This window comes from Leifsonia sp. NPDC102414, assembly GCF_044765685.1.
Classification (GTDB): domain Bacteria; phylum Actinomycetota; class Actinomycetes; order Actinomycetales; family Microbacteriaceae; genus Leifsonia.
On the sequence record NZ_JBIWKN010000003.1, the window covers coordinates 221,449 to 279,119 of the forward strand.

46 protein-coding genes, 3 tRNA genes and 1 other RNA gene (1 of these 50 running past the window's edge) are annotated in these 57,671 nt (G+C 68.7%); 42 read left to right on the forward strand and 8 right to left on the reverse strand.

Annotated elements, in window-relative coordinates; genetic code table 11:
• Both ACIRCZ_RS13830 and ACIRCZ_RS13835 read right to left on the reverse strand, forming a co-directional pair.
• Positions 1 to 490, reverse strand: the 5' portion of a protein-coding gene (locus ACIRCZ_RS13830) for a DUF5996 family protein (protein WP_402854060.1). It extends 434 nt beyond the left edge of the window; 490 of the gene's 924 nt are visible here — the first part of the coding sequence; the start codon lies at positions 488 to 490; the stop codon falls past the left edge of the window.
• A 269-nt stretch (positions 491 to 759) separates the two neighbouring features.
• Positions 760 to 847: transfer RNA gene (locus tag ACIRCZ_RS13835), tRNA-Ser, on the reverse strand.
• 104 nt (positions 848 to 951) lie between these two features.
• Between ACIRCZ_RS13835 and ffs the strand changes: the two genes are divergently transcribed.
• The 28 genes from ffs to msuE all read left to right on the forward strand — a co-directional run bounded on the left by ffs (position 952) and on the right by msuE (position 36,827).
• Positions 952 to 1,048: signal recognition particle sRNA small type (gene ffs / locus ACIRCZ_RS13840), an RNA gene on the forward strand.
• Between the two features lie 106 nt (positions 1,049 to 1,154).
• Positions 1,155 to 2,489 (forward strand): DUF1254 domain-containing protein, encoded by a 1,335-nt coding sequence (locus ACIRCZ_RS13845; RefSeq protein WP_402854063.1) that lies wholly within the window; start codon positions 1,155 to 1,157, stop codon positions 2,487 to 2,489.
• 3 nt (positions 2,490 to 2,492) lie between these two features.
• Positions 2,493 to 4,616 carry a phosphate acetyltransferase gene (gene pta / locus ACIRCZ_RS13850; RefSeq protein WP_055890494.1) on the forward strand — a complete coding sequence of 708 codons (2,124 nt, stop codon included), beginning with the start codon at positions 2,493 to 2,495 and terminating at the stop codon, positions 4,614 to 4,616.
• Positions 4,613 to 5,827: an acetate/propionate family kinase gene (locus tag ACIRCZ_RS13855; RefSeq protein WP_402854066.1), complete on the forward strand. Its 1,215-nt coding sequence runs from the start codon at positions 4,613 to 4,615 to the stop codon at positions 5,825 to 5,827. Before pta ends, ACIRCZ_RS13855 begins: the two co-directional genes overlap by 4 nt.
• Positions 5,828 to 5,851: 24 nt before the next feature.
• Positions 5,852 to 7,216 (forward strand): acyl-CoA thioesterase/BAAT N-terminal domain-containing protein, encoded by a 1,365-nt coding sequence (locus tag ACIRCZ_RS13860; RefSeq protein ID WP_402854069.1) that lies wholly within the window; start codon positions 5,852 to 5,854, stop codon positions 7,214 to 7,216.
• Positions 7,216 to 8,517 (forward strand): alpha/beta hydrolase family protein, encoded by a 1,302-nt coding sequence (locus tag ACIRCZ_RS13865; RefSeq protein WP_402854072.1) that lies wholly within the window; start codon positions 7,216 to 7,218, stop codon positions 8,515 to 8,517. The genes ACIRCZ_RS13860 and ACIRCZ_RS13865 overlap by 1 nt, the downstream gene beginning before the upstream one ends.
• Positions 8,514 to 9,770, forward strand: a complete 1,257-nt coding sequence (locus tag ACIRCZ_RS13870) for an acyl-CoA thioesterase/BAAT N-terminal domain-containing protein (RefSeq protein WP_402854075.1) — start codon at positions 8,514 to 8,516, stop codon at positions 9,768 to 9,770. The genes ACIRCZ_RS13865 and ACIRCZ_RS13870 overlap by 4 nt, the downstream gene beginning before the upstream one ends.
• 70 nt (positions 9,771 to 9,840) lie before the next feature.
• Positions 9,841 to 12,360 carry a DNA polymerase III subunit gamma and tau gene (locus tag ACIRCZ_RS13875; RefSeq protein WP_402854078.1) on the forward strand — a complete coding sequence of 840 codons (2,520 nt, stop codon included), beginning with the start codon at positions 9,841 to 9,843 and terminating at the stop codon, positions 12,358 to 12,360.
• Positions 12,361 to 12,363: 3 nt separating this feature from the next.
• Positions 12,364 to 12,960: a recombination mediator RecR gene (gene recR / locus ACIRCZ_RS13880; protein WP_055890505.1), complete on the forward strand. Its 597-nt coding sequence runs from the start codon at positions 12,364 to 12,366 to the stop codon at positions 12,958 to 12,960.
• A 107-nt stretch (positions 12,961 to 13,067) separates the two neighbouring features.
• Entirely contained in the window at positions 13,068 to 14,354 is a 1,287-nt protein-coding gene (locus ACIRCZ_RS13885) for an aspartate kinase (RefSeq protein WP_055890507.1), read from the forward strand.
• A 94-nt stretch (positions 14,355 to 14,448) separates the two neighbouring features.
• Positions 14,449 to 15,519, forward strand: a complete 1,071-nt coding sequence (locus ACIRCZ_RS13890) for an aspartate-semialdehyde dehydrogenase (protein WP_402854082.1) — start codon at positions 14,449 to 14,451, stop codon at positions 15,517 to 15,519.
• An 84-nt stretch (positions 15,520 to 15,603) separates the two neighbouring features.
• The gene (locus ACIRCZ_RS13895) at positions 15,604 to 17,079 is read left to right on the forward strand and encodes a malate:quinone oxidoreductase (RefSeq protein WP_402854085.1); all 1,476 of its coding nucleotides are present in this window, start codon (positions 15,604 to 15,606) and stop codon (positions 17,077 to 17,079) included.
• 291 nt (positions 17,080 to 17,370) lie between these two features.
• Positions 17,371 to 19,083 carry an ABC-F family ATP-binding cassette domain-containing protein gene (locus ACIRCZ_RS13900; protein WP_402854088.1) on the forward strand — a complete coding sequence of 571 codons (1,713 nt, stop codon included), beginning with the start codon at positions 17,371 to 17,373 and terminating at the stop codon, positions 19,081 to 19,083.
• Between the two features lie 62 nt (positions 19,084 to 19,145).
• Positions 19,146 to 20,282, forward strand: a complete 1,137-nt coding sequence (locus ACIRCZ_RS13905; RefSeq protein WP_402854090.1) for an Rv2578c family radical SAM protein — start codon at positions 19,146 to 19,148, stop codon at positions 20,280 to 20,282.
• Between the two features lie 109 nt (positions 20,283 to 20,391).
• The gene (locus ACIRCZ_RS13910) at positions 20,392 to 21,756 is read left to right on the forward strand and encodes a sensor histidine kinase (protein ID WP_402854093.1); all 1,365 of its coding nucleotides are present in this window, start codon (positions 20,392 to 20,394) and stop codon (positions 21,754 to 21,756) included.
• On the forward strand, positions 21,753 to 22,967 hold the full coding sequence (locus ACIRCZ_RS13915; protein WP_055890516.1) for a hypothetical protein: 1,215 nt from the start codon (positions 21,753 to 21,755) through the stop codon (positions 22,965 to 22,967). The genes ACIRCZ_RS13910 and ACIRCZ_RS13915 overlap by 4 nt, the downstream gene beginning before the upstream one ends.
• Positions 22,964 to 23,638 (forward strand): response regulator, encoded by a 675-nt coding sequence (locus ACIRCZ_RS13920; RefSeq protein WP_055890518.1) that lies wholly within the window; start codon positions 22,964 to 22,966, stop codon positions 23,636 to 23,638. The genes ACIRCZ_RS13915 and ACIRCZ_RS13920 overlap by 4 nt, the downstream gene beginning before the upstream one ends.
• A gap of 30 nt (positions 23,639 to 23,668) precedes the next feature.
• Positions 23,669 to 24,340 (forward strand): thymidine kinase, encoded by a 672-nt coding sequence (locus tag ACIRCZ_RS13925; RefSeq protein ID WP_055890520.1) that lies wholly within the window; start codon positions 23,669 to 23,671, stop codon positions 24,338 to 24,340.
• A 42-nt stretch (positions 24,341 to 24,382) separates the two neighbouring features.
• Positions 24,383 to 25,690, forward strand: a complete 1,308-nt coding sequence (locus tag ACIRCZ_RS13930; RefSeq protein WP_402854098.1) for a UDP-glucose dehydrogenase family protein — start codon at positions 24,383 to 24,385, stop codon at positions 25,688 to 25,690.
• A 77-nt stretch (positions 25,691 to 25,767) separates the two neighbouring features.
• Entirely contained in the window at positions 25,768 to 27,624 is a 1,857-nt protein-coding gene (locus ACIRCZ_RS13935; RefSeq protein ID WP_402854101.1) for a DUF4012 domain-containing protein, read from the forward strand.
• Between the two features lie 56 nt (positions 27,625 to 27,680).
• On the forward strand, positions 27,681 to 28,217 hold the full coding sequence (locus ACIRCZ_RS13940; protein WP_055890524.1) for a hypothetical protein: 537 nt from the start codon (positions 27,681 to 27,683) through the stop codon (positions 28,215 to 28,217).
• Positions 28,218 to 28,333: 116 nt separating this feature from the next.
• Positions 28,334 to 29,359 carry an LLM class flavin-dependent oxidoreductase gene (locus ACIRCZ_RS13945; protein WP_402854105.1) on the forward strand — a complete coding sequence of 342 codons (1,026 nt, stop codon included), beginning with the start codon at positions 28,334 to 28,336 and terminating at the stop codon, positions 29,357 to 29,359.
• A gap of 143 nt (positions 29,360 to 29,502) precedes the next feature.
• Positions 29,503 to 31,140 (forward strand): ABC transporter substrate-binding protein, encoded by a 1,638-nt coding sequence (locus ACIRCZ_RS13950; RefSeq protein WP_402854108.1) that lies wholly within the window; start codon positions 29,503 to 29,505, stop codon positions 31,138 to 31,140.
• On the forward strand, positions 31,118 to 32,158 hold the full coding sequence (locus ACIRCZ_RS13955) for an ABC transporter permease (RefSeq protein WP_055890531.1): 1,041 nt from the start codon (positions 31,118 to 31,120) through the stop codon (positions 32,156 to 32,158). The genes ACIRCZ_RS13950 and ACIRCZ_RS13955 overlap by 23 nt, the downstream gene beginning before the upstream one ends.
• Complete coding sequence (locus ACIRCZ_RS13960) at positions 32,155 to 33,036, forward strand: ABC transporter permease (RefSeq protein WP_402854112.1); 882 nt, start codon at positions 32,155 to 32,157, stop codon at positions 33,034 to 33,036. Before ACIRCZ_RS13955 ends, ACIRCZ_RS13960 begins: the two co-directional genes overlap by 4 nt.
• Complete coding sequence (locus ACIRCZ_RS13965) at positions 33,036 to 34,799, forward strand: dipeptide ABC transporter ATP-binding protein (protein ID WP_402854115.1); 1,764 nt, start codon at positions 33,036 to 33,038, stop codon at positions 34,797 to 34,799. Before ACIRCZ_RS13960 ends, ACIRCZ_RS13965 begins: the two co-directional genes overlap by 1 nt.
• Before the next feature lie 4 nt (positions 34,800 to 34,803).
• Positions 34,804 to 36,228, forward strand: coding sequence for an LLM class flavin-dependent oxidoreductase (locus ACIRCZ_RS13970; RefSeq protein ID WP_402854118.1), 1,425 nt, complete (start codon positions 34,804 to 34,806; stop codon positions 36,226 to 36,228).
• Entirely contained in the window at positions 36,228 to 36,827 is a 600-nt protein-coding gene (msuE, locus tag ACIRCZ_RS13975) for an FMN reductase (RefSeq protein ID WP_055890538.1), read from the forward strand. Before ACIRCZ_RS13970 ends, msuE begins: the two co-directional genes overlap by 1 nt.
• 72 nt (positions 36,828 to 36,899) lie before the next feature.
• Here the strand turns inward: msuE and ACIRCZ_RS13980 are convergent, their stop codons facing one another.
• Complete coding sequence (locus tag ACIRCZ_RS13980) at positions 36,900 to 37,592, reverse strand: IclR family transcriptional regulator (RefSeq protein ID WP_055890540.1); 693 nt, start codon at positions 37,590 to 37,592, stop codon at positions 36,900 to 36,902.
• 178 nt (positions 37,593 to 37,770) lie between these two features.
• Between ACIRCZ_RS13980 and ACIRCZ_RS13985 the strand changes: the two genes are divergently transcribed.
• Complete coding sequence (locus tag ACIRCZ_RS13985; RefSeq protein WP_402854123.1) at positions 37,771 to 39,669, forward strand: FAD-dependent monooxygenase; 1,899 nt, start codon at positions 37,771 to 37,773, stop codon at positions 39,667 to 39,669.
• Between the two features lie 65 nt (positions 39,670 to 39,734).
• Here the strand turns inward: ACIRCZ_RS13985 and ACIRCZ_RS13990 are convergent.
• From ACIRCZ_RS13990 to ACIRCZ_RS14000, 3 genes are all read right to left on the reverse strand, one after another.
• A tRNA-Pro gene (locus ACIRCZ_RS13990) sits at positions 39,735 to 39,808 on the reverse strand.
• A 55-nt stretch (positions 39,809 to 39,863) separates the two neighbouring features.
• The gene (locus ACIRCZ_RS13995; protein ID WP_402854126.1) at positions 39,864 to 40,847 is read right to left on the reverse strand and encodes a metallophosphoesterase; all 984 of its coding nucleotides are present in this window, start codon (positions 40,845 to 40,847) and stop codon (positions 39,864 to 39,866) included.
• Positions 40,847 to 43,393 carry a transglycosylase domain-containing protein gene (locus ACIRCZ_RS14000; protein ID WP_402854128.1) on the reverse strand — a complete coding sequence of 849 codons (2,547 nt, stop codon included), beginning with the start codon at positions 43,391 to 43,393 and terminating at the stop codon, positions 40,847 to 40,849. Before ACIRCZ_RS14000 ends, ACIRCZ_RS13995 begins: the two co-directional genes overlap by 1 nt.
• A 52-nt stretch (positions 43,394 to 43,445) precedes the next feature.
• Between ACIRCZ_RS14000 and ACIRCZ_RS14005 the strand changes: the two genes are divergently transcribed.
• Positions 43,446 to 43,613, forward strand: a complete 168-nt coding sequence (locus ACIRCZ_RS14005; protein ID WP_200949540.1) for a hypothetical protein — start codon at positions 43,446 to 43,448, stop codon at positions 43,611 to 43,613.
• Entirely contained in the window at positions 43,613 to 44,083 is a 471-nt protein-coding gene (locus ACIRCZ_RS14010) for a RidA family protein (RefSeq protein ID WP_055890547.1), read from the forward strand. Before ACIRCZ_RS14005 ends, ACIRCZ_RS14010 begins: the two co-directional genes overlap by 1 nt.
• A 70-nt stretch (positions 44,084 to 44,153) precedes the next feature.
• Here ACIRCZ_RS14010 and acs read toward each other — a convergent pair whose 3' ends face one another.
• A complete protein-coding gene (gene acs / locus ACIRCZ_RS14015; protein WP_055890549.1) occupies positions 44,154 to 46,103 on the reverse strand; it encodes an acetate--CoA ligase in 1,950 nt (649 codons plus the stop codon).
• A gap of 353 nt (positions 46,104 to 46,456) precedes the next feature.
• Here acs and ACIRCZ_RS14020 point away from each other — a divergent pair, with 353 nt between their 5' ends.
• The 5 genes from ACIRCZ_RS14020 (at position 46,457) to ACIRCZ_RS14040 (ending at position 49,587) form a co-directional block, all read left to right on the forward strand.
• Positions 46,457 to 47,467: a TadA family conjugal transfer-associated ATPase gene (locus tag ACIRCZ_RS14020; protein ID WP_402854134.1), complete on the forward strand. Its 1,011-nt coding sequence runs from the start codon at positions 46,457 to 46,459 to the stop codon at positions 47,465 to 47,467.
• On the forward strand, positions 47,464 to 48,480 hold the full coding sequence (locus tag ACIRCZ_RS14025; RefSeq protein ID WP_402854137.1) for a type II secretion system F family protein: 1,017 nt from the start codon (positions 47,464 to 47,466) through the stop codon (positions 48,478 to 48,480). The genes ACIRCZ_RS14020 and ACIRCZ_RS14025 overlap by 4 nt, the downstream gene beginning before the upstream one ends.
• 135 nt (positions 48,481 to 48,615) lie before the next feature.
• Positions 48,616 to 48,810: a DUF4244 domain-containing protein gene (locus ACIRCZ_RS14030; protein ID WP_055890550.1), complete on the forward strand. Its 195-nt coding sequence runs from the start codon at positions 48,616 to 48,618 to the stop codon at positions 48,808 to 48,810.
• Between the two features lie 16 nt (positions 48,811 to 48,826).
• Positions 48,827 to 49,138: a TadE family type IV pilus minor pilin gene (locus ACIRCZ_RS14035; RefSeq protein ID WP_235500321.1), complete on the forward strand. Its 312-nt coding sequence runs from the start codon at positions 48,827 to 48,829 to the stop codon at positions 49,136 to 49,138.
• Between the two features lie 98 nt (positions 49,139 to 49,236).
• Positions 49,237 to 49,587, forward strand: coding sequence for an Rv3654c family TadE-like protein (locus ACIRCZ_RS14040; RefSeq protein ID WP_055890553.1), 351 nt, complete (start codon positions 49,237 to 49,239; stop codon positions 49,585 to 49,587).
• Here the strand turns inward: ACIRCZ_RS14040 and ACIRCZ_RS14045 are convergent, their stop codons facing one another.
• On the reverse strand, positions 49,588 to 49,833 hold the full coding sequence (locus ACIRCZ_RS14045; RefSeq protein WP_200949541.1) for a hypothetical protein: 246 nt from the start codon (positions 49,831 to 49,833) through the stop codon (positions 49,588 to 49,590). It abuts the gene before it with no gap.
• Positions 49,834 to 50,043: 210 nt separating this feature from the next.
• Between ACIRCZ_RS14045 and topA the strand changes: the two genes are divergently transcribed.
• From topA to ACIRCZ_RS14075, 6 genes are all read left to right on the forward strand, one after another.
• Entirely contained in the window at positions 50,044 to 52,896 is a 2,853-nt protein-coding gene (gene topA, locus ACIRCZ_RS14050) for a type I DNA topoisomerase (RefSeq protein ID WP_402854143.1), read from the forward strand.
• Positions 52,893 to 53,537 (forward strand): dTMP kinase, encoded by a 645-nt coding sequence (gene tmk, locus ACIRCZ_RS14055; protein ID WP_402854146.1) that lies wholly within the window; start codon positions 52,893 to 52,895, stop codon positions 53,535 to 53,537. Before topA ends, tmk begins: the two co-directional genes overlap by 4 nt.
• 74 nt (positions 53,538 to 53,611) lie before the next feature.
• Positions 53,612 to 54,838 carry a DNA polymerase III subunit delta' gene (locus ACIRCZ_RS14060; protein ID WP_402854149.1) on the forward strand — a complete coding sequence of 409 codons (1,227 nt, stop codon included), beginning with the start codon at positions 53,612 to 53,614 and terminating at the stop codon, positions 54,836 to 54,838.
• The gene (locus ACIRCZ_RS14065; RefSeq protein ID WP_402854152.1) at positions 54,835 to 56,436 is read left to right on the forward strand and encodes an alpha/beta hydrolase; all 1,602 of its coding nucleotides are present in this window, start codon (positions 54,835 to 54,837) and stop codon (positions 56,434 to 56,436) included. The genes ACIRCZ_RS14060 and ACIRCZ_RS14065 overlap by 4 nt, the downstream gene beginning before the upstream one ends.
• Before the next feature lie 64 nt (positions 56,437 to 56,500).
• On the forward strand, positions 56,501 to 57,181 hold the full coding sequence (locus tag ACIRCZ_RS14070; RefSeq protein WP_402854155.1) for a TetR family transcriptional regulator: 681 nt from the start codon (positions 56,501 to 56,503) through the stop codon (positions 57,179 to 57,181).
• Between the two features lie 83 nt (positions 57,182 to 57,264).
• Positions 57,265 to 57,340 (forward strand) — tRNA-Thr (locus tag ACIRCZ_RS14075).
• Positions 57,341 to 57,671: the final 331 nt, after the last annotated feature.

The window sequence follows — 57,671 nt, forward strand, 5'->3', positions numbered from 1 at the left end:
CGGAGCGGAACCGCGCGAGGACCCGATCTGCCTGGATCAGCTGCCGCCAGAATGCGCCGGCGTGCTCTGGCAAGTAGGTGTCGTGGATGGTGTCCTCGGCGAACGGGATGGCGACCTCGACCTCGTTCGGGGTCGGGTGGATCACCACGTCGATCCCCAGCTCGCGAAGCGCCTCGAAGACGCGGGCGTAGAACTCCGCGACAGAGTGACCGGGGAGCGGAAACGAGACCGACCCACCATCGCTCGTTCGCGCGACGAGCGCGTGGTCGACGAAATCGAACGCGATCTCCAGCGTGCGTGCGCCGACGGGGATTCCGCCCGTGGTGAGCCCGCGGGCATCGACGAGCAGTGTCACGTGCCACCAGTGGTTGATCGGTGCGGCCAGCGCCATCTTGATCTTCCCGACGATCTGCGTCCACATGTGGAGCGTCTCGCGGGTGGGGGTCCAGGCGTCCACCGCGAGCATCGGCCAAGTTGTCTCGTCCGCCATCTGCGCCCCCTTCGCCTCGTCGCAGGTCCGATCGTCAGGGCACTCACTCTAGCCTTCGCGGGCGACGGACGGATCACGCGTGGCTGCCGCATCCAGGTGCGATGTCGCTTCCCGATGACGACGTGGTGTTCGGTTCGCGGACGTCGGAGGGGAAGACCGGCCTCGCGGCCCCGAGACCTATTTCGCGACTCATCACTGATGGCGGAGAATGGGGGATTCGAACCCCGGATGGGCGCTGTGCGCGCACCCGGCGCATCGTGAATCACGAATGGCGGAGAATGGGGGATTCGAACCCCCGAGGGCTTGCACCCAACACGCTTTCCAAGCGTGCGCCATAGGCCACTAGGCGAATTCTCCTGAGGCGGTGTCGCTCCCGCAGGAGTAACGGCCACGAAGTATCCTACCGGGTCTTCGGGGGTGCTCGGTGCCACGAGCTCTCAGTCTGACCCGCTACACTGGTTTCCGGCTCCTCACGTGGCGCCATCCAGGCCAACTCCCCCAGGGCGGAAACGCAGCAAGGGTAACCGGGCTCTGGCGGGTGCGTGAGGGGTCTTTTTCTTTGCTGCCGGTCAGGGTGTTCCGCGTACAGTTGGGAAGAGCACAGCCGCTCTTCTACACTCTGTAGAAGAGCGGATCGAGATCCGCCGATGGAGTGAGGTGCTGGATGACCGGGCAATTGAGCGAACTGGCCTCTGAAGCGTATGTCTTCGGGTTTCCGCTCGTCTTCAACGGTGAGCAGATTCTGCGGCTCACCACGAGCGGGATCGGCGCTCTGCCTTCCGCCTCGTTCAACTCGTTCTCTCACGCACGCGCGCTGGCGAGCCCGCGCGACACCTTCGTCTCCATCAACAACGACACCGTCTATTCCATCGCCCCCGTGGACCTGAGCGTCGGGCCCGTCCTGCTGAGCGTCCCGGAAGCGGGCGACCGCTACTACGTGCTGCAGTTCGTGGATGCGTGGACCAACAACTTCGCGTACGTCGGCACCAGGGCGACGGGCAATCGCCGCGGCGACTTCCTGCTCGTGCCCCCGGAGTGGGAGGGCGGCCCTGAGGCGGAGGGCGTGACCGTCATCCGGTTCCCAACGCGGATCGCCGTGATCGTCGGACGCTGGGCGTGCGACGGCGAGGAGGATCTGCCCGCCGTCGAGGAGTTGCAGAACTCGCTGACGCTGACGCCCATCCGGAAGTCGCTGACCCCGCCGCAGGGCGTCCCCGTCGTCGCCGGAGGGCTGAGCGAGGCGCTCGACTTCTTCGAGCGGCTCAGGGTCTGGGCGCTCGCCTTCCCTCCCGCGGAACGCGACAGGGCGGCCCTCGACTCGTACGGCGAGCTCGGTCTGACCAGTGCGTACACCGTCGCGGAGGCGCCGGCCGAGGTGCGCGAAGCTCTCGAGGTCGGCTACGCGGCAGGAAAGCAGGCACTCCAGATGGCCGTGCGCTCCGGCGACGGCCCGTACGTCAACAACTGGCTGGTCAACCTGCACATGTTCGACTACAACCTGGACTTCTTCGAGGTCGGGACGCTCGACGACCCTGCCTGGAAGCACGCTGACCCGAAGACCAGGTACGCCACCAGGGCCGCCGCCGCGCTCGCCGGGCTGTGGGGCAACCACGGCTACGAGGCCGCGTATTTCTTCACCTACCTGGATGCGGCGGGGGATGCGCTCACCGGAGAGCACACGTACGCCCTGCGCCTGCATCCGACGCCGCCCGTCGGCGCATTCTGGTCCATCACCATGTACGACCTCCCGAACTTCTACCTCGTCGAGAACCAGGCGGCGCGGTATTCGATCGGGGACAGGACGCGAGGGATCGTGTACGACGACGACGGAGGCTTGACCATCACCATGAGCGCGACCAGACCGGCCGACGAGAAGGCGGCTGCCAACTGGCTGCCGGCGCCGCAGGGCGAGTTCCGCCCCATCCTGCGCCTGTACGCTCCGAAGCAGGAGCTGCTCGACGGCACGTATGAGGTCCCGGCGATCGAGCGGGTCGTCTGAGTCGTGGCGAGATCTCTCTACATCACGTCCGCTGAGGGTCACACCGGCAAGTCCACCGTCGCTCTCGGGGTGCTCGAGGCGCTTCGCCGCGCTGTGGGAAGGGTCGGCGTCTTCCGTCCCATCGCGCGGTCGACCTCCGAGCGCGACTACGTTCTCGAACTGCTGCTGCAGCGCGAGACGGCCGACATCGCGTACGAGGAGGCCATCGGCGTCACCTACGACGACGTCCACCTGGATGCGGAAGCCGCCCTCTCCGAGATCGTCCGCCGCTTCCGGGCGGTCGAGTCGCGCTGCGACACGGTCGTCATCCTCGGCTCCGACTACACCGACGTCGGCAGCCCGACCGAGCTGCGGTTCAACGCGCGGATCGCCGCGAATCTCGGGGCTCCCGTGCTGCTCGTCCTCGGCGGCCGCATCGGTCAGGGCCTCGGAGAGCGTCTCGGCCAGGCAGAGCCGCGCACGGCGGAGGACATGAAGCAGCTCACCGAGCTGGCCGTCGCCGAGCTGCGCGACGAGCACGTCGCTCTGCTCGGCGTCGTCGCGAACCGTGCGGACCCCGACGACCTGGATCAGGTCGTCAGCGCCGTGCAGCAGGCTGTCGGGGTGTCGCCGAGCGGCGACAGGGCGCCCGTGTGGGCGATCCCGGAGGACCCGTTCCTCGTCGCTCCGAGCATGCGCTCGATCATGGAGGCGACAGGGTCCACTCTGATCGCGGGCGACGAAGCGCTGCTGGCGCGCGAGGCGCTGGGCGTCGTGGTCGCCGGCATGTCGATGAACAACGTCCTGCCGCGGCTGATCGAGGGCTCCGTCGTCGTCGTCCCTGCCGACCGCACGGAGGTGCTGCTCGCCGTGCTGTTGGCGAACGCCTCCGGCACGTTCCCCTCCATCGCCGGAATCGTGCTCAACGGAGGGTTCGAGCTGCCGGAGCCGATCGAGCGGCTGCTCTCCGGGCTTCGGTCTCCGCTGCCGATCGTGGAGACCGACCTCGGCACGTACGACACCGTGGTGCGGATCACCCACGCCCGCGGCAGGCTCGCCGCCGACTCGCAGCGCAAGTACGACACCGCGCAGGCGCTGTTCGAACGCCACGTGGATGCGGATGCGCTGCTCAAGCGGCTCGACGTGAGCCCGCGGGATGTCGTCACCCCGCTGATGTTCGAGTACGACCTGCTGGAGCGTGCTCGCGCCGCGGATAAGCACATCGTCCTGCCGGAGGGCGAGGACGACCGCATCCTGCGCGCCGCGGCGACGTTGCTCGCCCGCGGAGTCGCAAGGCTCACCATCCTCGGCGAGTCGTTCGAGGTGCGCGCGAGGGCTATCGAGCTCGGCGTCGACATCTCCGGCGCCGAGGTGCTCAGCCCGTTCGACGACGTGCTGCGGCTGCGCTTCGCCCAGGAGTATGCCCGGCTCAGAGCGCACAAGGGCATCACGCTCGAACAGGCGTCGGACACGGTCACGGACCCCTCGTACTTCGGCACGATGATGGTCCACCTCGGTCTCGCCGACGGCATGGTGTCCGGTGCAGCGCACACCACGGCTCACACGATCCGTCCGGCGTTCGAGATCATCAAGACCCGCCCCGAGGTGTCCGTGGTGTCGAGCGTCTTCCTGATGGCGCTCGCCGACCGGGTGCTCGTCTACGGGGACTGCGCCGTCATCCCCGATCCGACGGCGGAGCAGCTGGCGGACATCGCGATCTCGTCGGCGGAGACGGCGGAGCAGTTCGGCATCGAGCCGCGGGTCGCGATGCTGTCGTACTCCACGGGCGAGTCGGGCACGGGCGCCGACGTCGACAAGGTGCGGGCGGCCACTGCCCTCGTGCACGAGAGAGCGCCTCAGTTAGCGGTGGACGGTCCCATCCAGTACGACGCGGCGGCGGATGCGGCGGTCGGTGCCGCGAAACTGCCTGGCTCGCAGGTGGCAGGACGGGCGACGGTGTTCATCTTCCCCGACCTCAACACCGGCAACAACACATATAAGGCAGTGCAGCGCAGCGCCGGCGCCGTGGCGATCGGGCCTGTGCTGCAGGGACTGCGCAAGCCGATCAACGACCTGTCCAGGGGCGCCCTCGTCGACGACATCGTCAACACGGTCGCCATCACCGCGATCCAGGCGGGTCTCGCATGAGCGCCGTCCTCGTGATCAACAGCGGATCGTCGTCGTTCAAGTACCAGCTCATCGACCTCGACACCGAGCAGCCGCTGGCGAGCGGGCTCGTGGAGCGGATCGGTGAGCGGTCGGGACACACCACCCATCGCGGCCCGAACGGCACGAGCGAGCGCAGCCTGGAGATCCCCGACCACACCGCGGGGTTCCAGGCGATGATCGAGGCGTTCGAGGCCGACGGGCCGAGCCTCGCCGAGTATCCGCCCGTCGCCGTCGGCCACAGGGTGGTGCACGGAGGCAAACGGTTCTTCGAGCCCACCATCGTGACTCCGCTGGTCGAGATCAACATCGAAGACCTCGCCGACCTTGCCCCGCTGCACAACCCGGCCAACCTGCAGGGCATCCGAGCGGCGGAGAAGGCGTTCCCCGACGTTCCGCACGTCGCGGTGTTCGACACCGCTTTCCACCAGACGCTGCCGCCGGAGGCGTACACGTACGCGATCGATGCTGAGCTCGCCGAGCGTCACCGGGTGCGCAGGTACGGCTTCCACGGCACATCGCACAAGTACGTGTCAGAGACGGCTGCCGCGTTCCTCGGCCGTCCGCTCGGGGAGTTGAAGCAGATCGTGCTTCACCTCGGCAACGGGGCGTCGGCGTGCGCGATCGACGGCGGCCGCTCCATCGACACTTCGATGGGCATGACTCCGCTCGAAGGGCTCGTGATGGGCACCAGGTCGGGCGACCTCGACCCTGCTGTCCTCATCCACCTGGCCAGGCGGGCGAACCTCGACATCGACGGCCTCGACGAACTCCTCAACCGCAAGAGCGGTCTGCTCGGGTTGTCCGGCACGGGCGACATGCGGGATGTGCGCCGCGCGGCGAACGACGGCGACGAGGCGGCGCAGCTCGCCCTGGCGACCACCGTGCATCGGCTGAAGCACTACATCGGCGCGTACACGGCGCTCCTCGGTGGCCTCGATGTGCTCACCTTCACGGCGGGCGTCGGCGAGAACGACGCCGCGTTGCGAGCGGATGCACTGGAGGGATTGGAATCGTTCGGCATCGTGCTCGACAGGGAGCGGAACGCGAGCCGGTCGTCGGAGGCGCGGATCATCTCCACCGACGACTCGCCGGTGACCGTCCTCGTCGTTCCCACCGACGAGGAACTGGAGATCGCCCGCCAGACCGTGCAGGCGATCGGCGGGACACCGGGGGCCTCAGCCGCCGGGTGACCGGCGACCGGCGGCGGTGATGTCATGCGCGCGCGGAGCGGCACGGTGCGACGGCGGTTCGCAGCTGCGCGTGTCGCTCGCGCCGCGCACGCAGCCGTCGCCGTCCTCGCGCTCGTCGCGGTCGCAGCACTCTCCGGATGCACGTCGACCGCCGTGTCGGCAGGTCCGCGGTTCGTCACGCCGCCACTGATCAGGTACACCTCCGTGCTCTGGCCGGTTCCCCTCCAGCTCGTCGGGGCAGAGCCGGGCAGCCGGGTGCGGCTGGAGGCGAGGATGAGCACAGCGCGCGGCGTCTGGAGTTCGACGGCGACATATACGGTCCCGGCCTCCGGCGCCCTCGACCTCGCCGCCGCCAAGCCGCAGCTGTCCCGGTTCTCCGAGCCGGACTCTGCCGGGCTGTTCTGGTCGCTGCGCGGTCCGCAGCTCGGGCAGCAGGCGCTCGCCCAGCAGTGGATGCGCGAGGTGTCTCCCGTCACCGTCACGGCCTTCGACGGCAGCCGTGCCATCGCATCGCGCACGTTCCGTCTGCAGGGGATCGGCGCCGACGTGCGCACCAGGACGGTGTTCACCCGCGATCTGCTGGCGGCGACGGCCGCGAGGTCGGGAGGGACCGCCCCGCGCATCCCGACCCAGACCCACGAAGATGTGCAGGTCGGCACCTTCTACAGTGCGCGCTCGATCGAGCGGCCGCGCACCCCGGCCGTGGTGGTCTTCGACGACCCGGCCCCTGGCGCATCCGGTGACTTCGTCGCTCCGTTGCTGTCGTTGTTCGGCGCGTCCGTGTTCGTCGTGCCCATGAGCCGCTCGGCGGACGGCGTGCGTCTCAGCTCGATCGTCGACGCCGACACGATCGGCGGGGTGCTCGACTGGCTCGACGAGCGGCCGGATGTCGACGCTCGGCAGGTGTTCGCATACGGGACCAGCCAGTCCGAGCAGCTCGCGCTGTGGTCTGCCGCACGTTTCCCGGACCGGCTGACCGGCGTGTTCGCGGCCGGGGGAGCGACGGCACTGCTCTGTCTCCCGTCCAGCCCGGTCGGTCCGGTGTTCGACGGAGGGGTGCCGGAAGGCTGCATGATCGACCCGCTGCTCGTGAACGATGCTGCAACGCCTCCGCTCTCCGTCCTGCGCGGCTCGATCGTGATCGGCTGCTCCGTGCACGACGAGACGCTGCCGACGGCGTGCGACTGGCTCGACGCGGCGATGGCGACCAGGGGCACGCGCGCCGGCGACGTCATCCTGCGCGACAGCGCGGCGACGCACGACACGATGGTGCCGCCCGGGCTCCCGATCGCCGTCCAGGACGGGCAGAGGGGCGAGGCGACGGAGCACGCACGGATCGCGTTCTGGGACGCCGTGCTGAACGTGCTGCTGCGGTCGGGGAGGGCCTGATGCGCGCGCGGAGGCCGCGGGTCCCGTTGATGGTCGCCGCTGTCGTGCTCTCCGTCGCCGCCCTCGCGGGATGCGGTGGTCCTCCGCGCTCGATCGGCCCCCGGTTCACGGTCGACCTGCTCCACTCCGGGGTGTCGGACCCCGTCATCCTCTCTGTGGTCGGGCTGCAGCCAGGAGGGGACGCTGTGCTCTCGGCGACGGCGCACACCGCATCCGGAGTGTGGTCGGCGAAGGCGGTGTACGCGGTGCCGCCGAACGGGGTCATCGACCTGTGGAAGGCGAAGCCGCTGCTCGCCCCGTACGCCGCTGCCGACCCCGCCGCCCTGCTGTGGAGCATGTCAGGACCGTCGCTCAGCCAGAGCGCGCTCGAGCAGACCTGGGCCGGCGGCGACGTCGACATCCGGCTGGCGGCGCAGCAGGACGGCCGAGAGGTCGCGTCCCAGGTCGTCCACCGCACCGGCTATCGCAGCGCGAGCTCGACACGCGACATCTTCGCGAGAGACCTGCTGAGCGGCACGGACAGGGAGGAGGACATCGGAGGGACGGTGTTCGACAGGCGGATCGGCACGTACGTCGCTCCCGACCCTCCGACGGAGCAGTCGCGCCCAGCAGTGATCGTCATCGACGGAGACGATGGCGGAGCGTCTGGCGCGTTCGTGGCAGGACAGCTCGCCGCCAACGGATTCCCCGCGTTCGTACTGCCGTCGTTCGGACCGACGGGGCAGATCCCTGGATCGTCCGCCCTCAGCGTGGAGTCCTTCGACACGGCGCGCACCTGGCTGGCCGAGCAGACGGAGGTGGATGCGTCCCGCATCTTCGTCTGGGGAAGCTGGCGGGCGGCGCCGCTCGCCCTCTGGTTCGCCGCCGCCGAGCCGTACGCCGTGTACGGCGCCATCGCCGCGAGCGGGCCGACCGCCCTGCTCTGCACAGCCTCGGGCGGAGCATCTCCGCTCACCAGCGACGGGGATCCTGTGCCGTGCGAGAGCCAGGTGCGCACGATCGCGGACACGCCGTCGCTCCGCCTGGACCGCATCCCCGGCCCCGTGGTGCTGGCGTGCGGCACGAAGGACGAGATCCTGTCGAACGCGTGCGACTGGATGACAGCGGGGGAGCAGGCCAGGGGCGTTCGGGCGGACGACCAGTTCCTCCGCGCCGTCGGCAGCGGGCACACGATCAGCACGCCGCCGATCGTGCCGGTGGGGCTGTCGGACCTCGCTCCGACGCTCGCGCAGGCGACGGAGCGTGCACGGAGCGCGTTCTGGGTGGCTGCGCTCTCCGCGTTGCAGGGGGCGGTGAAATGATGGCACGTGTGAGGTTCGCCGCCGTGGTCGCCGTGCTGGCCGGCGTCGCTGCGCTCGCCGGCTGCGCGCAGCCGTCTGGAGCCCAGCACCAGGACGGCCCGCGGTTCGTGGTGAGTCAGAACCCGAGCCCGGTCTGGCAGCCGGTCGGCATCACGCTGGCATCGCTCCCTCCCGGCCAGCGGGTGACGATCACGGCCACCGTGCGCGACGGCGCCGTCTGGTCGTCGCACGCCGACTACCTCGTCCCCGCGAACGGCGCCGTCGACCTCGACAGCCAGGCGCCCATCGATGCCCCGTTCTCCGGTGTCGACGGGATGGGGCTGCTCTGGTCGCTGCGCAGCGGGTCCGGTGCTCCTGCGTCGTCCGCTGAGATGTGGGGCGCAGCCACTCTCCGGGTGGGGCTGGCCGCTGTCGCGGGCGGTCGCCGCGTCGCCCAGACCACCGTCGTGCGGGTCGGGCTCTCCTCTGCGTCGGAGTCGAGCGCCGTCTTCGACGACGGCATCAGCGGCGACTACTTCCAGCCGAAGACTCAGGACGTCGCCCTCCGCCCCGCCGTGATCGTCTTCGACGGAACGGACGACGGGACGCCGACCGGCGTCATCGCCGCCTCCCAGCTGGCCGCCAACGGCTATCCGGCCCTCGCGCTCTCCACGTTCGGATCGGCCGGCCAGCTCGATCCGTCGCACACCTTCCCTGCAGAGCGCTTCCTGTCCGCCGTCGCCTGGCTGCGATCGCAGCCGGGCGTCGACCGGCAGCGGATCTTCACGTTCGGCACCTCCAGGGGCGCGCAGCTCGCCCTGTGGACGGCGGTGGCGTACCCGCAGCTCGTCTACGGGGCCATCGCGCCGGGCGGCACGACAGGGCTGATCTGCAACTCGCCCGTGCCCGACCCTGCGGTGACGGTCGGCGGGAGCTGGGTGCCGTGCGCGTCAGGCACGCGCGACACCAGCGGCCCGAACGTGCTCGACCTCTCCCGCATCCCTGGGCCGATCGTGCTCGGCTGCGCAGGACGCGACGAGCAGCTGGACAACGGATGCGCGTGGATGTCCGCCGGAATCGCCAAACGGGGTGCGCGGGTCGGCGACGTGTACGTGCGTGCGGCGAACGCGACGCATCTCTTCTACGCTCCGCCGTACACCCCGCTCTACCTGCCGGCTGCGCCGTATGCGCAGCCGACGGAGGACGCGCGGGTGCAGCTCTGGAACGGCATCCTGGAAGCGCTCTCCGAGCCGTCCAGCGTCCCAGGGCACTGAGGCGGGACGCCGCTCTGATCCGATCCGGTCCTCACGACCGAATGTCGGCGGCGGCAAGTACCATGAGTGGGTGGTTACCGCACTGTATCGCCGCTATCGGCCAGACACCTTCGCCGAGATGATCGGGCAGTCGCAGGTGACCGAGCCGCTGATGACGGCCCTGCGCACCAACCGGGTCAATCACGCCTACCTGTTCAGCGGTCCGCGCGGCTGCGGCAAGACCACATCCGCCCGCATCCTGGCCCGCTGCCTCAACTGCGCCGAGGGTCCGACGGACACCCCGTGCGGGAAGTGCTCGAGCTGCATCGAGCTGAGCCGGGACGGCAGCGGATCGCTCGACGTCGTCGAGATCGACGCCGCCAGCCACAACGGCGTCGACGACGCCCGCGACATCCGGGAGCGCGCCATCTTCGCCCCCGCCCGCGACCGATACAAGATCTTCATCCTCGACGAGGCGCACATGGTCACGCCGCAGGGCTTCAACGCTCTGCTCAAGATCGTGGAGGAGCCGCCGGAGCACGTGAAGTTCATCTTCGCGACCACGGAACCGGAGAAGGTGATCGGCACCATCCGGTCCCGCACCCATCACTACCCGTTCCGGCTCGTCCCTCCCGCGCAGATGCTCGAATACGTTCAGACGCTCTGCGACGCAGAGGGCGTGCAGGTCGCTCCTGGTGTGCTCCCGCTCGTGGTGCGCGCCGGCGGCGGCTCCCCGCGTGACACGCTCTCGCTCCTCGACCAGCTGATGGCGGGCTCCGACGGCACGTCCGTCGAATACGAGCGAGCGGTCGCGCTGCTCGGCTACACGCACGCCGCCCTGCTCGATGAAGTGGTCGACGCCATCGCGGCGCGGGATGCGGCTGGAGCGTTCGGCGCCGTCGACCGCGTCGTGCAGACCGGCCAGGACCCACGGCGCTTCGTCGAAGACCTGCTCGAACGACTCCGCGACCTCATCGTCGTCTCCGCCACAAGCGCGGAAGGCGCAGCCGCCGTGCTCCGCGGCGTTCCCCAGGACGAACTCGACAGGATGAGCGTGCAGGCGATGAAGTTCGGCGCGGCCGAGCTGTCCCGCTCTGCGGACATCGTGAATACGGCGCTCACCGAGATGACGGGGGCCACCTCGCCCCGACTGCACCTCGAGCTGATGATCGCGCGGGTGCTCGTCCCGTCGAGCGACGCGAGCGAGCGCGGGGCACTTGCCCGCGTGGAGCGACTGGAGCGCCGGGTCGGCGTCAGCGACGCGACGGGTGGGGCCGGAGCGACGGGCGGGGTTGCGGCTCCGGCGTCGGTCGAGCCCGCTCCCGTGGTTCCGCAGGTCGCGCCGCGACCCGCTGCGGCGCCGGTGGCGACTGCGGCTACGGCGGATTCGGCCTCGGGTGTGACGGCCGAGGCACCGGCTGCTTCGGCAGCGCAACGCGGTGCCGCCGCTCCTGCACCTGCACCTGTGCCTGTGCTGGCCGACGAGACCGCCACTGCTGCTGCCGCCACTGCTGCTGCCGCCACTTCGCAGGCCACAGCACAGTCCGCAGCGCCTGTCGCGCCTCCCGCGGCGACTCCAGCACCTGCACCGGTCGGTCCCGTGACGACGCAGCAGGTCAAAGACACCTGGCCGCAGATCCTCGACGCCGTTCAACGGGCGAAGCGCAGCGCGTGGATGGTCGTGTTCACTGCCCAGGTCCGCTCGCTCAACGACGACGTCCTCACGCTGTCGTTCCCGAGCGACAACGACGTGGCCAGCTTCAAACAGCAGCAGGGCTCGGACACCAAGGGCGTGAGCGAGTACCTTCGCCAGGCCATCGTCGACCTCCTCGGTATCCGCGTGAAATTCATCGCGCGCGCAGACGGAGCGCAGAGCGGCGGCGCCGTTCCGTCCGGCGGCGTTCGTCCTGCGCCTGGCGGTCCAGGAGCGGGTGTTCCTGGTGCCGGTGGTGGGGCCGCTGGGTCTGCTCCGTCATCCGCGCCCGCGGTTCCTGCACCGTCGACCTCCGCGCCTGCGGCTCCTGCGGCGTCCGCATCTTCCGCGGCCGCGACGTCGGCTCCCGCGACGTCGGCTCCCGCAACGTCCGCCCCGCCCGCGGCCGCTGCTCCGTCCGCGCCCGCCGTCACCACGGAGTGGGCCGTCGTCAGCATCCCCGGCGGCGCATCGAGCCCCGGAGAAGCGACCTCCGCAGCGACAGTGGGGGCGCCCGTGGCGGCGCCCGCGCCGGCCGCATCCGCTCCGTCCGCGGTCGCGACTCTCGAGCGCGAAGACTACCCGCACGACGACGTCCCGCCGCCCGAGATCGAGCCGCCGTACGAGCCGCCGCTCCCCCCGGAGCCGGAAGACGAGTGGGCGGTCAGCGCCCCCGACGAACCCTCCATGCCGCACTCGGCGCCCACGGCACCCTCCGGGGCTGCCCAGCAGCGTGCATCCACTGGTCCAGCATCCACCGGCCGGGTCGAGGAGCGTCCGGCGCGCACCTCGCAGGCGGCCGGTGCGCGCACGCCAACGTTCCAGCAGCCGCAGCGGTACGGCGAAGCGGTGGTGCGCGAGATCCTCGGCGCCACCTTCATCGAAGAGCAGGCAGCCCCGCCTGCCGGGTCGAGGTAACGCGTGTACGAAGGTATCGTCCAGGAACTGATCGACGAACTCGGACGGCTTCCCGGCATCGGGCCCAAGTCGGCCCAGCGCATTGCGTTCCACATCCTGCAGACGGAGACGTTCGACGTCACCCGGCTCGCCGAGGTGCTGCTCGAAGTGCGCGACAAGGTGCGGTTCTGCGAGATCTGCGGCAACGTCTCCGAGCAGGAGACCTGCACCATCTGCCGCGACCCGCGACGCAACCCCGAGCTGATCTGCGTGGTCGAGGAGGCGAAGGACGTCGTCGCGATCGAACGCACCAGGGAGTTCCGCGGGCTGTACCACGTGCTCGGCGGTGCGATCAGCCCGATCGACGGCGTCGGACCGGACGACCTGCGCATCCGGCAGCTCATGCAGCGTCTCGCGGACGGCACCGTGCAGGAGGTCATCATCGCCACCGACCCCAACCTCGAGGGCGAAGCGACGGCCACCTACCTCAGCAGGCTGCTGACCACCCTCGAGATCAGGGTGACCAGGCTCGCCTCCGGGCTCCCGGTCGGCGGCGACCTCGAATACGCCGACGAGGTCACCCTCGGGCGCGCGTTCGAGGGCAGGCGCCTGATCTCCTGAGCGTGCGCAGACCCCGTCCCGGGCGGTCGACGGCAGCGGCGTCATATGGGATTCCGCGTATGTGATCGCGGCTAGGATGGGGTTTCCGGCTTATCCCAGGAGAATCAGTGGCCCTCATTGTGCAGAAATTCGGCGGATCGTCCGTCGCAGACGCAGAGAGCATCAAGCGCGTCGCGAAGCGCATCGTCGAGACCCGCAAAGGCGGGAACGAGGTGGTCGTCGCCGTCTCGGCGATGGGCGACACGACGGACGAGCTGCTCGACCTCGCCCACGACGTCACCCCCATTCCCGCCCCGCGTGAGCTCGACATGCTGCTCACCGCGGGCGAGCGCATCTCGATGGCGCTGCTCGCCATGGCGATTCGCAGCATGGGATACGACGCGCGCTCCTTCACCGGCAGCCAGGCCGGCATGATCACCGACGCGCAGCACGGTGCGGCCCGCATCGTCGACGTGACGCCTGGCCGCATCCGCGATGCGCTCGACGAGGGCGCCATCGCGATCGTCGCGGGCTTCCAAGGCTTCAACCGCGACACCAAAGACATCACGACGCTCGGCCGCGGTGGCTCCGACACCACCGCCGTCGCCCTCGCCGCCGCTCTCGGCGCCGAGGTCTGCGAGATCTACACCGACGTCGATGGCGTGTTCACTTCCGACCCGCGCGTCGTCCCGAACGCGCGCAAGATCGACCGCATCACCAGCGAAGAGATGCTCGAACTGGCCGCGGCCGGTGCGAAAGTCCTCTATATTCGCGCGGTGGAATATGCCCGTCGCCACAACGTGACCCTGCACGTCCGCTCCTCGTTCAACAACAACGACGGAACGCTCGTGCTCAACGAAGCAGCGGTCGAGGCCGCGAAGAAGAAGGACGGAACCGTGGAAGAGCCGATCATCGCCGGAATCGCCACCGACCTGAGCGAGGCCAAGATCACCGTCGTCGGGGTGCCGGACGTTCCAGGCAAGGCGGCGCAGATCTTCAAGATCGTCGCGAAGACCGAAGCCAACGTCGACATGATCGTCCAGAACGTGTCCGCTGCGGCCACCGGCCTCACCGACATCTCCTTCACCCTGCCGAAGTCGGAGGGCCAGCGCGTGCTCACCGCTCTCAAGGCGGAGCAGCCGGAGGTCGGCTTCCAGTCGCTCCAGTACGACGACCAGATCGGCAAGCTCGCGCTCGTCGGGGCTGGGATGCGCACCAACACCGGTGTCTCCGCCCAGCTGTTCGCCGCCCTGTTCGACGCCGGCATCAACATCGAGATGATCTCCACCAGCGAGATCCGCATCTCGGTCGTCACCCGCGCCGACACGGTCAACGAGGCCGCACGCGTCGTCCACAAGGCCTTCGGCCTCGACGGAGACGACAAGGCGATCGTCTACGCGGGCACGGGTCGCTGACCCCGCATCCACGAGCCGGATTCACCACTGGCGGGAATGCGCACAGCGCGACCGCCGTTCGACCTCACAACACGAGACCCGAAGGGGCCACACCATGAGCGAGACAAAAGAACTCACCGTCGCCGTCGTCGGAGCGACCGGCCAGGTCGGCAGCGTCATGCGCCGCCTGCTGGAGGAGCGCGACTTCCCGGTGGGGCGCATCCGCTTCTTCGCGTCCGCCCGTTCGGCAGGCACGACCCTGCCGTTCAAGGGTGAGGACGTCGTGGTCGAGGACGCGGCGACCGCCGACGTCTCCGGCATCGACATCGCCCTCTTCTCGGCAGGGGCCACCGGCTCCAAGGCGCAGGCTCCGCGGTTCGCCGAGGCCGGCGCCATCGTGATCGACAACTCCAGCGGCTGGCGCATGGACCCGGATGTTCCGCTCGTCGTCAGCGAGGTCAATCCAGAGGCCATCGCGGATGCGCGCAAGGGCATCATCGCCAACCCCAACTGCACCACCATGGCCGCAATGCCCGTGCTCAAGGTCCTGCACGAGGAGGCGGGCCTCGAGCGCCTGATCGTCAGCACGTACCAGGCCGTCTCCGGCTCCGGCCTCGCCGGCGCCGAGGAGCTGGCCGGCCAGATCCGCACGGCCGTCGCGGACGAGAACCTGCTGCAGCTCGTGCACGACGGTTCCGCCGTCGCGATGCCGGATCCCGTCAAGTACGTCCGGCCGATCGCGTTCGACGTGATCCCGCTCGCCGGTTCCATCGTCGACGACGGCGAGAACGAGACGGACGAGGAGAAGAAGCTCCGCAACGAGAGCAGGAAGATCCTCGGCCTGCCGGAACTGCTGGTCAGCGGCACCTGCGTGCGCGTCCCCGTCTTCACCGGCCACTCGCTCTCCATCAACGCCGAGTTCGCGAAGCCGATCAGCCCTGAGCGTGCGGAGGAGCTCCTCGCCAACGCCCCCGGCGTGGTTCTCACCGACGTGCCGACGCCCCTCGAAGCCGCGGGCAAGGACCCGAGCTTCGTCGGACGCATCCGCAGGGACGAAGGGGCACCGGCAGGTCGCGGACTCGCGCTGTTCATCAGCAACGACAACCTCCGCAAGGGCGCAGCGCTCAACGCTGTGCAGATCGCGGAGATCGTCGCAGAGCGCCTCGCGACGCCCGTCACCGCCTGACGCAGGGTCCCGTCCGCGCCGCGACAGGCGAGGTCGTCGGCCGCCGCGGACGAAGGGACGCGCCCGGCACCGTAGGATTGACGGGTGAGTAATTCTCCCATCGACGTCGTCCTCATCGGCGGTGGCATCATGAGTGCCACGCTCGGAGCCCTCATCCAGAGGGTGCAGCCGGATTGGACCATCCGGCTGTACGAGAACCTGGGCGAGGTGGCGCAGGAGAGTTCCAACCCGTGGAACAACGCGGGAACCGGCCACGCAGCCCTCTGCGAGCTCAACTACATGCCAGAGGCGTCCGACGGCACGGTCGACCCTGCGAAGGCCATCGCGATCAACGAGCAGTTCCAGCTCAGCCGCCAGTTCTGGGCGAGCCTGGTGACCTCAGGCGACCTCCCTGAGCCGTCCACGTTCATCAACTCCACGCCGCACATGACGTTCGTGCACGGTCGCGACAACGTCACGTACCTGCGCAAGCGCTACGAGGCGCTCAAAGACCAGCCGCTGTTCGCCGGCATGGAGTACACGGAGGACCCGGCCGTGCTGGCCGAGTGGACCCCGCTGCTCACCAAGAAGCGCAACCCGAGGCAGCGCGTCGCCGCGACCAGGGTGCCGGCAGGAACCGACGTCGACTTCGGCGCGCTCACCAAGGCGCTCGTGGACGACCTCCAGCGCCGCGGCGCAGACGTCGCCCTCAATCACAAGGTGCGCAGCATCAAGCGCACCAAAGACGGCCTCTGGAAGCTCAAGGTGCGCCACCAGGTCGGTCACACCCCGCACGAGGTCACCGCGCGCTTCGTGTTCGTCGGTGCGGGAGGCGGCGCGCTGCACCTGCTGCAGAAGTCCGGCATCCCCGAGATCAACGGCTTCGGCGGGTTCCCGATCTCCGGGCAGTTCCTGCGCACGAGCGACCCGAAGATCGTCGCTCAGCACCAGGCCAAGGTCTACGGCAAGGCCGCCGTCGGCGCTCCGCCGATGTCGGTGCCGCACCTCGACACGCGCGTGGTCGACGGCCAGACGTCTCTGCTGTTCGGCCCGTACGCGGGATTCAGCCCCAAGTTCCTCAAGACCGGCACGTGGTGGGACCTGCCAGGTTCTGTCCGGCCGGGCAACCTCATCCCGATGCTCGCGGTCGCGAAGGACAACTTCGACCTCATCAAGTACCTCGTCGGCGAACTGCTCGCCAACCGGGCCAAGAAGATGAAGGCGTTGCAGGAGTTCATGCCGACCGCCAAGAGCGAGGACTGGGAGCTCATCACCGCCGGCCAGCGCGTCCAGGTGATGAAGAAGGACGCGAAGAAGGGCGGCGTGCTGCAGTTCGGCACGGAGGTCATCGCATCGGAGGACGGCTCGATCGCCGGTCTCCTCGGTGCTTCGCCGGGCGCATCCACCGCGGTGCCGATCATGCTCGACCTGCTCAAGCGCTGCTTCCCCGACCGCTACGACGCCTGGCTGCCGACGCTCACGGAGCTCGTCCCCACCATTGGGACGACCCTGAACGACCGGCCTGCCGAGGCAGAGCGCGTCACCGCCGCGACGGCCGACATCCTCCACATCTCGCGCTGACCCAGGTGCACTCCTCGTGCGGAGAGTGCGGTCGGCGCAGTTCCCACCGCACCTTCTGCACGAATCGTGCCTGGACAAAACGCGCGCGACGTTGGTAGAGTCGTCGGCGCTATGAAGTAGGAATCTCCTTTCGTCCCGCGCCTGAGGCTTTCGCCCTCGCGATGCTGTGCATCGTGGCGCCGTCGACATAGCCGGATGACATCGTCATCACTATTCAGCGCTCCGGCGCGGCTATCGGCGGGAACACCCGGCGGGAATCGGCTCCACGGAGCGCTCGAAAAGGCGGATTCCATGCCAGTAAACCTTCCAACGACGATCCAGACCGCAGCCACGGACGCCGCGGCACCTGCTGCCCAGGCTCACCCGGCCCACCCGGCTCATGCCGCGGTCGCCGACCACCTCAAGGCGGACGGCGTCTCGCAGAGCTACGGCGACCACCGGGTGCTCACCGACGTGTCCATCACGGTCGCGCCCGGCGCGCGTCTCGGCCTGATCGGCGAGAACGGCGTCGGCAAGTCGACGCTCCTGCGCATCCTGGGCGGCGCAGAGACGCCGGACGGGGGAACGCTCGTGCGTCCCGCGCGCACCGGCATCCTCTGGCAGGAGGTCCGCTTCGCGCCGGAGGACACGCTCGCGGCCCTCATCGAGAGCTCGCTGGCGGAGGTGCGCGCCGTCGAGCGCGAGCTCGAGGCGTCCGCGTCCGCGCTCGGCGGTGACGACCAGGACGCGGACGCGCGCTACGCCAACGCCCTGGATGCGGCGGAGAACGCCGACGTCTGGAGCGTGGATGCGCGCCGTGACGAACTCCTCGACGGCCTCGGTGTCGGGTCCATCCCGCTGCACAGGCGGCTGTCCGAGGTGTCAGGCGGCCAGCGCAGCAGGTTCGCCATCGCGGCGCTCCTGCTGTCCAGGCCGGATGCGCTCCTCCTCGACGAGCCCACGAACCATCTCGACGACGACGCTGCCCGCTTCCTCGAACGGCAGCTCATCGCCTGGCGGGGACCCGTGGTGTTCGCCAGCCACGACCGCGCCTTCCTGGACGCGGTCGCGACGGGCCTGCTCGACCTCGACCCTTCTCGTTCAGGCACGACAGTGTTCGGCGGCAACTACTCCGCGTACCTCGCCGCGAAAGCGGACGAGAGGCAGCGCTGGGAGAAGCAGTTCGCCGACGAACAGGACGAGCTGAAGGCGCTGAAGTTCGCGGTCGACGTGACCGCTCGCGGCATCGCCTGGTCGGGCAAAGTGCGCGACAACGACAAGTTCGCGAAGTCGTTCAAGGGCGGCGCGCTCGACAAGCAGATCAGCCGTCGCATCAAAAACGCGTCCGGCAGGCTCGACGAGCTTCGGGAGACCCAGGTGCGCAAGCCACCTGCGATCCTGAGCTTCGCCGGCATCCCGACCGGTTCGCAGGCGCTGAACGAGGAGGCAGGCACGCTGGTGCAGGTGTCGGATGCGCGCATCCCCGACCGGCTCGACATCGCGTCGTTCCGGGTGGAACCGCAGTCTCGCATCCTGATCACCGGCCACAACGGCGCGGGCAAGTCGACCCTGCTGTCGGCGCTGGCCGGGCTGCAGCAGGTGGAGACGGGCGCGGTGACGAGGCGGAAAGGGCTGCGCGTCGGCCTCCTCGAACAGGATGTGCGCTTCGCCGACCCGGCGGCCAGCCCTCGCCGCATCTACGAGGAACGCCTCGGGGAGCGGCGGGCGGAAGCCGTGCCGCTGACCGGCCTCGGTCTCGTCGCGCCCCGCGATGTCGACCGCCCGGTCGGCACGCTCTCGATCGGGCAGCAGCGCAGGCTCGCACTGGCGCTGATCCTCGCGAAACCGCCGCACGTGTTCCTGCTCGACGAACCCACCAACCACCTCTCGCTGTCGCTCGCGACCGAGCTGGAGGAGGCACTCGGGGCGTACCCGGGGGCCGTGGTGGTGGCGAGCCACGACCGCTGGCTGCGCGCGGCGTGGACGGGCGAGCGGGTGGAGATGGCCGGCGGGCGGATCGTGTGACGCGCGGCGGCTCGCGCGTTGAGGCGCTTGCTTAACCTTCGAACATATGTTCGAATGAACGCATGAGATGGAGCGGGCAAGAACTCACGGCGGAGGAGCCGTCGACGCTGCCGGGGTTGGCGCGGCTCAACAACCTGGTGCGCTCGGTGCGCACGCCCGACTTCGCGGGCATCACGTTTCACGAGGTGCTCGCGAAGTCGGCGCTCAACAAGATCCCCGGCGGGGGAGGGCCGATGCCGTTCGGCTGGACCATCAACCCGTACCGTGGATGCTTGCACGCGTGCGTCTATTGCTTCGCCAGGCCGACGCACTCCTATCTCGAACTCGACTCGGGCAAAGACTTCGATCAGGAGATCATCGTCAAGGTCAATGTGGCCGATGTCCTCCGCAAGGAGCTGAGCAAGCCCAGCTGGGGGCATCACCCGGTGGCGCTCGGCACCAACACCGACCCGTACCAGCGGGCGGAGGGGCGCTACGCGCTGATGCCGGGGATCATCGACGCCCTCGCCGACACGGGCACGCCGTTCAGCATCCTCACCAAGGGGTCGTTGCTCCGGCGCGACCTGGACCAGCTGGCGGATGCGGCCCGCCGGGTCCCCGTCGACCTGGCGATGTCCATCGCGGTGTACGACGACGACCTGCAGCAGTCCGTCGAGCCTGGCACCCCCAGCACCAAGGCGCGCCTGGCGACGGTCACGGCCGTCCGAGAGCACGGGCTCGACTGCGCGGTGTTCCTGATGCCGATCCTCCCGTACTTGACCGACACCAGGGCGCACCTCGACGAGGCGTTGCGGCAGGCGAAGGAGGCGGGGGCGACGTCGGTGCTCTACACCGCGCTCCACCTCAAGCCGGGCGTGAAGGAGTGGTACTACCTCTGGCTCGGGCGCGAGCATCCCGACCTGCTCCCGCAGTACCGCCGGATGTACGGTGGCGGCGCGCACGCACCTAAGGAGTACCGGCGGTGGCTGGCGGCCAAGATCAAACCGCTGATCGCCGCGCACGGGCTGGAGCGCGGAGAGGAAGACCCTGTCACAGGGGGCGTGCGGTCGACGGCGCTCGGCATGCTGCGCGACGGCGAGGGGGAACGGCGCGTGACGGCTGCTGCCTCCGGGGTGCGCCGCACGCGGGTCATACCGGAGGAGGTGGACGCGGAGGCGAACGGGCTCACCGTGCTGGGGGTGCAGCCGACGCTGTTCTGATCGAGCCACGTTTCCGGGGTACACGGGGTGAAGATCGGGGTACGCAGGGGGTGAGAGTGATGGCATAATCCATCTGAGGCGCACGGACGCCGTACACGAGGGGGTGGCGATGTCGCTCGGGCTACCGAGTCATCTGTCGCGTGTCGCCAACTCGCGGGCACTGGCCGCCGCTGCGCGGTGGGCTGCACTGGTGTGCCTGGGGTCCGCCTTCGTCAATGTGGCGGTCGCAGGGTTCGGGTCGGCGGGGGCGTACTCCTGGATCGGACTGCTGGTGCTGCTGCCGATGGTCGGGCTGCTGGTGCTGCTGTCGCGCGGGAGGACCGTCATCTTGACGGTGGCCTACCTCGTGGTCGGCGCCTTCTCGACGTACTTCTACGTGCTGATCCTGCTCGACTTCAACCCCGGATACGCGGACACCAACCTGTTCGTCATCGCACTGCCGGTTGTCGCGATGACTCTGGTCGGCGGCGCAGGCACAGGGTCGCTCTACGGCATCCTGTGGTCGACGCTCGGGTTCGCGCTCGCCGAGGCGGCGGTCGTGCTGGCCGCGCTCACGGCGGGGCGGGCGTTCCGGCCGGATGCGATCTCGCTCGGCGCCTACCTCCTGTTCGTCGGGATCTTCGCGTTCGACGGGCTGACCAGAGGCTCCAGAAGCCGTCCGCAATCGGCCATCCACCGATCGGTTCGGGATGCGCGGCTCATCGACCTGCGCCGCGACGTGATCGCGGAGTACGCTGCCGACCTTCACGACACGGTGCTCAGTGATCTGCTTGCGCTTGCCGCCGCGCGGCCAGGGCAGCTCCCGCCGAAGCTGCGAGAGCGCATCGAGGCCGACCTGCTGAGCCTCGGGGCGTCGGTGGCAGGCCGACAGCATGGCACCGCCGGCGAGGCGGGCGGCGCTGATGGAGCGGGCGCCGCAGGAACCGCGGCTGAACCAGGGCGTGCTCACGACGCCGACTGGTCTTCGTCACGTCCGGCCTGGCCGCCCTCCGATCCCGCCTGGCCACCGTCAGGTCCCGTGCGGCAGGGAATGCCGCATCCACTGGGCGACGACGGACCAGGGGAAGCATGGTTCGACAGCGAACTCCACCAGGCCATCGAGCAGGCGCGCGACGAAGGGTTGGCGGTCAGCGTATCCGGCGACAGGGATGTGCTCGCCACGCTCTCACCGGACAGGAGGCGGGCCGTCGGGCTCGCCGTGCGGCAGTGCCTCGTCAACGTCGTCAGGCACTCCGGGAGTGCGACGGCGGAGGTCACGCTGTCGTCGTCAGGGGGCTCCGTCTCCGTCATGGTCGTGGACGAAGGGCGCGGGTTCGTGCCGTCCGCGGCCGCGAGCGACAGACTCGGGCTGCGGCAGTCCGTGCACGACAGGATCGAGCGCGTCGGCGGGATCGTGACCGTCTACTCGAGCGAAGACGTCGGCACCACCGTGCTCATCGTCGTCCCGTCATACGACGAGGAGGCCGCAGGATGACCAAGCTCGACGACGCCACCATCGTGCGGCTGCGGTCGACGCCGTTCGAACGCACGCCGCAGCGGCTCGACCCGCTCGGCGTCCAGTCAGCGTGGCTGATCGTGCCGCTGCTGAGCGTCCTCGCCGTCGGATACGCCGTCTACTCCACCATCCAGCACAGCGATCAGCTGCGCGACCCCGCCCTCGCGTACTCCGCCATCGTGCTGCTGCTCCTCGCGGGCATCGCGTTCTCGGCGCGCGCCCACCCCGCCCTCGCACCGTTCGGGCGAGGGGCGCACCTCTCGATCATGGCCGTGACCATCGTCGCCGCTCTCGCGTTCACGGCGGCGGTGTGGGGGCGCAATGTGCGCATCCAGGACGACTGGGGGCAGATCGCCATCGCCCTGTTCCTGATCGCGATGCCGCTGTACCGGCCGATCTCCGAGGTCCTGATCGTAGCCGTCGTCTCCGCTTTCGCGCTGGGGGTCTCCTCCGCCATGCAGGCGGCATCCCTGTCCATCGTCACCAGCCCCGTCGTCTACTTCACCGTCTCGGCAACCCCGATCATCGCGCTCGCCTGCGGCGGCTGCGGCTACGCCTGGACGATGACAGGACAGACACTGGCCTGGCGTCAGGTCGCCAAACGCGGTCAGGCGGAGCTCGATGCGGAACTGCGCGAGACCGCCCGCAGGATGGTCGGCCAGGAGCAGATGTCGACCCTCAACGAAGCGACAGTGCCCTTCCTCGCCGACCTGCTGCGGCGCGGCGAAGTGACAGCGGCCGACACCGAACGCGCCATGGAGCTCGCCGTCCAGCTCCGCGACGGAACGGTCACCGCGGTCGACCGCACCTGGCTGGGCGAACGGCTCGCACAGGCGCTCGCGCTTCGCGGACTCGACCCGCGAGCCACCCACTCCGCGCGGATGGTCGATGATCCCGACCGCCTGGACCGCGCGCTCAGCGACGAGCAGCGGGCGCTCGTGGGCGCCATCATCGCCACGACCGCTGCCCTCCCCGGCCTCGACCCCGGCTCGGTGCGCATCGTCGCCAGCAACCCGGAGCATCCCGAGTTCGAACTGACCGCGACGGTGGCGCAGGCGCCGCGCGACATCAGACACGCGCTGTCCGCCCTGCTCAGCTCGTTGCGCTCCGTCGCGATGGACGCGAACCTGCGCATCCACGGGCAGCACATCACCATCCGATTCGCCTACCCGGAAGGGGAGAACAGGTGAATACCGCATCAACCGCGCCGCCGATCAGGCTGGCGCTCCTCGACGACCACGAGCTCCTGCTCGATAGCCTGTCGTCGTGGATAGAGAAGCACGCCCCCGACCTCGACCTCGTTCTGAGGGCGAGCAGCTGGCTCGAACTCGTCCACAGCGACCAGTTCCCGACCGACCTCGTCATCATGGACCTGCAGCTGCGCGAGACCATCTCCATCGGCGCCAGGGTGCGCACCTGCCGGGCAGCAGGAGCCAAGGTCATCGTGCTCAGTGCCGTCGACACAGCAGAAGACCGGGACGCGGCGCTCGCCGCTGGTGCTGTGGCCTACCTCAGCAAGACCCAGCCGATGACAGACGTGCTCGACGCAGCGCTCGACGCGATGGGACGCGGCAAGGGAGGCGACACGGCGAAGGAGCCGCAGTCCGAGCCGACCTGGCGACCGAAGCCGAGCATTCCGGAGTCGGCACGGCCACGGCTGAGCGACGGAGAGCGGCAGGCCCTGACTCTGTACGCGGACGGCAGGACGACCTCGGAGGTGGCCAAGGCGATGAACGTCCAATACGAGACCGCGAAGACCTACCTGCGCAGAGTGCGTGAGAAGTACGGCAAGGCTGGACGCCCGACGAGCTCCCGAGCCGATCTGATCCGGCGCGCCGCGGAGGACGGCTATCTCACCTGACCATCGGGTGGCACCCCATAGGATCGGTGCGTGGCAAAACTGTATTTCCGCTACGGCGCGATGAACAGCGGTAAGAGCACGGCGATGCTCCAGGCGGCCTACAACTACGAGGAGCGCGGGCATCGCGTGCTGCTCGCGAAGCCGTCGATCGACACCAAAGGCGACATGGGCATCCTGTCGCGGCTCGGCGTCACCCGCGAGGTCGACTACCTGATCACGCCGGAGACAGACGCGTACGGCAGGTTCCAGCAGCACAGAGAGCGCACGGTCAAGCGATACGACCGCGACGTCAGCGCCCTCCTCGTCGACGAGGCCCAGTTCCTCACAGAGGCCCAGATCGACGACCTGCTCAGGATCGCGCTGCTCGAGAACATCCCGGTGCTCGCGTACGGCATCCGCACCGACTTCCAGACCGTCGCGTTCCCCGGCAGCAGGCGCCTGCTCGAGATCGCGCACACCCTCGAGGAGCTGAAGACCATCTGCCGCTGCGGCAGGAAAGCGATCTTCAACGCCCGCAAGATCGACGGGATCTTCGTGTTCGACGGGGATCAGGTCGCCATCGACGGCGCGTCCGTCAGCTACGAATCGTTGTGCGGCGCCTGCTATCTGCAGGAGAGCCAGGGCGTCCTCAACAACGGCCGCAGGCACTGGCCGCTCGACGCAGCCGCGTACACTGACGAACCCGACCCAGACTTCACCTGACCCTCGGAGCGCGTGCGCTCCCCGGAAGAATCGACATTCAGCATGAGAATCTCCGTGATCGGCTGCGGTTATCTCGGAGCGGTGCACGCCGCATCCATGGCGCACCTCGGACACGACGTCGTCGGCATCGACGTCGACGAGCGCAAGATCGCGCTGCTGTCCTCCGGCCAGGCGCCGTTCTTCGAGCCAGGTCTTCCCGACGTCCTCGCCTCCTCCATCGCCTCCGGCCGGTTGCGGTTCACCACCGATTTCGCCGCGGCGGCAGACGCGGACGTGCACTTCGTCGCGGTCGGGACGCCGCAGGTCGCAGACGGGGACGCGGCAGACATGCGCTACGTGGATGCGGCGTTCAGCACCCTCCTGAAGCACGTGAAGGCGGGGGACGTGCTGGTCGGCAAGAGTACCGTTCCCGTCGGCACGGCCGCGCGGCTCGCCGAGCAGGTCGAGTCGACGGTCGACGGCGCGACGCTGGCCTGGAACCCCGAGTTCCTCCGCGAGGGATTCGCGGTGAAGGACACGATCAGCCCGGACCGGCTTGTCTACGGCGTGCCGGCTGGTGACGCAGGACAGCGCGCCGCCCGCATCCTGGACGAGGTCTACGCGGCGGCCGTAGCGACAGGGACGCCGGTGATCGTCACCGATTACGCCACGGCTGAGCTCGTGAAGGTGTCGGCGAACGCGTTCCTCGCGACCAAGATCAGCTTCATCAACGCGATGGCGGAGATCGCGGAGGCGACCGGCGCGGACGTGACGCAGCTCGCGGATGCGATCGGCCACGACGCCAGGATCGGCCGCCGCTTCCTCAACGCGGGCGTCGGTTTCGGCGGCGGCTGCCTGCCGAAGGACATCCGGGCGTTCAGCGCTCGCGCCAAGGAGCTGGGCAAGGGCGAGGCGCTGGCGTTCCTCTCCGAGGTCGACAAGATCAACCTGCGCCGCCGCGACCGCGTCGTCGACCTGGTGCGCGAGGAGGTCGGAGAGCTCGCCGGCGCGCGCGTCGCGATGCTCGGGCTGGCGTTCAAGCCGCACTCGGACGACATCAGGGACTCCCCGGCGCTCGACGTCGCCATGCGACTGGCCGAGGCGGGTGCGCGCGTGATCGCGACGGACCCTGAAGCGGTCGAGAGCGCATCCCGCCGGGCGCCGCAGCTCGAATACGCCGCGTCGGCGGAGGAGGCGGTGCGGGATGCGGACGTCGTCGTGCTGCTGACAGAGTGGCCGCAGTTCACCGGGCTCGACCCGGCGGTGGTCGGGGAGCTGGTAGCCGGCCGCAGCATCATCGACGGAAGGAACTGTCTCGACCCCGTCGCCTGGCGGGCGGCAGGGTGGACGTACCGCGGACTCGGGCGCTGACCGCCCGCTGAAGATACCCCCGCTACTGGGTGGGATAAAACCCTCCGCAAAAAGTGAGGAATTGTTAGATTAGTCGTATGGCGACGTCTGGCACTCCTTCCCCCACCCCACCAGGGGCGTCAGCTCGCCCTGCTCCCGACCCGGCGAGACGCCGCCTGATCCTCTGGATCGTGGCCGCCGTGGTGTTCGTGCTGCTGCTCGTCGGCGCCTGGGTGGGCATCCGCGGGCTGCTGGCGAAGAACGAGCTGGAGTCCGCCCTCCCTGCGGCGAAGCAGGTGCAGACCGCCGTCGTCGCCGGAGACCTCGCGACGGCGAAGTCGGCGGCGACCACCCTGCGGAAGCACGCCGCCGCCGCCGCGTCCCTCACAGGCGACCCTGTCTGGCGCGTCGCCGAGTTCTTCCCTCTGCTCGGCTCCAACCTCACGGCCGTGCGGGTCGCCGCTGCGTCCACGGACCGGCTCGCGTCCGAGGTGATCGACCCGCTCGTCGGCGTTGCAGACCAGGTCGACCCTCGGGCGATCAGGCCGGTCGACAAGAAGATCGACCTCGCGCCCATCGAGGCGGCGAAGCCCGTGGTGCTGAAGGCGCAGGCCGCCTTCCACACCGCCAAGAGCGATGTCGACGGAATCGACACCGAGGGCACCCTCCCGCAGGTGACCAGCGCCGTCGATCGTCTGCAGACCCAGCTCCGCAAGGCGACGACGGTGGTGGATGCGGTGGGCAACAGCGTCCGACTCCTCCCGCCCATGCTCGGTGCCGACGGACCGCGCACCTACCTCGTCCTCGTCCAGAACCCCGCGGAGCTCCGTGCGACCGGCGGCCTCGTCGGCGCCCTCGCCCTGATCAAGGCCGACCACGGCGCCATCACGCTCGAAGCGCAGTCCTCCGGCACGAGCATCGGGCCGTGGCCTGCGCCGGTGAGCGCCATCCCCGCATCCACGCAGGGGCTGTACGGCCCGCTGCTCGGCCGGTTCATCCAGGACGTGAACCTCACCCCGCATTTCCCGCTCGCGGCGACGACGGCGGCCACCATGTGGAAGGAGACGCACGGCGGCACAGTCGACGGCGTCCTCACGATCGACCCGGTCGTGCTGACCGGTTTGCTCAAGGCGACGGGGCCGGTCGCGCTGCCGACCGGCGACATGCTGACCTCGGCCAACGCCATTCCGCTGCTGCTGAGCGAGAGCTACAAGAAGTTCGCCCTGCCGGAGGAGCAGGACGCGTACTTCGCGTCCGCGGCGACGGCGGTCTTCGACAGCGTGGCCTCCGGCAAGGCGGACGGCGCCGAACTCGTCAAGGCGCTCGCCAACGCGGGAGCCGACAGGCGCCTGCTGGTCTGGAGCGCGCATCCAGAGGAGCAGAAGGTGCTCGCGCCGACGACGCTCGCCGGCGGGCTCCCCGCATCCACGTCGTCGACGGCCGGGCTCGGCGTGTACTTCAACGATGCGACCGGCGCCAAGATGGACTACTACCTCAGGGCGAAGATCGAGGCGGGGACGGCGATCTGCCGGGTGGACGGCAAGCCGACCAGCCGCGTCACCGTCACGCTGACCAACACCGCGCCGGCGGATGCGGGAACAACGCTGCCGGACTACGTGACGGGTGCGGGGACGTACGGCGTCCCTCCCGGCAATATCCGCACCAGGGTCGCCGTGTATGGAGCGACGGATGGCCTGCTCGTGTCGACGACGAGCGACGGCGCTCCGTATGCGACGATCTCCGGCACGGACGCGAAGCGGCCGGTAAGCGTCTTCACGGTCGAGCTGGCGCCCGGTCAGTCGAAGACGGTGAGCGTCGATCTGCTTGATGTGAAGCAGACGGCGCCGGGAATGGACGTGTTCGTCACTCCGACCCTCCCCAGGACGACCCCCGATGTGGGGGCATCGGGAAGGGTGTCGGTCGTTGCCCTCGACTGCAGCACGACGGTAAAGTGAGAAAACGTCATTTAGACGAACCCGCGCACCACCGGCCTCCCCGAAAGGCTCCCCGAATGTCCAAGAAGTTCCTGGCAGCGCTGATCATCGGCGCAGCGATCGCCCTCGCGGCACCCGCCGCGGCCAACGCCGTCCCATACACGCACGGCGGAGACTGCAGCATCAGCCCGTCGACCGTCGCAGCAGGCGGCACGAGCACGATGACCTGCGCACCTGGCACGTTCAAGCCATCGGAGGGCGTCCAGTACGTCGTCTCCGGCAAGGACGCATCCAAGGCAACGCTGAGCGCAGACCCGACCGCGACCACCGCGGGTGGATCGCAGGTCCAGGTCACCGTCCCGCAGGACGCGACCGGCGCATACACGGTCACCGCGACCGGCGCATCGAGCCAGGCGGCCTCCGCCGTCACGGTCACGGTGCTCCCGGCCGATGTCCCCGCGTCGACCAGCAGCAGCGGCAGCTCGACCGGTCTCGCATCCACCGGTTCGACGATCGGCTGGTCCATCGCCTGGATCGGCGGAGCCCTCGTTGTCCTCGGACTGATCGTGCTCTCGCTCATCGCGGCGGCACGGAGGCGGGCACACCAGTCCTGATCACGGGATGAACACAGCACCCAGGGGTGCGGCTCACAACGGAGTGAGCCGCACCCTTTTCCCGCGCCTGCGACAGGTGCGGGAATCGACCGGCTGCGGCGGCGGTTGCACCTGAGGTGACCACGCCGAACGCCATCCCGCTCAATGTCCTCGACCTCGCCAACCGCCCGTACGGCGGCACCAACGCCGATGCGGTGGCCGGGTCGGTGCGACTGGCGCAGGCGGCGGAGGAACTGGGCTACCAGCGGTTCTGGGTCGCGGAGCATCACGGGATGCCGGGGATCGCCTCAAGCGCCCCTGCCGTGCTCATCGCCGGTATCGCTGCCGCGACCTCGCGCATCCGCGTCGGCAGCGGCGGCGTGATGCTGCCGAACCACGCCCCGCTCGTCGTCGCCGAGCAGTTCGGCACGCTGCGCGCACTCTACGGCGACCGCATCGACCTCGGGATCGGCCGTGCGCCAGGCACGGACGGCGCGACGGCGATGGCGCTGCGCCGCAGCGCCGAAGGGCTCGGCGTCGACGACTTCCCGCAGCAGCTCCTCGACCTGCTCGGCTTCTTCCACGGCGGCATGAGCGATGCGAACCCGCTGCACACCATCACCGCCGTCCCCGGCCTCGGAGACGCACCGCAGGTGTGGCTGCTCGGATCGAGCGGGTTCAGTGCTCAGGTGGCCGCCGCGCTCGGCCTGCCGTTCGCCTTCGCCCACCACTTCGCGGGCGACCACACCGAGGAAGCGCTCGACCTCTACCGCTCGCGCTTCGAGCCGAGTGAGACCCTGCGGGAGCCGCACACGATGATCGGGGTGAACGTCGTCTCCGACGAGGACCCTGAGGTGGTCAGGGCGCTCTCGCTGCCAGGTCAGCTCTCCTTCCTGCGGATGCGGATGGGCGCGAAGCCGCAGCCGGTCAGCATCGAGGAAGCGCTGGCATACGAGTTCACCCCGCTGGAGGAGGAGTTCATCGCCGCCAGGAACGCGCGGCAGGCGATCGGTACTCCGGCCGAGGTGTCGTCCAGGCTCGAAGCGTTGCTCGCATCCACCGGGGCTGATGAGCTCATGATCACGTCGGGTGCAGCGACCGTGGATGGGCGCATCCGGTCGCTGGAGATCGTCCGCGACGTGCTCGGAGCGCCGGCAGGGTAGCGTCCCCCAGCGCCCCGGCGCCAGCACATGTCGACGAATGACAGAGTGTTGCGCTATCCGTCGCGCACGTTGCTGCGCATCCCGTTCCTCCTCCCTAGCGTTGTCGGACACCACCCGTCCTGCATCCCCCGAGGAGATCCCCCATGCGTTCGCGCACCCTCCGCACCGTCATCGCCGCCACAGCAATCGCGCTCTCCAGTGCGATGGCGCTGACCGCGTGCGCCGGATCGTCCACCGCATCGAGCGGTGAGAAGGTCACAGGCGGCACCATCGTCTACGCCCACCAGCAAGAACCGGCCTGCGTGTTCGGCGGCTGGATCGAGCAGGCGTACCTCTCGTACCAGGTCCTCGACAACCTCACCTCGCTGGATGCGGACCACAAGGTGGTCCCGTGGCTCGCCACCGCCTGGAAGCAGTCGGACGACGGACTCACCTGGACCTTCACGCTCAAGAAGGGCGTGAAGTTCACCGACGGCACCCCGGTGACCGCCGCCGCCGTCGCGTACAACTTCGACTACTGGGTCAAGGGCGGAAACAGCACAGCCAAGGTCTGGCTGGACGGCTACTACAAGGACGCCAAGGCGGTCGACGACCAGACCCTCCAGGTGGACCTGTCCAAGCCGTACCCTCGCCTGGCGGACAACCTCAGCCAGGGCTACTTCGGCATCCAGTCGCAGCACGCGCTGGAGACCCGCACGAAGGAGCAGAACTGCGAGGCTCCGATCGGCTCCGGAGCGTTCATCGTGAAGAAGTGGAACCGCGGCCAGGACATCGTCCTCACCCGCAACGCGAACTACACGTCGTGGCCGGCCAACGCCAAGCACACCGGCCCCGCGTACGTCGACGAGGTCGACTGGAAGTTCGTCGCAGACCCGACCACCCGCGTCGCCGCGCTGCAGAGCGGCCAGGTGGATGCGATCTACGATGTGCCCGCCATCCAGTGGAAGACGCTGAAGGACGGCGGATACCAGCTGGAGAAGTACGTCACCCCCGGCCGGCCGCAGCAGATCTCGTTCAACACGCAGAAGGGCCCGTTCACCGACGAGAAGGTGCGTCAGGCGTTCGCGTACAGCCTCGACCGCAAGCAGATCGTCGACACCATCGGCCAGGGCGTCATCCCTGTCGAGGGCAACGGCGGTGTCAGTCAGGCGACCCCCGGCTACAGCGAGAAGGCCGCGAACTGGTACGACTACGACACGAAGAAGGCGAACGCGCTGCTGGATGCGGCCGGCTGGTCGCAGAAGAACGACAAGGGCGTGCGCGAGAAGGACGGCAAGACGCTCAGCGTGATCCTGCCGTACGGCGCAGGCTCGATCATCAACTCCGACGGCGCCGCGATTCTGCAGGGCGTGAAGGAGCAGGCATCCAAGGTCGGTTTCGACGTGCAGCTCATCCCTGTGCCGCAGAGCGAGTTCTTCGCCGGCAAGTACTCGACACCGGACGACCACGACCTGAGCGTCGGATACTGGACGGCCGTCACCGCTGGCATCCTCTACATCAACTGGCGCCCGTCCACCGCAGACGACCCCAACTACGCCAACTCCGCGTTCTACAACGACCCGACGCTGGCGCAGTACATCCTCGACGGCAACTCCGCAGCCACCGTGGATGCGCAGAACGCGTCGTACCAGAAGGCGCAGGACTACATCGCACAGCACGCGCTCTCCATCGGCGTCTACGACCGCCTCAGCACCCTGGCGGTCTCGACGAAGCTGAAGGGCGTGTGGCAGGAGCACGCACAGGGAGGACCGACGTTCTATGACGCATACCTCACCAAGTAGCGAGACCGTCGCGGTCTCCGCGCCCGCTGCTGGCTCCGCCCCCATCGGGGCGGAGCCGCGGCGGCCGCGCCGCACCAGGCGCGTGCTGCTCACGATCGGGCGCAAGGTCGTGTCGGCCGTCATCGTGCTCTGGGGCGCGGCCACCGTCGCGTTCTTCGCTCAGCTCGCGCTCCCTGGCGACAGGGCGACAGCCATCCTGAACATCCGGGCCGGTCAGGCGCAGCAGCGCACCCCGGCCGAGCTCGCCCAGATCAACGAGCAGTACGGCCTGCACCGCCCGGTGATCGTTCAGTATTTCGACTACCTCCGAGGTCTCGTGGTCGGCGACTTCGGTTCGTCGTACCAGCAGTACCGCCCCGTCACCGCGATCATCGGCGAGCAGCTGGGCGCCACCGTGACGCTGTCGCTGACGGCGATCGTGTTCGCCTGGGTGCTGATGATCGTGTGGGTGACCATCACGGCTGGCCGGGGCCCGCGCGTTGGCGCCCTTGGCTCGACCGTGGACGTGGTCGCCGCCGGGCTTCCCGCATACTGGCTGGGCATCATCCTGCTGCTCGTGTTCGGCCTCGGGCTGCGCTGGTTCCCGATCATCGGGGGGACGGGCGTGAACGGCCTGATCCTGCCCGCGCTGACGCTCGCCATCCCGCTCGCCGGGTTCATGGCGCAGAGCACCAGGGCCGAGTTCGAGCGCGCACTGGAGCAGCCGTTCGTGCTGTCCGCCAGGATGCGCGGGATGGGCGAATGGGGCATCCGGCTGCGGCACGTGCTCCGGCACGCCGTCATCCCCGCCATCACGCTCTCCGGCTGGGCACTCGGCGCGACCCTCTCCGGCGCCGTGATCGTGGAGTCGATCTTCTCGCGGCCCGGCATCGGCTCGGTGCTCGTCGGAGCGGTGAACAACCAGGATCTGCCCGTCGTCGTCGGCATCGTCACGCTGGTGGCCGTGGTCTACGTGATCGCGAACCTGCTGGTCGACATCGTGTACACCATCATCGATCCCCGCTTGGACCTGTCATGACAGCACTCGGCTCTCCGTCCGTCGGCAGCGGCACCCGCCCGTCCAGGGCAGGCGCGGCGGCCGCCTCGCTCGCCCGCCGGCCGTGGGGGCTCTACGTCGCCGTCGCGTTCGCGCTGCTCCTGGCCGTCGCCGCATTCGCGCCGCAGGCGCTCACCGTCCACGCGCCGACGGCGATCGACTACGGCGCTGCCCTCAAGCCGCCGTCGTTCGCGCACTGGTTCGGCACGGACGAGTCAGGCCGCGACCTCTACACGCGGGTCGTCTGGGGTGCGAGGGAGTCGCTGCTGATCGGTCTCGGCGCCGCGGCCGTCGGGGTCATCACCGCGCTGATCCTCGGCTCGATCGCCGCGCTCGGGCCGAAGCCCGCCGCCGTGGTGGTCGACCGGTTCGTCGAGGTCATGTTCGCCTTCCCCGCCCTCCTGCTCGCGCTGCTCCTCATCGCCATCGCCGGACCATCCGCCGCCACCGAGATCTTCGCGGTCGGCCTCGGCACGGCGCCCGGATACGCGCGCATGATCCGCGGCCAGATCCTCGGGGCGAAGAACTCCGGCTACGTCGAAGCGGCGACCGCCCTTGGTCACTCCCGCTGGCGGATCATCCGCGCGCACATCCTGCCGAACGCGCTCCGTCCGCTCGTCGCCGTCTTCGCGCTCTCGGTCGGCCAGTCGATCGTCTGGGCGTCCAGCCTGTCGTTCCTCGGGCTCGGCGTCGCCCCGCCGTCGTCGGAGTGGGGCGCCCTGCTCGACGCCGGGCGCGCATACATCACCCAGGCCTGGTGGCTCGTGGTGGTGCCGGGACTGGTCATCGTCGCCGTCGCCCTCGCGGCGACCACGATCGGCCGTCACCTGCAGATCCGCCTCGAGAAGGGAGAGCGCTGATGAGCGTCACCCAGGAGAGCCAGGCGACCGCCGAGAGCGTCGTCGACGAACTGGACTGGCCGGCCACCCGGCTGCGCGTCCAGAACCTCAGCACGGCGTTCCGCGTCGACGGCGCCGTGCGCCAGGTGGTGTCGGGCGTCTCGTTCGACCTGCTGCCTGGCCAGTGCGTCGCCATCGTCGGGGAGTCGGGCTCCGGCAAGAGCGTCACGGCCAGATCCATCGTCGGTCTCGCCGGCCGCAACGCCATCGTCGAAGCGGACGTGCTGGAGATCCATCATGAGGATGTCCGCACCTTCACCCCGCGCCAGTGGAGGCGCATCCGGGGTCGCGACCTCGGCTTCGTACTGCAGGATGCGCTGGTCTCCCTCGACCCGCTGCGCCCGGTCGGCACGGAGATCGCCGAAGCGCTGCGACTGCACGGCTGGGGCGATCGCGCAGCCAGGAAGCAGCGCGTGCTCGACCTGTTGGAGCGGGTCGGTGTGCCGTTCCCCGCTCTGCGTGCGCGCCAGCGGCCGGACCAGCTCTCCGGCGGCCTGCGCCAGCGCGCGCTGATCGCTTCCGCCATCGCGCTCGACCCTGACATCGTGATCGCCGACGAGCCGACCACCGCCCTCGACGTCACGGTGCAGTCGCAGGTGCTCGCCCAGCTCGAGCGGATGAAGGCGCGCGGCGCTTCCGTCATCCTGATCAGCCACGACCTCTCCGTTGTGGCCAGGCTGGCCGACCACATCCTGGTGATGCGCGGCGGCGAAGTGCTCGAACAGGGCAGCATCGCCTCGGTGCTCGGCGCCCCCCAGCACGAATACACGAAGGCGCTCATCGCGGCCGTGCCGAGCGAGGCGACCCGCGGCACCCCACTGAGCCCGTCGTCCGCTCCGTTCCCCGAAGTGCGGCAACGGGATGCGGCAGCGAGCGCGACTCAAGATGCGGCGCGGGACGTCCCCGTGATCGAGGCCACCGGCCTCGTCAAGCGCTTCCACACCGCGGACGGCACCGTCACGCGCGCCGTCGACGGTGTCTCGTTCACGCTCGCGGCGGGGGAGACGCTCGGCATCGTGGGGGAGTCCGGCTCTGGCAAGAGCACGACCGCGCGGCTCGCGCTCGGCCTCGAAAGCCTCGACGGAGGAGACGTCCGGTTGCTCGGGCACGCCTGGTCCAGCCTCTCCGAACGCAAGCGGCGCTCGCTGCGCCCCCGCATCTCTGTGGTCTACCAGGACCCGCTGAGCTCGTTCGATCCGCGCTGGAACGTCGAGCGCATCCTGCTGGACGCGCTGCGCGGAGAACGCTTCGCCGACGCCACGGCCAGGAAGGCGCGCGTTGTCGAACTGCTCGGGCAGGTCGGGCTCTCTCCCGACGTGCTCGGCCGGTTCCCGCTCCGCCTCTCCGGCGGCCAGCGGCAGAGGGTCGCCATCGCCCGCGCGCTGGCTCCTCGCCCGGCGGTGATCGTGCTCGACGAGGCCGTTTCAGCGCTCGACGTCACCATCCAGGCCCAGATCCTCGACCTGCTCGTCGCCCTCCAGCGTGAGACAGGCGTCGCGTACCTGTTCATCTCCCACGACCTCGGCGTGATCAGCCATCTGAGCGACCGTGTGCTGGTGATGAAGGACGGCGTCGTGGTCGAGGAGGGGAAACCTGACGACATATTCCTCCGCCCTCAGCACCCGTACACGCGAGACTTGATCGCAGCGATCCCCGAATTCGACCCGGCCTCGTTCGCCGGGCATCAGAACCACAGCGCGCCAGCCGCGCAGGAAGGCGCCTGAGCACATGACAGAGCGCAAACAGCTTTTCCTCAACCTGTTCGAGATGGCCTGCGTGAGCCACATCACGCACGGCCTCTGGCCGCTGCCAGGCAACAACAGGGAACGCTTCGCCGATCTCGACTACTGGACGGAGCTCGCCCAGATCCTCGAGCACGGCGGCTTCGACGGCGTGTTCCTCGCGGACGTGATCGGCGCGTACGACGTGTTCCGCGGCGGCCCGGAGACGGCGCTCCGCGAGGGACTGCAGAGTCCGAACATCGACCCGCTGCTCGTGATCCCCGCGATGGCCGCGGTGACCAAGCGCCTCGGCTTCGGCGTCACCTTCTCCACCACATACGAACCGCCGTTCGCGTTCGCCAGGCGCATGTCCACCCTCGACCACCTGACCAAGGGCCGTGTCGGCTGGAACGTCGTCACCTCGTACCTGCCCAACGCTGCCCACAACTTCGGGCTGGACGGCGAGGTGCCGCACGACCTGCGCTACCAGTACGCCGACGAATACGTGGACGTGCTCTACAAGCTCTGGGAGGGCTCCTGGGACGACGACGCGGTGATCGCCGACCGGGAGCGCCGCATCTTCACCGACCCGTCCAAGGTGCGCTACATCGACCACGTCGGCGACCGGTTCAAGGTCGCTGGACCGCACATCGTGCATCCATCGCCCCAGCGCACGCCCGTCATGTTCCAGGCGACAGGCTCGCCGGCGGGCATCGAGTTCGCCGGCCGCCACGCGGAGGTCGTCTTCACCGGAGGCCGCACCAGTGAGGAGTTCCGCCGCAACGCCGACGGGATGCGCGACGCGGCAGAGCGCCACGGCCGCGGCAGGGACGCGGTGAAGTTCATCGCGATGGCCGGAGTGATCGTCGGCCGCACGGAGGAGGAGGCAGCAGACAAGTGGCGCCTCTACCAGCAGCACTCGAGCCTCGACGGCATCCTCGCCCACAGCAGCCTGCCCGTCGACCTCACCGCCTTCCCACGGGACATCACGGTGCGCGAGGCCCTGCTGCGCGCGGAGTTCCCCGCTGAGCGCGTGCCGTTCCTCCCGCTGGACAGGACCGTCGGCCAAGCCCTGGACTTCATCGGCGGCAACCGGGACGACCGCTTCCTCGTCGTCGGCACGGCGAAGACGGTCGCGGACGAGATCGAGCGCTGGCTCGACGAGGACGGTCTGGACGGCATCAACCTGCGCCAGTACCACTCGTTCGACACCGCCCGCGACTTCGCGGAGCTGGTCGTGCCGGAGCTCAGGAAGCGCGGACGGCTGCCGGAGGAGGGATCGCATCCAGGGACGCTGCGCGAGCGCCTGTTCGGCGCTGGTCACAACCGCCTGCCGGACGAGCACATCGGCGCCCGCTACCGCGGGGGAGCGAACCTCGACAACCCCGTCGCCCCGCTCCAGCTCGCCAAGGCGGACGTGGGATCGTTCTGATGGCGGAGAAGCGCAGGATCTCGGTCGTCGGTGTCAGCGGCAGCCCGACGCATCCCTCGCGCACGACAGTTCTCGTGCGCGAGGTGACGGAAGCGTTCGCGGCGGCGGTCGGTGGAACGGCCACCACGGTCGAACTCGCACCGCTGCTCGGCCAGCTCAGCCTCGGCCCGTTCCGCAACAGCCTGGGCCCGGACGCGGTCGCCGCCCTCGAAGCGGTCGAGGCGGCCGATATCGTGGTGGTCGGCTCTCCCGCGTACCGCGCGACGTACACCGGGTTGTTCAAGCTGTTCTTCGACCATGTCGGTCAGTACGCGCTGGTCGACAAGCCGATCGTCCTCACGGCGACGGGAGGCAGCGAACGCCACGCGCTGCTTGTCGAGCACCAGATGAGGCCCCTGTTCGGCTTCTTCCAGTCGCTCACGCTGCCCCTCGGCATCTACGCGAGCGAGCGGGACTTCACCGACTACCAGGTGTCGTCGGACGACCTGCGCGCCAGGATCGACACCTCCATCGGCCGCACGCTGCCGTACATCCGCACCCACATCGACCCGCAGGCGCAGGATGCACCTGTCGAGTTCGCGAGGCCGGACGCGTTCTAGGAGGGCGTCGCGTTTGAGGAAAGCGTCGCGTTTGAGGAGGGCGTCGCCTTCTCTCGGCCTATCGCGCTCCCGCTACCGGAACGCCGCGTCGATCCGCCTCGCCGCGGCGACGAGCACGTCGGCCACATGCTCCTCGTCCAGGGGATGCGGGAGGTACAGCACCGCGATGGCCGCTGCCCTGCCGTGCGGCAGCGCGAGCGGAACAGCGATGGAGTAGAGCCCGGGCAGCACCTCGTCGTGGCTGCGCTCGAACCGCTGCGGCGGGTACTGCTCGGGGCTGAGCAGCGAGCGGATGACCCGTCCCGGCGCTCCCTGCCCGATCGCGTGGCGGCTTCCCGGCCGCTGGGCGACCGTGGTCTCCGCATGCCGAGGCTCGGCGCTGGTCAGGGTCACCGCGACCTCGCCGTCGTAACCGACCAGGAACGCCGTCATGCCCAGCTCGTCCGCCACGGCGGCCAGCTCAGGCGAGGCGGCCGTCTGCAGGCTCCTGGCGGCTCCGCGGGCCAGAGAGGCAAGCCGTGCCCCCAGCTCGAGCTCGCCGGACGGCGACCGCTCGACGAATCCGTGCTGTTCGAGCGTCTTCACCAATCGGTAGGCCATCGAGCGATGGATACCCAGCCGACCGGCCAGCTCTGGCACGCTCAGGGAGGCGCCGTCCTCGCCGATCATGGCGAGCGCGCTGAGCCCGCGGGCGAGGGTCTGCGATCCGCCGTCGGCGCGGTTCTCGGCGGAGCGGCCTGCCTGACCGCCCACGGTGTTCGTCATCCGGGCTCCCTCGTTCTGCGCGTGCTCCCGCGGTCCACGCCGCCGTCGACCCCGCACTGGTTGCAGGGCGCTCTCTTGCGACGCGCAACGGCGACAACTAGCATCGTATCTATAGTTGGAACCATGTCGCAACTATAGATACACCAATGATCGATGCGTTCAATGAGGAGCCACAGAGATGCAGATCCACCACCGCGGTTACGTCGCCACCGACCCGCGCATCAAACCGGCGGCAGGCTACGGGATCGACAGGGCGGCGGACATCCCGGACCAGCTGGATGTGCTCATCGTCGGCACAGGACCTGCGGCCGTCGCTGTCACGGCTCAGCTCTCCCGCTTTCCGTCCATCGATGCACGCGCCATCGAGCAGCGGCCCGGCCGGCTCGCTGTCGGGCAGGCGGACGGCATCCAGGCCCGATCGGTCGAGACCTTCCAGGCGTTCGGCTTCGCGAACGAGGTGGTCGACGAGGCGTACCGCAACGTCGAGATGTGCTTCTGGAAGCCGGACGCCGATGACCCCTCCCGCATCGTCCGGGTGTCCCGCGCACCGGACGACGCGACCGGGATCAGCGAGTTCCCGCACATCTACGTCAACCAGGCCCGCATCCTGGACTACTTCCTGCGCGACGCGGAGCGCGCCCCCGGCCGCATCGTCCCCGACTACGGAGTGGAGTTCCTCGACCTCTCGATCGACCGCGACGCCGAATACCCTGTCGCCGCGCGCATCCGCTACGTCGCCGGCGAGCGCGCGGGGGAGGAGCGCACGGTGCGTGCGAAGTACCTCGTCGGCGGGGACGGCGCCAGGAGCTCGGTACGCGCATCCCTCGGCCACCGGCTGCACGGGGAGGCCGCGATGCACGCCTGGGGCGTGCTCGACGTGCTGGCGAACACCGACTTCCCCGACATCCAGCTCAAGTGCTCCATCCAGTCGCACGACGCGGGCAGCATCCTCCTCATCCCCCGAGAGGGCGGCTACCTCGTGCGCATGTACGTGGACCTCGGCGAGGTCGACGGCGCGGACGCCGGTGCGATCAGGTCCACCCCCGTGGATGCGATGATCGCGCGGGTGAACCGCATCATCGCGCCGTACTCGCTGGACGTCAAGCAGGTCGCCTGGTCGTCGGTGTACGAGGTCGCCCACCGGATCACGGACGGCTTCGATGACGTGCCGGCCGAACTTCGCGGCGAGCGTGCTCCGCGCGCGTTCATCATGGGCGACGCCTGCCACACCCACTCCGCCAAGGCGGGACAGGGGATGAACGTCTCGATCCAGGACGGCTTCAATCTCGGCTGGAAGCTCGCCGCTGTTCTCGAGGGCCGCGCCCCGGAGTCCCTGCTGTCGACCTATGAGGACGAGCGGAAAGTGGTCGCGCAGAACCTCATCGACTTCGACAAGGAGTGGTCGGACATGCTCGCCCGTCCCGCCGACTCGTGGGAGGACCCAGGCGAGCTGGAGCGATACTACGTCTCGACGTTCGAGTTCCCCGCCGGCTTCATGACGCAGTACGCCCCGTCGATGATCACGGCGGGCGACGCCCACCAGGCGCTGGCTCCCGGTTTCCCGATCGGCAAGCGCTTCAAGTCCGCCGAAATGATCCGTCGCGCAGACAACCGCTGGCGCCACCTGGGTCACCTGCACGAGGCGGACGGTCGCTGGCGCGTCTACGTCTTCGCCGACGCCGCGGCGCCAGCGCTGAGCGGCACCCCGACCGCCGAATTCGCCGAGTGGTGGCGCACCGACCCTGCATCCCCGTGGAGCCGCTTCACACCGGAGGGCGGAGACGACGACGCGACTTTCGACACGAAGGTCGTCTACCAGCAGGACTACACGCTCGTCGAGCCCGGCGACGTGCCGGACGCGTTCAAGCCGCTGAAGGTCCCGTTCGGCCTGATCGACCTGAACCAGATCTTCGCCTCCGGCCACGGCCGCGACATCTTCCGCGACCGTGAACTCAGCCGCGATGGCGCGATCGTGGTCGTTCGCCCCGACCAGTACGTGGCCGGAATCTTCCCGGTCGACGCCCACGCCGAGCTGGCGGCGTTCTTCGACGGGAACATGCTGCCCGTCGTGCCCTAGTCAGCGAGGCAGAGACAGCGGGAAACAGAAATGCCGGAGCATGTTCATGCTCCGGCATTTTTCTGTCGGGGTGACAGGATTTGAACCTGCGACCTCTTCGTCCCGAACGAAGCGCGCTACCAAGCTGCGCCACACCCCGATTGGCCCGTAGGCCTCAATAAGAATACACGAGCTTGAGGGGTACTCGTGACCACTCAGGCGGATGCGGTCAGCGTCACCAGCGTCGCCTCCGGGCGGCACGCGAAGCGCACCGGGGCGTAGATCGACGTGCCGAGACCTGCCGACACGTTGAGGAACGCCGAGCGGAACGCGTGGCGCCAGATGCTCAGTCCCTTGACCTGGCTGCGCGGGATGTCGCAGTTCGTGACGAGCGCTCCGAATCCGGGAACACAGACCTGGCCACCGTGCGTGTGCCCGGCGAAGATCATCGCGGCACCGTAGGTGACGAACGCGTCGAGGACCCGCCGGTAGGGGGAGTGGGTGACGCCGATGGTGACCGTCGGGCGGTCGGCGCGCGGCGCATCCTGTGGCCACAGCGCGTCCTCGGCGTACGGGTCGTTCTCACGCAGCTCGTCCAGGGCGCCGGGAATCGCCTCAACCCTGTCGAAGTGGATGTGCGGGTCGTTGACGCCGAAGAACTCCAGGTGGGTGCCCCGCACATCCACGGCCCCCGCCGCGTTGTTGAGGTCGAGCCAGCCGAGGCTGCGGAAGTAGGCCGTGAGCGCCGCGTTGTCGAGGCGCGGAGCCGTCGACGGCTTCTTGGTGGACGGACCGACGAAGTACTTGAGCGGGTTCTTGAGCTGAGGGCCGAAGTAGTCGTTCGAGCCGTGTGCGAAGACGCCTGGGATGCCCTGGAAGCGTTCGAACGCCCGCTCGATCCCGGTGAGGCCGTCGGCGTGGCCGAGGTTGTCGCCGGTGTCGACGATCAGGTCGGGCTTGAGGTCGGCGAGCGACCTGACCCACTCCTGCTTGTCGCTCTGCCACGGAGCCATGTGCAGGTCGGAGAGGTGCAGGACGCGGATCGATTCGGCGCCGGCGGGAAGCACGGGGACGGTGACCCTGCGGAGCGTGAACAGCCGGCGTTCGACCAGCGTGCCCCACGCGAACGCGGCCGCGCCTGCCGCGGCGAGCACACCGAGTGCTGTGCCAGCCGCGTGCAGGCCGGACCGGCGTGCCACTACTTTCCCACTCCAGGGCTCGGAGCGGACGCGGCGACCTTCAGGGTCACGGCGGAGCCGGGTTTGACCGGGGTGCCCGCGCCGGGGTCCATCGCCTCGACGATGGCGTCCTTGTTGTTTCCCCCTGACACCTTCACGTCGAACTGGCTCAGCGCTTTCTGCGCATCCGACAGCTTCTGCCCGACCACATTCGGCAGCGGCACCAGAGCGCCGTTGCTGGTGTAGATCGTCACGCCGTTGCCCTTGGTGACGGACGTGCCGGCGGCAGGATCGGTCCCAGCGACGGTGCCGGCGGGAGCGGCCGAGTCAACGGCGGTTCCGTCGATGCCGTCCAGGCCGAGCCCGTTCAGGATGGACTTGGCGTCGGCGGGCGACTTGCCCGCCAGATCGGGGATGGTGACCTGGGCGCCCTGCAGCAGCTTGGTGTCCGGGCGGGCGAAGTCGTCGCCGCCGTATTTGTTGACGGCAGTGGTCATCATCGCGTTCATCACCCTGGTTCGAGCGCTCGCGGGGGAGATGCCGTGTGTCGGATAGATCTTTCGCATATCCGTGTCGCCGACGATGTTGCCGACCCAGTACGCGCCGGCGACCTTCGTCGTGGCTGCGATCAGCCAGAGCTGCTTGTTGTCGTCGGTCGTACCCGTCTTACCGAGCATGTCGACACCGGTCGAGTTCGTTCCCGCTGCCGTGCCGCCCTGAATCGGGCCCTTGAGTGCGTATGCCATTGCCTTCGCAACCGCCGGATCCACCGACTGCGTGCACTTCGTGGCAGGAGGAGCGATCTCCTTGCCGTCGCCGCGGATGATCTTATCGATCGCGACCGGGGTGCAGGTGAGGCCGTTGTTCGCGATGCCTGCGAACGCCGTGGCCATGGTGATCGGCGAGACATTGTTCGTTCCGAGCACCGACGCCGGGTTGCTCTTCAACGGCACGCCGGCGGCGTCGTGGACTCCGAACGCCTCGGCGTCCTTCTTGATCTCGCACAGGTCGAGCTGCGACGCCATCGCGACGAACGCCGTGTTGATCGAGAGGGTGGTCGCGCTCTGGGCGGTGCGGTATCCCTCTTCCCCTGGCGAGTCGTTGGTCGGGCGCCAGGTGCCTCCGCCGACGTCCACGCACGAGTTCTTGAACTGCGACAGGTTGTATGTGCGCACGTTCGCATTCACCGACTCGTAGAGCGAGTGGCCCTGCTTCAGCCATTCAGCCAGAGTGAACACCTTGTACGTCGACCCCACCTGGAAGCCGTTCGAGCCGCCGTAGTCGAGGTCCGTGCTGTAGTTCACGGAGGTGTACTCGTTGCTGGAATTGAGCACATCCGCATCCCCGCTGTACAGCTTGTTCTGCGCCATGTACAGCACACGCCCCGTGCCCGGCTGGACACCGACCAGCGACGCGCCGAGTTGCACGTCGCCGTAGGAACGCGGCACGTAGCTCGCCATCGTCTCCTCAGCGGTCTGCTGCAGGGTCAGGTCGAGCGAGGTGTAGATCTTGTATCCGCCGCGGAGGAAGTTCGCCGAGCGGGTGTCATCGTCTGCGCCGAACGACGGGTCGTTCAGGATGATGCGCTGCACATAGTCGCAGAAGTACGCCGAGCCGCCGGCGGTCTGGCAACCGCGCGTAGACGGCGTGATCGCCGGGGTGACCGGAGTCTTCACCGCCTCGTCGTACTGCGCCTTGGTGAGCTTCTTGTACTGGTACATCTTCTGCAGGATGTAGTCGCGGCGCTCTTTGTTCTTCGCGTACCCGTTGGCGGCGCCGTTGGTCTTGCTCTCCGGATCGTCGATCTTGAGCGTCGTCGGCTCGTTCACGATCGCGATCAGGCTCGCAGCCTGCGCAGGCGTGAGGGCGGCAGCGGTGGTGTTGAAGTAGTACTTCGCGGCCGCCTCGACGCCGTACACCGAGCCGCCGAAACCGGCGATGTTCAGATAACCGGTGAGGATGACGTCCTTCGAGTACTTCTTCTCGATACCGATCGCGTACTTCATCTCCTTCACCTTGCGGTCGGGCGAGACGCCCGTGGAGTCGTCGACGCAGGTCTGGTACTTGGCCTTCTGCTCCTTGGTCTTGACCGGCATCGCCTCGCACTTCTGCAGCAGCACGTTCTTCACGTACTGCTGCGTGATGGAGGAGCCGCCCTGCACGTCGTGGCCGACGACGGTCGACAGCACGCCGCGCACCGTTCCCTGGATGTCGACGCCGCCGTGGGAGTAGAACCGTGGGTCCTCTCCGGCGATGGCTGCATCTTTCGCGGCCTGGGAGATCTGGCTGAAGGCGACGGGCAGACGGTTCTGCGAGTAGAAGGTCGCGAGCTTGACGTCCGCGTCGCCGTTCTTCGCGTAAATGGTGGTCGGCTGGGCGAGCTGGCCGACGTCGAGGTACTCGGGAAGGCCCTCGAAGACGCCGATGCTGTCGTTGGCGGCCATCCCCGTGACCGCGATCGCGGGGGTCACGGCGGCCGTGACCAGGAGGCCTGCGACGGCACTCATGCCGACGAAAGCGCCGACGGCGCCGAGCACACCTCTAGCCCGTGGTTTTGTGGCAGACATAGGATCAGAGTAGGTGATAAACCTGATAAACCCCCCGAACGCAAGGAGCACAATGCCGCGCTGGGAATACCTCACGACGCCTCTGATCGTCCACAACACCGCCGCGATCCTCAACAACTGGGGCTCGGAGGGGTGGGAGCTGGTGCAGGTCGTCACCGGTCCGGAAGGCGGGCTCGTCGCCTACCTGAAGCGTCCCGTCGTCGACGGAGAGGACGCCTGATGGCCGCCGTCGAAGCTCGCCTCGCCGAGCTCGGGATCGTCCTTCCCGACGTGGTTCCTCCTGTCGCGGCATACACTCCTGCCGTCGTCGACGGCACCCACGTCTACACCTCCGGCCAGCTTCCGATGGTGTCAGGCGCGCTCCCCGCCACGGGCAAGGTGGGCGACGGTCACGGCCTGGTTCCCGCCGACGACGCGAAGGAGTACGCCCGCACCTGCGCGCTGAACGCCCTCGCCGCCGCGAAGAGCGTCATCGGCTCGCTCGACAGGGTCACCCGCATCGTCAAGGTCGTCGGCTTCGTCGCCTCCGACCCGTCGTTCACCGGTCAGCCCGGCGTCATCAACGGGGCGTCCGAGGTGCTCGGCGAGATCTTCGGCGACGCAGGGGTGCACGCGCGCTCTGCCGTCGGAGTCTCCGTGCTCCCGCTGGACTCGCCCGTCGAGGTCGAGCTCATCCTGTCGTTCGAGTAGCGCGCATCCCGAATTGCCGAAGGGCCCGCATCCACAGTGGATGCGGGCCCTTCGGCGTGCACGGGACGCGCTAGGAGAGCTTGCTCTGGATCGAGCTCATCACCGCGGTGTCTGCGAGCGTCGTGGTGTCGCCGACCTCTCGGCCCTCCGCCACGTCGCGCAGCAGGCGGCGCATGATCTTGCCGGAGCGCGTCTTCGGAAGCTCGTTCACGATGAAGATCTCGCGCGGGCGGGCGATGGCGCCGATCTGCTCCGTGACGTGCTTGCGCAGCTCGGCTGCCACATCCATCGCCTCGGCGTTCTCGAGCTGGTTCTGCTTGATGATGACGAACGCCACGACGGCCTGGCCAGTGGTCTCGTCGGCCGCACCCACGACGGCGGCCTCCGCCGTCAGGGGATGCGCGACGAGCGCCGACTCGATCTCCGCTGTCGAGAGGCGGTGGCCTGAGACGTTCATCACGTCGTCCACGCGGCCCATCAGCCAGATCTCGCCGTCCATGTCGTAGCGGGCACCGTCGCCGGCGAAGTACTTGTCGCCGAACTTCTCCCAGTACGTCTCCTTGAACCGCTCGGGGTCGCCCCAGATGCCGCGCAGCATGCTCGGCCACGGCTCGGCGACCACCAGCAGGCCGCCCTGGTCCTTGCCGACGGGCACCCCGGCCTCGTCCAGGATCTCGATCGAGATCCCGGGCAGAGGCACCTGCGCGGAGCCGGGCTTCAGCGTGGTGACGCCTGGGAGGGCGGAGACCATGATGGCGCCGGTCTCCGTCTGCCACCAGGTGTCGACGATGGGCGTGGTGTTGCCGCCGATCACGTCGCGGTACCACATCCACGCTTCCGGGTTGATGGGCTCTCCCACCGATCCGAGCACGCGCAGGCTCGACAGGTCGAACTTCTGCGGGTGCTGGCGCCCGATCTTCATGAACGAGCGGATGGCGGTCGGCGCCGTGTAGAAGATGGAGACCTTGTACTTCTCGATGATCTCCCACCATCGGCCGGGGTGCGGCGTCTCCGGGGTGCCCTCGTAGAGCACCTGGGTGGCGCCGTTGGCGAGTGGGCCGTAGACGACGTAGCTGTGGCCCGTGATCCAGCCGATGTCGGCCGTGCACCAGTAGACATCGGACTCCGGGTGGAGGTCGAAGACGTTCTTGTGGGTGAACGCGGCCTGTGTCAGGTAGCCGCCGGAGGTGTGCAGGATGCCCTTCGGCTTGCCCGTGGTCCCGGAGGTGTAGAGGATGAACAGCGGCTGCTCCGCCTCGAACGACGTGGCGACGTGGTCGGCGTCCACCTGGGCGATCTCGTCGTGCCACCACAGGTCGCGCCCGCTCGTCCACTCGACGTCATTCTCGCCGCGCTTGACCACGAGCACGTGCTCGACGGTCGTCTCGCCGGACGCGAGTGCCGCATCCACGGCGTTTTTGAGAGGGAAGACCTTCCCCTTGCGCCAGCCGCCGTCCGCAGTGATGACGAGTTTGGCAGCCGCGTCGTCGATGCGCGAGCGCAGGCTCTCCGCGCTGAACCCGCCGAACACGACGGAGTGGACGGCGCCGATGCGCGCGACCGCCAGCATGGCGATGACGGCCTCCGGGATCATCGGCAGGTAGATCGCGACCCTGTCGCCCGCGGCGATGCCGAGGCTGGTCAGCAGATTGGCCGCCTTCTTGACCTCCGCGGTGAGCTCTGCGTACGTGATGGAGCGGCTGTCGCCAGGCTCGCCCTCCCAGTGGATGGCGACGCGGTCGCCGTTGCCGGCGATGACGTGCCTGTCGAGGCAGTTGTACGCCACGTTGAGCTCGCCGTCGTCGAACCACTTCGCGAAGGGCGGGTTGGTCCAGTCCAGGGTGCGCGTGAACGGCTTGTGCCAGTGGACGAGCTCACGGGCCTGGTCGGCCCAGAACCCGAGACGGTCTTCCGCGGCACGTTCGTAGAGCTCGGCGGTCGCTACCGCGTTGGCCGCGAACTCCTCGCTGGGGGCAAAACGGCGTGCTTCGTGCAGCAGATTGTCGATTGTGTTGCTCATGGGGAGTCTGTTCGCTCCTTTGCGATGCTGAATGGTCAAGTCGTGGCGCGACAATGGTCGACTCTACAACCTGGCGGTGACCTCCTCGATGAAGACTTGCGTTTGCATTGATTCTGCGTAAACTGTCTCTCGGCCGAATATTAATTCTGGCGTGCGGCGCAAACGATTCCCCCCAATCATGCGCCGCAGTGGCCGCACCTGTTCCCCCCAATAGGTGCGGCCCCCCTTTTTTTAACCGGGCCGACGCGCTGCGGCTGGTCTGGTGCCTCTCCACAGGCCGCGCGTTTCGGGAGTTCTCCACGGGTTTCCGGGTGCGACAGCGGTGGATGCGGCGTGCTTCGTAGCGTTCCTGCATGAGGACGACATCGAGAGAACTCCGTGCGAGTGGGCAGCCTGAGGATGCGACGCCGTCCGCATCGACGTTCGAGCGGGCTGGCCTGTGGCAGACGTTCGGGCCGCTCGCGCCCTACCTGCTGCACGACGACGTCACAGACCTCTTCATCACGGCGGGAGGCGAGCTCTGGGCCGACGGCGGCGAACGCGGTCTCCGGCGCATCGACGGCTGGTGCTCGGACGAGCGCACGACGCGAGACCTCGCGGTCCGTCTGGTGGCGAGCGGGGGCAGACACCTCGACGAGGCGACGCCGTTCGTCGACGTCCGCCTTCTGAACGGGATACGGGTGCATGCGGTGCTCCCTCCCGTCTCAACGGGAGGAACGCTGCTGTCGGTTCGGATACCGAGCGGCAGGGTGCTGGGACTGCCCGACCTTCTCGCCGACCGTGCGATCACCCGGCGGCAGGCGGACATACTGCTGCGCGCGATAGCGCAGCGCACCAACCTTCTCATCACCGGCGCGGGCGGTGCGGGCAAGACCACGCTCCTCGGCGCCGTCCTCTCCCACGCGCCGCCGGACGAGCGGATCGTCACCATCGAGGACGTCGCGGAACTCCGCATCGCGCACCCGCACGTGGTCGGCCTCCAGACCAGGCAGCCGAACCTGGAGGGCGCGGGCGGCGTCGGCCTCAGGAGACTCCTGCGCGAGGCGCTTCGGATGCGTCCTGACCGACTCGTCCTCGGCGAGTGCAGAGGAGAGGAGATCACCGATCTTCTGTCCGCGCTGAACACCGGCCACGACGGAGGGGCCGGAACGCTCCACGCCAACTCGATCGGCGACGTCCCCGCCCGCATCGAGGCACTCGGCGCTCTGGCAGGGCTGAACGAGCGCGCCGTCGCCAGACAGGCGGTGAGCGCCATCGGGATGCTCGTCCACGTCGAGCGCGTCGGAGGCGCGCGCAGCGTCGCCGGCTTCGGGCGGTTGGAACTGGCGGAGGACGGTCGGCTCAACGTGGTGAGCACGTCGTGAAACCGACGAGAGCGAGTACCTGGGTTCGCCGGCGTGAAAAGCGCGAGCGGGCGGGAGAAGAAGCAGAGCGGGTCGCAGAGCTGCTCGAGGAGCTGGTCGCCCTCATGGAGGCGGGGGTGACGGCGGAGGCGGCGTGGGGGTACCTGCGGGAGTTCTCCGCGCATCCACTGGCCGGGCTGGTGGGAGCTGGTATCGCGGCGGGGGAGCGGACAGCCGACGCTGTGGCGCGGGCTGCGGGTGCCTGGGCGGTCGAGCGAAGATCGGGGGCGACGGCGCGATCGCGATCTCCCGCAGACGTCTCCCCGACGGCGGATGCCTCGTGGACGGTGTTGACCGCCATCTGGCGGGTCGCGGACGTCGCTGGAGCGCCGATGGCTCCGACGCTGCGTCGCCTCGCCGACGCTCTGCGCGACCGCGCGGAGACGGAGCGCGACGTGCACGTGGCGCTGGCAGGGCCGCGGGCGACAGCGCAGCTCGTGTCGTGGCTGCCTGTCGTCGGAATGGTGCTGGCCGTTGTGATGGGCGTCGACCTTGTCGGCACGCTCACTGGTTCGGCCGTCGGCTGGGCACTGCTCGGCGCCGGTGTGCTCCTGCTGGTCGTCGGGAGGCGATGGATGCGCACCCTCCTGTTGCGGGCACACCCCGGTTTCGACGTTCCCGGTCTGCGTCACGACCTGATCGCGACGGCGCTGAGCGGCGGGGTCGGGGTGCCGAGCGCTCTGGCGATGTGCGACGAGGCGTGTTCGGCGCTCAAGGTGCTCGGCGACGATCGAGCGGAGGTCGCGCGCATTCTGAGCCTGGCGCAGCGCGCCGGCGCCCCGGCGGCGGACCTGCTCAGGAGTGGGGCGGCTCGGGCCAGACGGCATCGGCGGATGCAGGGCAGAACGGCCGCTGCGGCGCTCGCGGTCCGGTCGATGCTTCCTCTCGGCGCGTGCGTGCTTCCGAGCTTCATGCTGCTGGGCGTCGCTCCCGTGGTGCTGTCGATCATCTCCTCCACAGTCGCCGCGCTCTGACGGTTCTCCACCGATCGGGAATCGCTGTGGTCAGCGGGAGACGCACACCGGAGGGTGGAAACACGGCCACAACGAGCGGCCGGAGCGAACGACGAAGAAACGAACAACGAAGAAACGAACAACGAGGAGAGGCACATGAGAAGAGGAACGACGAGTGGATTCGTCAGGCGGGTCATCCGCGAAGAACGAGGTTCGGCGACGGCCGAGTACGCGGTCGCGACGATGGGAGCAGTCGGATTCGCCGGGTTGCTGGTGGTCCTGCTCCGCGGCGACGAGGTCAAAGCGATCCTCACCGATCTGGTCACGCGTGCTCTCACCACGGGCGGATGACGGAGAGCGGGGGAGCGTGACCGCCGAATTCGCGGTGGCGCTCCCCGCCGTGCTCGCCTGCCTCGCGCTGTGCCTCGGCGCCGTTCAGGTGGCGACACAGCAGGCACGACTCGTGGATGCGGCAGCCCAGTCAGCACGGATGCTCGCCCGTGGCGATGACCCGGCCCGCATTGCGCGCGAGGCCGATGCGGAACTGACCGTCGACAGAGAAGGAGGAATGGTGTGTGTGAAAGCGACGGGTGCGAACCAGGAGACTGCGCTGGGGGTCCTGGGGCTGCGCGCATCCGCCAGGGCGTGTGCGCCGGACGAAGGTCACCCAGATGGCTGAGCCGTGGCGTCCCCTGCATGCGCGCGACTGCGGGCGGACCGGGCGGTCGGCGTGGTCGTGGGGTCGGGCTGGGCGGTTGGCGCGATCGTGCGGGCGCGATGGGCGCGCGCATTCTGTGCGAGCGCGGCGCAGCCGGGGTTCTCGCGGTGGCGCTGATCGGGGTGCTCGTGTGTGCGACGGCAGCGGCCGTGGCGGTGGCAGGGGCGTACGGGGCGCGGCGCGTGTCCGGTGCCGCGGCGGACGGGGCGGCGCTCGCCGCGGCGGATGTCGCGTCAGGGTTGCGGCCGGGGTCACCGTGTCAGGAGGCGGAGCGGGTCGCATCTGCGAACGGTGCGCGACTGGTGTCGTGTGAGCTCGATGGCGTCATCGCCGTCGTGCTCACCTCCGTCACCTACCTGGGGCTTCCTGCGCGCGCCGCGGCGCGCGCAGGTCCGCCTGGAACGCCGTGATCAGTCGAAGATCGCCTCCAGATACCGGTACTCCACGGCGCTGGGGCGGCGGTCGAGGGCGTCGTCTGACGCGAACTCGATCGCGGAGGAGCGGATATAGAGGTAGCGCTTGCCTGCGGTGGAGGAGGGGATCTCGAGACGAGGGCGGGGTTCGCCCGTTCCGAGGTATTCGGTCGCGATGGTCTTCCCCTCGAGGGGGCCGTCGGTCAGTTTGGCGGTATACGTCGTCGTTGAAGTGATAGCCATACCTTCATCTTCCTCCCGCCCCGGGCCACCGCAAGGTCTGCGCCCTCGGCGAACGAAGATCCACCGATTAGGCAGACAAGCGGCTCAGGTGTGTATGGTTTGCCTGTCGGGGCCGTGCGGCCCACGCTCGCCGCAGGGGTGCGGCGCCGGGGGAGCGCGCTACGAACGTCTCGCTGTTGCAGAACAGCGCGTATATATAAGAGGAGTCAGGTGTCTGACACGAAGAAACTCGTCATCGTCGAGTCACCGAACAAGGTGAAGTCGATCGCCCAGTATCTGGGCGACGGCTACGAGGTGATGGCGTCCGTCGGGCACATCCGCGACCTCATCGAGCCCAAGAACCTGCCGCCGGAGCTCAAGAAGGGCTCGCTCGGCAAGTTCTCCGTCGACGTCGAGAAGGGCTTCGAGCCCTACTACGTGGTCTCCGACCAGAAGAAGAAGACGGTCGCCGATCTCAAGAGAGCGCTCAAGAACGCCGACGAACTCCTCCTCGCAACGGATGAGGACCGCGAAGGAGAGGCCATTGCCTGGCACCTCATCGAGGTGCTCCAGCCGAAGGTCCCCGTGAAGCGCATGGTGTTCCACGAGATCACCAAGGAAGCCATCGAGAAGGCGCGCGACAACACCAGGGAGATCGACACCGCACTGGTCGACGCCCAGGAGACCAGGCGCATCCTGGACCGGCTGTACGGCTACGAAGTGTCGCCCGTGCTGTGGCGCAAGGTGGGGCCAGGCCTGTCCGCCGGTCGCGTTCAGTCGGCGGCGACCCGACTCGTGGTCGACAGGGAGCGCGAGCGTCTTGCGTTCGTGCCCGCCTCGTACTGGGGGCTGACGGCGCGGTTCACCCCGGAGGACGCCAATGGCTTCGAGGCCAGGCTGGCCAGGCTCTCCGGAGAGCGCGTCGCCACCGGTCGCGACTTCGACGACCACGGAAAGCTCACATCGTCCGCCCGCACGCTCGACGAGCAGACGGCGACCACGCTCGCCGCCGCGATCTCCCGGCCGAGCACCGTGGTGACGGTGAGCAAGGTCGACTCCAAGCCGTACTCGCGTCGCCCTGCTGCCCCGTTCACCACGTCGACCATGCAGCAGGAGGCCGCCCGCAAGCTGCGGTTCTCCGCCAAGCAGACGATGAGCGTCGCGCAGTCCCTCTACGAGAGCGGCTACATCACCTATATGCGAACCGACTCCGCGTCGCTCTCGCAGCAGGCCACCAATGCCGCCCGCACCCAGGCCGCGAAGCTGTACGGACCGGAGACGGTGCCGGACAAGCCGCGCACATACGCGTCGAAGAGCAAGAACGCCCAGGAGGCGCACGAGGCGATCCGGCCGTCCGGCGAGGTCTTCCGCACGCCGTCCGAGCTCGAGAAGGTGCTTCGCGGCAACGAGTTCCGACTCTACGACCTGATCTGGAAGCGGACCGTCGCATCGCAGATGGCCGACGCCAAGGGCCAGACGGCCTCCGTGACCGTCGAGACCACGATCACGGAAGGCGAGCACGCCGGCACGATCGGCGAGTTCACCGCGAGCGGCACGGTCATCACGTTCCGCGGATTCCTCAACGCATACGAGGAGAGCAAGGACGAGGAGCGCAACTCCTCCGACGCGGCGGACGCGAAACTCCCGCCGCTGCAACCCGGTCAGGGGCTGAGCGTCGAAGACGTCGAGGCGGACGGCCACGAGACGACCCCTCCGCCGCGCTACACGGAGGCCAGCCTGGTCAAGGCCCTCGAAGAGCTGGGCATCGGCCGGCCGTCGACGTTCGCGAGCATCATCTCCACGATCGTCGACCGCGGGTACGTCACGCCGCGAGGGCAGGCGCTGGTTCCGAGCTGGGTGGCGTTCTCGGTCGTCCGGTTGCTCGAGGACTACTTCGGCGACCTGGTGCAGTACGACTTCACCGCGGAGATGGAAGACGACCTCGACCGGATCGCAGATGGAGAGGCGGAGCGCGTCGACTGGCTCAACAGCTTCTACTTCGGCAGCGACAAGCACACCGGTCTGCGCCGCGTCATCGACAACCTCGGTGAGATCGACGCGCGCAGCATCAACTCGATCGCCATCGACGACGACGTGACGCTGCGCATCGGCAAGTACGGCCCGTACCTCGAAGTCGCGGAAGAGGGCGCGGCAGAGGGAGCGACGCCGCGCAGGGTCAACATCCCGCCGGAGCTCGCTCCGGACGAGCTCACGCCGGCGAAGGCGCACGAGCTCATCGACGCGCCGGTGCTCACCGACCGGGTCCTCGGCGTCAACCCGGAGAACGGCAAGAACATCGTGGCGAAGGACGGCCGTTTCGGACCGTACGTCACCGAGGTCGACCAGGAAGAGCCGGCGGCGGAGAGCGTCGACCAGGCCACAGGAGAAGTAGTCTCGGCGCCCGCCAAGAAGACGACGAAGAAGGCAGCCGCCGTCAAGCCGCGCACCGCGTCCCTCTTCAAGTCGATGGACCTCGCTTCGCTCGACCTCGGCACAGCGCTGCAACTGCTCGACCTGCCGCGCACGGTCGGACTCGACCCGGAGAGCGGCGAGGAGATCCAGGCGCAGAACGGGCGATACGGTCCATACCTCAAGAAGGGCACGGACACCCGCTCGCTCCCCAGCGAAGACGACATCTTCGCGATGGACCTGGCCGGAGCCCTCGAACTGTTCGCGCAGCCGAAGTACGGCAACCGTCGCGCGTCGAGCGCACTCAAAGAGTTCGACGCCGACCCTGTCAGCGGCAAGCCGATCAAGGTCAAGGACGGCCGATTCGGTCCGTACGTGACTGACGGAGAGACCAACGCCACCATCCCGCGCGGCGAGACGGTCGAGGAGGTCGACTTCGAGCGCGCCGTGCAACTGCTGGCTGACAAGCGGGCGAAGGGACCCGCGAAGAAGGCCCCGGCCAAGAAGGCGCCCGCGAAGAAGGCTCCGGCCAAGAAGTCGCCGGCGAAGACGACGGCAGCGAAGACGACCGCGGCGAAGACCACCGCGGCGAAGAAGACGACCACGGCAAAGACCACCGCGGCCAAGACGACCACCACGCGCAAGGCGGCGGCGACAAAGTCGGCAGTGGAGTGAGCGGGAACGGCACGAATCCGGAACGTCGCGGGCTCTTCATCACGATCGAGGGCGGCGACGGGACGGGCAAGTCCACCCAGGCGAAGCTGATCGAGGAGTGGCTGGCGGAGCGAGGGCGAACGGTCGTGCGCACCCGCGAACCCGGCGGAACCGAGGTCGGAGTCGAGATCCGCGAGATCGTCCTGCACCACAGAGGCGACATCGCAGCGAGGGCCGAGGCGCTGCTGTACGCCGCCGACCGCGCGCACCACATCGAGACCTTCGTGCGTCCCGCGCTGGAACGCGGCGAAGTCGTCCTGCAGGATCGCTACCTCGACTCGTCCGTGGCATACCAGGGCGCTGGGCGGGTGCTCGACCCCGTCGAGATCCGCAACCTGTCGCTGTGGGCGGCGCAGGGACTCCTACCGGACCTGACCATCCTCCTCGACCTCGACGAGATCACAGCACGGGCACGGCTCGATACCTCGCGCACCCGCTACGACAGGCTGGAAGCAGAGAAGTCCGACTTCCACGCACGCGTGCGCGCCGCCTATCTCGGGCTGGCAGAGGCGGAGCCGGAGCGCTTCCTGGTGGTGGATGCGTCGCGTCCCGTCGACGAGATCGCCGCGGACATCCGCACCAGGCTAGAACCGTATGTCTGATCTGGCCGCGACTCCGCCTGCGCGCGTCGCCGGCGCATTCGGCGGTGTCGGTGGCGACCGCTAGCCTGGGAGGCATGGCAGTGTGGGATGACCTGACGGGTCAGGACGACGCCATCGCCATCTTCAAAGCCGCAGCCGCCGGTGGATCGGCGCCGAGCGCATCCACTGATTCCGGCGCCCCCTCCGGGTCGGCCACCGGGTCGGCCACCGGCCGCAGCATGACGCACTCGTGGCTCATCACCGGCCCCCCAGGATCCGGCCGGTCGAACCTCGCGTTCGCCTTCGCCACCGCTCTGCTCAGTCCGGGAACGCCGGAGGGCGACCTCGCCACGCAGCGCCAGGTGGAGGCGCGCACCCACCCCGACCTTGCCGTGCTCAGCACCGAACGCGTCATCATCTCCATCGAGGAGGTGCGCACGCTCGTCGCCAGCTCGCAATTCTCCCCGTCTGTCGGCCGGTACCGCGTGATGATCATCGAAGACGCCGACCGGATGAGCGAGCGCACCTCCAACGTGCTCCTCAAGGCGCTCGAAGAGCCGCCGGAGCGAACCGTCTGGATCCTCTGCGCTCCGAGTGACGCCGACCTCATTCCGACCATCCGATCGCGCGTCCGCACGGTGCGGCTGCGCGTCCCGAGCGTTTCCGACGTCGCCGCCCTGATCGGCCGGCGCGACGGGGTCGACCAGGCGACGGCCGAACGCGCGGCCAGGCACGCGCAGAGCCACATCGGCATGGCGCACAGGCTCGCGACCAACGACGAAGCCAGACGCAGACGCGAGGAGACCCTGCAGCTGGTGCTGCGGATGCGGTCGGTGTCCGACGCCGTGCTCACCGCGGCGAGCCTGCTGGAGATCGCAGGGGCCGACGCCAAGGCCATCACAGAGGAACGGGACGCGGAGGAGCGCGAGCACGCCCTGCGCTCGCTCGGCGTGGAGCCGGGCGGCACCATCCCGCCCGCCCTCCGCTCACAGCTGCGTCAGCTCGAGGAGGACCAGAAGCGCCGCGCGACCCGCAGCCTCCGCGACGGCATCGACCGCATCCTGGTGGATCTGCTGTCGCTCTACCGCGATGTGATGATGCTGCAGCTCGGCAGTGCGAGCGAGCTGGTGAACCTGGAACTCCAGGACAGCCTCGACGCTCTCAGCACTCACACGACTCCCGCAGCTACGCTCGCCGCGATGGATGCGATCGCCACCGCCCGTCAGCGGATCGACGGGAACGTCGCTCCCGCGCTGGCGATCGAGGCCATGCTCACCACCATCCTGCGCGGCGGTGCCGCTCGAAAGGGGAACGACCAGTGACCACCCGCCACGGCCACTCCGACGCGCGCGGTCGCTCAGCTGCCCGCACCACCGGTTCCCGACGAGGAGGGCGCCGCAGCGCGCGCACCGCACTCGTCGCGGTCGCGGCGATCGTGGCTTTGACGCTCACCGGGTGCGTCACCTGGTTCATCCCGCCGAAGACGGCGCAGACGTCGACGCCGGTCGCCGAGCAGGTGGCAGCCGACCTGCAGCCGTTCTACAGCCAGGTGCTCACCTGGAAGAGCTGCGCATCCGGCAAGCAGTGCGCCACCGCGAAGGCGCCGCTCGACTGGAAGAACCCGTCGTCGGGCGAGATCGAGCTGGCTCTCATCCGGCAGACGGCCAAGGGCACCAAGCAGGGCTCGCTTCTGGTCAACCCCGGCGGCCCCGGTGGATCGGGCTACGACTTCGTGCGCGACTCCGTCGACTACGCGACGGACAGCACCCTGCAGCAGCACTTCGACGTCGTCGGCTTCGACCCTCGCGGCGTCGGCCACTCCACGGCGGTGAAGTGCTACGACGCCAAGCAGATGGACGGCTACCTCTACGACATCACGCCTGGCACGCGCGGGTCCGACGCGTGGATCGCCGAGAACACCGGCGTGTCCAAGGACTTCGGCTCGGCGTGCGCGACCAACACCGGAGCATTGCTCGAACACGTCGACACGGTCAGTGCCGCTCGCGACCTCGACCTGCTCCGCGCCGTCCTCGGCGACAAGAAGCTCAACTACCTCGGATACTCGTACGGCACGTACCTCGGTGCGGTGTACGCCGACCTCTACCCGGGCAAGACCGGCCGTCTCGTCCTCGACGGCGCGCTCGACCCTGCCGCGAGCAACTTCGATGTGACGAAGGTGCAGGCGCAGGGCTTCGAGAGCGCGCTCCGCGCATACCTCAAGGACTGCCTAGCCCAGAAGGGCTGCCCGTTCAGCGGATCGGTCGACGACGCGATGAAGACGATCAGCGACCTGCTCGCCTCGGTCGAGCGGAGCCCCATCCGCAACTCGGACGGCAGGGAGCTCGGCGCGAACACCCTGGTCACCGCGATCATCTATCCGCTCTACGACGCGACGGCCTGGTCGTACCTGACCGACATGTTCACCTCGGTGATGAAGGGGAGCGCATCCACTGCTTTCACCCTCGCCGACGCATACAACAACCGGCAGAGCGACGGCACGTACGGCGACAACTCGACGGAAGCGTTCATGGCGATCAACTGCCTGGACTACACGTACGACGCCGACCCGGCCACGATGCGCGCGCAGGCCGCCGAGCTGTCGAAGGACGCCCCGGTGATCGGCCCGTACATGTCGTACGGCGACATCGGATGCGCGAACTGGCCGTACACCTCCACCGTCGAACGCGGTCCGATCGCCGCGAAGGGCTCTGCGCCCATCCTCGTGGTCGGCACGACGAACGACCCTGCAACGCCCTACGTGTGGGCGAAGAACCTCGCTGGCGAGCTGGAGAACGGTCACCTGCTCACCTACAAGGGCGAGGGCCACACGGCGTACAACAAGTCCAACTCGTGCGTGAACGGCACGGTCGACGATTACCTCGTGAAGGGCACCATCCCGGAGGCAGGCAAAACCTGTTGAGGATGACCTCCTGATTCGGGCCCACGGAGTGGTGCAATTTTGCAGACAATGAAATAATCGTCGAATGAGCATGGTGCAGGAAGAACTCGGGCTGCGGGAGCGGAAGCGTCTCGCGACCAGACGCGCGATTCAGCTGGCAGCGCTCGAACTCGCCAGCGAGCGCGGCTTCGACCGGGTGACGATCGACGAGATCAGTCACGCGGCGAACGTGTCTCCGCGGACGTTCTTCAACTACTTCCCGTCCAAGGAGTCCGCCATCATCGGCGAACTGCCGGAACTCCCGGACGAAGAGCGCATCGAACGCTTCATCGACGCGGGGCCGGACGAGCCGATCCTCGACGGCATCAGCGAACTCCTCATCGCCGCGATCGACACGGTCGAGATGACCGGCGACGAGCACGGCGGAGAACTGGATGCGACACGGAGCGTCCACGAACTCCACACCCTGCGACGCGCGCTCCTCAAAGACAACCCCGAACTCTTCGCGCAGCGGATGGCGAGCATGCACCAGTTCGAGGACGCCCTGAGCGCCATCGTGCAGCGTCGACTCGCCCACGACGACCCTGCGCTCGCCACCGACCAGGAAACGCTGCACCAGCGCGCCAGGCTCGTCACATACGTGTCGTTCGCCGGGATGCGCCACGCCTGGTCGTGCTGGGCGGACCACGGCGGCGTCGAACCGCTCGCCGACCGTCTCCGCAGTTCGTTCGCCCAACTCCAGGCGCTCGGCAACCAGGTGCGCTGAGCCGCAATCTCAGATGGTCAGTAGCACCCTCGAAGATCGGGTAAGCTATCTGACTGTGCGTAACGCCCTCGGGCGAGACCCACGCCGCCCTAGCTCAGTCGGCAGAGCATCTCACTCGTAATGAGAAGGTCAAGGGTTCGATTCCCTTGGGCGGCTCCACCAGCCCCGTCTCCGGACGGGGCTTTTTCCGTGCCAGACTGTGCAAGAAATCCGTGCCAGCACGGGGTCGACTGCCCTGTCTCCGGCGTACTCTGGTCAGAAGTTGAGCATCATTCAGGTTCGGCAGGACTGTTGTCAGCCGGACTCGTGGACGGAATCCGCGACCGCCGTGTGCGGGAGCGGGCCGCAGCGCGAACCCGAAACTCCACACGCGCCAGAGGCCTGTGACGCACAGCACCCGCAGTCCGGGATCCGAGTCCGGGACAGGGAGCGGGAACCGGAACCGCACAGCCGCAGGGGCGCATCCCGCACCACACCAGGTGCCCACTCG

Bases quoted from the DNA above. Each gene is read 5' to 3' on its own strand.
- ACIRCZ_RS13845 (WP_402854063.1), top strand. From the start codon at position 1,155: ATGACCGGGCAATTGAGCGAACTGGCCTCTGAAGCGTATGTCTTCGGG.
- ACIRCZ_RS13855 (WP_402854066.1), top strand. From the start codon at position 4,613: ATGAGCGCCGTCCTCGTGATCAACAGCGGATCGTCGTCGTTCAAGTAC.
- ACIRCZ_RS13860 (WP_402854069.1), top strand. From the start codon at position 5,852: ATGCGCGCGCGGAGCGGCACGGTGCGACGGCGGTTCGCAGCTGCGCGT.
- ACIRCZ_RS13865 (WP_402854072.1), top strand. From the start codon at position 7,216: ATGCGCGCGCGGAGGCCGCGGGTCCCGTTGATGGTCGCCGCTGTCGTG.
- ACIRCZ_RS13870 (WP_402854075.1), top strand. From the start codon at position 8,514: ATGATGGCACGTGTGAGGTTCGCCGCCGTGGTCGCCGTGCTGGCCGGC.
- ACIRCZ_RS13890 (WP_402854082.1), top strand. From the start codon at position 14,449: ATGAGCGAGACAAAAGAACTCACCGTCGCCGTCGTCGGAGCGACCGGC.
- ACIRCZ_RS13900 (WP_402854088.1), top strand. From the start codon at position 17,371: ATGCCAGTAAACCTTCCAACGACGATCCAGACCGCAGCCACGGACGCC.
- ACIRCZ_RS13905 (WP_402854090.1), top strand. From the start codon at position 19,146: ATGAGATGGAGCGGGCAAGAACTCACGGCGGAGGAGCCGTCGACGCTG.
- ACIRCZ_RS13910 (WP_402854093.1), top strand. From the start codon at position 20,392: ATGTCGCTCGGGCTACCGAGTCATCTGTCGCGTGTCGCCAACTCGCGG.
- ACIRCZ_RS13915 (WP_055890516.1), top strand. From the start codon at position 21,753: ATGACCAAGCTCGACGACGCCACCATCGTGCGGCTGCGGTCGACGCCG.
- ACIRCZ_RS13930 (WP_402854098.1), top strand. From the start codon at position 24,383: ATGAGAATCTCCGTGATCGGCTGCGGTTATCTCGGAGCGGTGCACGCC.
- ACIRCZ_RS13935 (WP_402854101.1), top strand. From the start codon at position 25,768: ATGGCGACGTCTGGCACTCCTTCCCCCACCCCACCAGGGGCGTCAGCT.
- ACIRCZ_RS13940 (WP_055890524.1), top strand. From the start codon at position 27,681: ATGTCCAAGAAGTTCCTGGCAGCGCTGATCATCGGCGCAGCGATCGCC.
- ACIRCZ_RS13950 (WP_402854108.1), top strand. From the start codon at position 29,503: ATGCGTTCGCGCACCCTCCGCACCGTCATCGCCGCCACAGCAATCGCG.
- ACIRCZ_RS13955 (WP_055890531.1), top strand. From the start codon at position 31,118: ATGACGCATACCTCACCAAGTAGCGAGACCGTCGCGGTCTCCGCGCCC.
- ACIRCZ_RS13960 (WP_402854112.1), top strand. From the start codon at position 32,155: ATGACAGCACTCGGCTCTCCGTCCGTCGGCAGCGGCACCCGCCCGTCC.
- ACIRCZ_RS13965 (WP_402854115.1), top strand. From the start codon at position 33,036: ATGAGCGTCACCCAGGAGAGCCAGGCGACCGCCGAGAGCGTCGTCGAC.
- ACIRCZ_RS13970 (WP_402854118.1), top strand. From the start codon at position 34,804: ATGACAGAGCGCAAACAGCTTTTCCTCAACCTGTTCGAGATGGCCTGC.
- msuE (WP_055890538.1), top strand. From the start codon at position 36,228: ATGGCGGAGAAGCGCAGGATCTCGGTCGTCGGTGTCAGCGGCAGCCCG.
- ACIRCZ_RS13980 (WP_055890540.1), bottom strand. From the start codon at position 37,592: ATGACGAACACCGTGGGCGGTCAGGCAGGCCGCTCCGCCGAGAACCGC.
- ACIRCZ_RS13985 (WP_402854123.1), top strand. From the start codon at position 37,771: ATGCAGATCCACCACCGCGGTTACGTCGCCACCGACCCGCGCATCAAA.
- ACIRCZ_RS14000 (WP_402854128.1), bottom strand. From the start codon at position 43,393: ATGTCTGCCACAAAACCACGGGCTAGAGGTGTGCTCGGCGCCGTCGGC.
- ACIRCZ_RS14005 (WP_200949540.1), top strand. From the start codon at position 43,446: ATGCCGCGCTGGGAATACCTCACGACGCCTCTGATCGTCCACAACACC.
- ACIRCZ_RS14010 (WP_055890547.1), top strand. From the start codon at position 43,613: ATGGCCGCCGTCGAAGCTCGCCTCGCCGAGCTCGGGATCGTCCTTCCC.
- acs (WP_055890549.1), bottom strand. From the start codon at position 46,103: ATGAGCAACACAATCGACAATCTGCTGCACGAAGCACGCCGTTTTGCC.
- ACIRCZ_RS14020 (WP_402854134.1), top strand. From the start codon at position 46,457: ATGAGGACGACATCGAGAGAACTCCGTGCGAGTGGGCAGCCTGAGGAT.
- ACIRCZ_RS14030 (WP_055890550.1), top strand. From the start codon at position 48,616: ATGAGAAGAGGAACGACGAGTGGATTCGTCAGGCGGGTCATCCGCGAA.
- ACIRCZ_RS14040 (WP_055890553.1), top strand. From the start codon at position 49,237: ATGGGCGCGCGCATTCTGTGCGAGCGCGGCGCAGCCGGGGTTCTCGCG.
- ACIRCZ_RS14045 (WP_200949541.1), bottom strand. From the start codon at position 49,833: ATGGCTATCACTTCAACGACGACGTATACCGCCAAACTGACCGACGGC.
- ACIRCZ_RS14060 (WP_402854149.1), top strand. From the start codon at position 53,612: ATGGCAGTGTGGGATGACCTGACGGGTCAGGACGACGCCATCGCCATC.
- ACIRCZ_RS14070 (WP_402854155.1), top strand. From the start codon at position 56,501: ATGAGCATGGTGCAGGAAGAACTCGGGCTGCGGGAGCGGAAGCGTCTC.